Raw genomic sequence first — 57,671 nt, forward strand, 5'->3', positions numbered from 1 at the left:
CCGTGACCGGAGGGAACTTGGGTTTAAGACCCCCACCAAATTTTTAATTTGGTGGCTTTTATTCAGGAGGGGTCTGAATCCCCTTGTGAATAAGACCTTCTGCCTTGTCTACGACACGCTGCGCGATCTGCCTTCTGCCTTCTGCCTTCTGCCTTCTGCCTCCTTCAATCCTAACTCCTCACTATTAACTGCCTTATGCCATATCCACAAGCACCTTGGACACTTCAAGGCTACGCTATCCAAACTCTGCATTTGGTAAATATTGACCGAGTGCGCCCTTTGATTCCCTTAGAGTTAGAAATTATTTCTGTATGGCCTGGTAAAACCCTCGCTAGCGTGTATTTATCTAATTACGGGTCAGGCTCGGTACTGGAGTACAGCGAGTTAATTATTGCCCCAGCTGTGGTTAATTACCAGAGGAAAATCGGTGGTTGGGTTTCCCACATTTATGTAGATAATGCTGATTCGGTGGCTGGTGGTCGAGAAATTTGGGGACTACCAAAGGAACTAGCTAAGTTTACCTGGGAACAAGGAAACCATGTTACTGTGTATCAAGAGAACCGGAAGCTTTGTAGCCTTAACTATAATCAACAAAGCTTGGCATGGAGACAGTGGTTAACTGCCTCTAGTTTTAGCGCCAAGGGTAATGATTTGCTATTATTCCCTGCTGAATTTGAGTCTGTATTGGGTTTGATTAGTTCTAATTTAGAAGTCCCCGCCGAAAGTCCTTTTTCTGGAATAGGTTTAGGTGAGCCTTGGTTAACTGTGCGTTGTGAGCAGATGAGTTTGCAGATTGATGCGCCAAAAGTTGTAGGTCTGAAAATATATTAAGCTCCCAACATCTGCAAGTTATGCAAAGTGGCATAAAGCCCTCCTTCTTGTAGTAGTTGATCATGACTTCCCTGTTCGATTAATTCACCGCGCTTGAGAACAAAAATCCGGTCTACATTCCGAATCGTAGACAGGCGGTGAGCGATAATAATGGCGGTACGTCTGAGCAAAAGCTGGTTTAATGCTTCTTGAACTAAAGCTTCTGTGCCAACATCTAAACTAGCCGTAGCTTCATCTAGTACCAATATTTGGGGATTGCGAATGGCAGCTCGTGCAAAGGCTAAAAGTTGCTTTTCACCACTAGAAATATTTGTACCCCGTTCTCGCAGTTGAGTATCATACCCTTGCGGTAGTTGTTCTATAAACTGGGCAATGTTGGTTTGCTCTGCTGCTTGTTGAATCTGTTCAATGGTATAGCCATCTCCTAAAGAAATGTTGCTTTTAACATCGCCAGCAAACAAAAAGCCTTCTTGAAAAATTACTGCCATGTAGCGCCGCAGTTCTGCCTGTGGTACTTCCCGAATATCTATACCATCTATGAGAATGCGTCCTTGGGTGGGTTCGTAGAGGCGGCACAAAAGACGGATGATCGAACTTTTACCCGCACCTGTGGGGCCGACTAATGCAATTTTTTCACCTGGATGAATGGTGAAATCTAAGTCTTTAATTACGTAATCATCATTTTTGTAAGCAAACCAGACGTGATCAAAACGGATTTCTCCCAGTTCAGGCTCGGAAGTTACGTCTGGGGATTCTAGATTTGCAACGATCTCGTCTATGTAGCCAAATTTTGCATCAAATATTGAGAAGCGGACATTGGCGCGATCGCGAATTTCTATTGGTTCATCTAATATATCGCCTACGCGTTCAATGGCGGTAAAACCAGCTTGAATTACTGTAAATTTCTCGGCGAAATCCCTTAAGGGATCAAATAATTGCTGGGCATATAAGATAAATGCAGATAAAGTTCCAAAAGCCAAACTTTTTCCTAACAGTAACCAACCACCCATGCACAAAACAGCTGCGATCGCAATCAGACCAATCCATTCCAAGGTTGCTGAAATAAATGAATCATAAAAGATGGTTTGATCCATCTGCTGAGTGTAGCGGCTGTTCGTGGCACGAAACAATTCGGCATTAAATTTTTCCCTACGGAACAACTGCACTACGTTAATGCCAACCACATTTTCTTGTAGTTGTGAGTTCAGAATAGAAAGTTCTTCTCGCCCTTTGTAATTAGCTTTGCGGTACTGTTGCTGAATGTAAACAATTAACCAGGTAACTGGTAACAACATCAATAGCAACATACAAGTAAGTTGCCATTGGATGGAAAACATAAAACCCAAAAGCACCAGCATGGAAAACAAATTGGACACAATCCCAATTGCCCCAGTAGAAAAGACATCGCCTAACACTTCCACATCGCTGGTGATTCTGGTGATTAATTTACCTACGGCTGTGCGGTCAAAAAACCGTACTGCTAAAGATGTCACATGCTGGAATAAGTCTTGGCGAATTGCTGCGGTGATTTTTTGCCCTAGATTTTGTACTATATAACCTTGGAAGCCTGTCAAAGTCAGTCGGATTGCGTTCGCAACTAACAATAATCCCAGCAGGATATTTAGCCCTTGTGACAAGGGACGATTTCTGAGAAATTCGTAAGTGTTTGGTTCATTGCGAATTAGGGAGATAGCTTGGCCAATCAACAAAGGTTGTACGGCATTAGCTAGGGCAAGCGGTACAAGCAAGCCCATTGATAGCGCCAATAGCCGTCCGTTACGACGGGCATAAGGTACTAAACGCAAAAACAACCGCCAGTCATTTTCACGGCGACGGTCTTGCATATAAGATTTTTTCAGAAATTGATAGATGCTCATAGTAAGAGCATTATATTAATGTTTCTAAAAAAATAAGCATATTTAAAGTAGCGTTTGTCTTCTTACTCTGATACCATGCCTGAGATAGAAACTGCAAGACTGTTACTAAGACCCTATACTTCTCAAGACCTGGATGAACTTGCTCCCATTTTGAGCAACCCAGCAGTTATGAGGTATTCACCCAGAGGCCCTATACCTAAAGATCAGGTAAAAGAAGTAACGCAGGGAACATTACAATTTTTTATTACACACTGGCAACAGCACGGTTTTGGTGTGTGGGCTGTAGTGGAAAAAGCCACCGTCAAATTAATTGGTCATTGTGGGCTGAATTTTTTACCCAATAGCCCAGAAGTCGAAGTTCTTTATCGGTTAGATGAAGCTTATTGGAATCAAGGAATTGCCAGCGAAGCCGCAAAGGCAAGTTTGAAGTATGGCTTTGAGGAAGTCAAGCTAGATCGTATCGTTGCCATCACTGCACCAGAACATACAGCTTCGCGTCGTGTGATGGAGAAATGCGGGTTGAAATACGAAAAAAATGCTCAATTTTATAACTTAGATGTAGTGTATTACGCTCTGGATAGTTCAGAATGGCGATCGGATGATTCTCTTTACATTTTGTACGTGTAATTCAAAAGGTAGGGATGAAGTACGAAAAGATGCTACCTATGACCGCCATGATGTAATGTACTACGCTGTCTCACACAAAGAATGCCAGCCAGATGATTCCCTTTACATTTCGCAATCTTAAAACTATCAGTCCTCTAGCCAGAAATGTTGTCACTGCTGTAGAGAATATATGGTTTAGGTCTTTGGTAGGGGCGTATAGCTGTGCGCTCTAGTACAGCGAGCGTGGAAATAAACATACCACTTTAAATGCCGCAAGAGCTTGGAATACAAATGTTTGAACTTTTGACTTCTGCCTTGCGGTACTAACTTATTTGTATTAATTACTGCATAAATACCTATGTAAGTATGAAACAATACCATATTTCTTTCTTTAAGTCTTATATCTAAAGGTAGAAGATTCAGGTTAAGATTTGGGAAAGCTAAGAGAGATTCATTCCTAAAAGATATCCTGCCATTTATCGCAGAATGCAACTGAGGCCAGATGACGCAACCTTTAAATCAAGTCAAAGAGTGGGAACAACGTCGTGATGAAGCAAGCCGCTACTACCAGCGCGGGAGATTCCAAGAGTCTCTGGATCTGGCAACGGAGAATTTACACTTGGCTAGATCAATTCCAGACAGAGCCAGAGAAGGTTATACATTAAACGACCTTGGTTTAGCTCACCTCAGTTGCTGGCAACCTCAAAAAGCATTAGAGCGCTTTAATCAGGCGCTTTCGGTTGCTGTTGAAATTGGCAACGCGCCAGCACAAGCAACTGCACTCAGCAATCTAGGTTCTACCTACAGCCGTCTTGGATGCTTTTCGCAAGCGTTGGAATATTTTGACCAAGCATTACCAATCTTTAGGCGATCGCAAGATACTCAAAGTGAAATTTCTACTCTTAATGATGTAGCGCTAATTTATACGCGCTTAGGAGAACCGAAACGGGCGCTGTTGTTACAACACCAAATTTTAAGGATGCGCCGATTGTTAGGTGACTTTTCTGGTGAGGCAACAACCCTAAATGGTATTGGGTTTGCTTACAATGTCTTAGGCAAGTTTGAGGAAGCTCTAGAATTTTTTCAAGCAGCGCTTCCAATCCAACGCGCAGTCAAGAATTTGGTTGGTGAAGCAACCACTTTGAATAATATTGCCTCAATCTATAGTGATTTAGGAAAACCGAAACAAGCGCTATTGCTTTATTATCAAGTTCTGTTAACACGTCGAGCAATCAGCGATCGCTCTGGTGAGGCAACAACACTTCACAACATTGGTTATACCTATAGCACTCTGGCAGAGCATCGGCAAGCAATGAAGTTCTATAAGCAAGGCATTGCGATTTATCAACAACTCGGCGATGGCCTGGGAGAAATTTCAACTTTGCTGAATATGGGAAGTCTTTACGCTACAACGAAACGCAAAAAAATGGCGCGATCGTGCTACCAAAACGCCCAAGACTTAGCAGAGCAAATCGAACATCAGCCACTCCTGGAAAAAGTACAGCAGTTTATAGACTCTCTGTAGGTTGATGCAGCAAGCTCAGATTCCCGACTTCTTTTAAAGAAATCGGGAATTTTGTTGTTCGAGTTGAAGCTCAAAAAATTCGCAACTTGGCCACCGCCAACCATATACTGCTCAACAGGTTAGGATCATTAAGAAGTAATAATTTTTTATGGCATCGCCAGGAGTTTCTAAATGTTCGTTAGTGAATTGTCACCTATATTCAAAGAATTTATCCAGCATCCAGTCTCATTTGTCGGTGGGTTATTCTCTGGTGTGCTTCGGCTCAATCTTGCGGACGATCCTGTAAAAAGTTGGCTCCATCAACAAATCGGCTCCAATAATTACACTAGCACCACAACAGGAACACATAATGGCAAAACAGGTGGGCCTCAACAGATTTCGATTGATTAAATTTTTCGGTAATCGCAAATCAGGCTAATCTTTTTAGTCGCATACTCCCACATTGTTGCAGTTTAGATAAGATCCCCCCGCCTGCGGCGACCCCCTTAAAAAGGGGGTAAATATCAGAAAAAGCCCCCCAATTTATCGGGGGGTTGGGGGGATCTCCGAGAGATAAAGATGTTAACCGAACCGTATTGATAGTGTGCGAATCTATCACAAAGGAACTTTCCATCTCTTCCACATTAAGGGATACTAAAGCCAGGTAAATAAATAGGTAAGGAAATATGGAATCCCTAACCTCTCGTATGCAGGCGGTACAGTCGCCAATTATTCCTGTGGTTGGGGAACTGATTAAAAACTCTCCTGGAACAATCTCTCTAGGGCAGGGTGTTGTTTCTTACAATCCACCACCGGAAGCAATAGAATTTTTATCCAAATTCTTAGCTGAATCCACTAATAATTTATACAAATCGGTTGAAGGAATTCCCCCGTTGCTGACAGCACTTGCAGGAAAATTGCAAGCCTTCAATGGCATTGAAATCAATGAGGAAAACTGCATCGTCGTGACAGCCGGGAGCAATATGGGATTTATGAATGCCATTCTTGCAATCACTAACCCAGGCGATGAAATTATTTTGAATACGCCCTACTATTTCAACCACGAAATGGCGATCGCAATGGCTGGTTGTCGTGCAGTGTTAGTGGCGACGGATGAAAATTACCAATTACGCCCAGAAGCGATCGCTCAAGCAATTACTCCCAAAACACGGGCTGTAGTCACAATTTCACCAAATAACCCGACTGGAGTTGTCTATTCAAAAGCAGCATTGCGCCAAGTAAATCAAATTTGTGAGACTCGTAGCATTTACCACATCAGCGATGAGGCTTATGAATACTTTACTTATAACGGGGTAAAACACGTTTCTCCTGGCACATTTGGGAGTTCCAAGTACACCATTTCTCTCTTTAGCCTTTCCAAAGCATACGGTTTTGCCAGTTGGCGCATTGGCTACATGGTGATTCCCAAACACTTATTTGTCGCCGTTAAAAAAATCCAGGATACGATTTTGATTTGTCCGCCAGTAATTTCGCAATATGCGGCTTTAGGGGCATTACAAGCAAAAGAGGAGTATTTGCAGAGTAATATAGGTGCGTTGGCTCAAGTGCGGCAATTAGTACTCGATTCCCTTAACCGCTTACAAGGTTTATGTAGTATTACACCCGCTAATGGCGCTTTCTATTTTTTCCTCAAAGTTAATACTCAGATGGACGCTTTTGAGTTAGTTAAAAGACTAATCCAGGAATATAAAGTAGCAGTCATTCCAGGTACAACCTTTGGGATGAATGACGGATGCTACCTACGCGTTGCCTACGGTGCGCTGCAAAAAGAGACAGCAAAAGAAGGTATAGAAAGATTAGTGCAAGGTTTGGAAACTATCGTTGAAAGTTAGAAGTCATTCATATTCCTGCCTCCTTTGCAATCCCAAATATAAAATTGAACAGATGCCAATTATTAATAAGTTAATTGAAATTGAAACTGAACCCAAAATTAATATTTATAATATAACCCCACAAATAAAAGATTTCCTGGCTTCAACATCAATTCAAAACGGACAAGTTTTAGTATTTTCTCGACATACTACAACAGCTTTAGCTATCAACGAAAATGAAGTCAGATTGTTAGAAGATATAAAAGTATTCTTGCAAAAATTAGCACCTGAATCAGACTGTTACTTACATAACGACTTGCATTTAAGAGATATTCCAGAAAATGAGCCGATTAATGCTCACTCTCACTTAATGGCAATGATGCTGACCACTAGTGAGATAATTCCAGTTGTGGATGGTAAATTAGCTTTGGGAACCTGGCAATCTGTGTTGTTTTTTGAGTTGGATGGGCCGCGCAAAAGAACGGTATCTGTCCAAATTTCTGGCGAATAATGCAACTTCGCACTTGCAATCCTTCCAAAACAACCCAAATCTGAGAGAATTACGAAAACGATCAACAAGTGCATCAGTTGAATTTACTTACAGCAATTAAAAATCTGAAAGAATGTTTCTAAGCATAACCTTCCTTTCCAGAAACCAGGACTTTTGTTGTGTCAAAGGTAGACGCAATTAACTATGAAAAATAACGATAACTTTGTATTACGTAATACTTGGTACTATGCTCTGCCTAGTAATCAGATCAAGCCAGGTATGATGGTCAGCCGCATTTTTTTGGGAGAACCTGTGCTGTTAGTCCGTGGACAAGATGGAAAAGTCTCTGCAATGACGGACATTTGTCCGCATCGCGGTGTGCCCTTGAGTTGTGGCAGATTCGATGGACAGGAAGTGGAATGCTGCTACCACGGTTGGCGCTTTAACCCGGCTGGGCGCTGTACTGCGATACCTTCTCTTGTAGAGGAGCAGCAGATGGATTTGAGTCGCTTTGACGTAAAGTCTTATGCAATCCGGGAAGCCCAAGGGAATATCTGGATATATATACCTGATCCTGATAATTCTAAATCTGCTTCTGAGATGGAGATTCCAGTAATTCCAGGGTTTGATGAGCGATTGCCCCAGTTCATAGAGGTGATGAGATTTCCCTGTTTTGTGGATCATGCAGTGGTAGGTCTGATGGACCCTGCTCATTCACCTTATGTTCATCGCGCTTGGTGGTGGCGAAGTGAGCAACTGCACGAGGAAGTGAAGCAATTTGATGCTTCGCCCTACGGCTTTACGATGCGACGACACCGATTACCAGCAAACGGGGGCCGATTATACTGGCTGATTGGCGGTGGTGTGCCAGAAACGGAGATTTCTTTTAGTTTACCTGGAGTCAGAATCGAAGAAACCACCATTGGCAAACATCGAGTCGTTAATTTAACGGCAGTTACACCCATTTCCGACACAGAAACTGAGGTAAATTTTGTTCTTTACTCGACACTTCCTTGGGTGGGATTTTTCAAGCCACTGCTACATGTCCTGGCACAAACCTTCCTGGGACAAGACCGAACGGTTGTGGAAAAACAGCAGATTGGCCTGAAATATAATCCTGTGCTGCGACTGATTAAAGACTCAGATATGCAGGCGCAGTGGTATTACCAATTAAAGCGAGAGTATGCTAAGTCTGTCGCTGAAGGACGAGAATTTGTAAACCCTGTCAAGGGTCAGATACTCCGGTGGCGTGCTTAAATTACTCCAAATTAAATTCTGCAAATTCTCTTTGTCCGTATAGCATATTTCGGTCTACTGCTGACAAAATTTTATTATTGGCACGCTCGCTATTTAAACAGCGACTAACTAACTGCGCCACATCTGCACGATTGATGCTACCACTAATGTGCGGATCTTCAGTCAAAACGCCATTACCCGTTGCTGGTTCTGACTTTAGTCCACCTGGGCGGATGATTGTATAAGTGAGTCCACTGGCAATTAAGTGTTGTTCAGCTTTGTCTTTCTCAGCTAAAACTGTTCCTAGTGCTACTAAAACTTGGGGTGACAGAGCAACAACACTATTGCCAGCACCAATGGAAGACACAAGAATAAATTTTTGTACTCCAGCTTTAACTGCTGCATCCATCAGATTTCTATTACCAGGGTAATCTGCCCTTTCTCCTTCTGATGGTAAACCGCCAATTGTACTGATAACGGCGTGAATAGGTTCATCTGTCGGCATTGCACGTTCTACATCGCCAACATTCAAGGCATCTCCCAAGACTACCTCAATACCGATTTTTTCTAGTTCAGTAGCAACTGCTGCTGTTCTGAGGAGGGCTTTTACCTTTAGCTGTTGCGCTGTGAGATATTGAGCAATTTCTCGACCAACACCGCGACTTGCTCCAGCCAGAAAAATATAAGATGCACTTGTCATAATAAATTTAGCTATTTACGTTCAAAGGATTTTATCAGAGGATTGGCAGCACTTAATAATTGCTCAAGTAGCTGAGATGCTTCTGGTTGCTGGCGAACATAAGTTTCAATAAACAAACTAATGATTTCACCCATCAATAAACGGAAGCTTTCTTGGGGTTGGGTGGCAAGAAAGTCTAACAAGGGTATATCTAGGGTGGAGTCTAGCTGATCAACTATCGAAAAGTGATTTGCCCCATCTAAAAGTACCAGATAGCTATCATTTCGTCCGCCAGTAATTGCTTCTTGGAATGTACGGATGACTGGGGTGGTAGCATTTCCAGAAGTTATACCATAGCGATCGCTATTGTTCGCAATAACTCCATCGCAGGTTCCTCCCATCAGTAGAAGTGGTAGGGAGTCTGGTAAGGGTAAGATAGTACCCGCTTCGTACCCCAATAATAAGGTTCCCATTGTGTGTGAACCATAACCAAAAGATGCTGCGACTTGAGGGAAAAAATGGGGATCAGCATTTTCGAGCGCTACTCTACCACCTGCGGAGTGTCCACCTAAAATTATTCTTTGTAGATCAAGCATTCCAGCTAAAATCCCCTCAGACTGTAGCTGTTCCACTTTCGCTAGCAGTGCTGGCAAAGCCGATGCGGTGGGAACAGTACGATAAATTGTTGGTTTCCCTTTTTCAAAATCAACCCCTGGAGTCAGACTAATTATTCCTGGTATAGCTTCTGCAATCCAGTTAAAGAGAATCACCACTAATCCACGTTCAGCGAGTTTAACCGCCAACCATTGATATTGTTGAGCATCACAGTTAATGCCGTTGAAGAAAATCACTACTGGAAAAGGTGCTTTTTCTAAATCAACTGCCAAATCCCTATTTGTTTGTACCTTACGCCTCAACATCTTTGCTGGATAGAGAATTTTCAGGTGAATGGTATCGTAAGGAGACTGGAAACCCTCGACTTTAGCAGCTTGGAAAAAAGCACGAACTGTCATCTGGTTTTTCCTGATATCATTGAAAATTTTTCTATTACCCAGGTACAACTGATCCTAGCGATCGCAAATAACTGAGTAACTATAATTACAAAAACATAGGACTATTACTGGATTTTTGAACAAAATTCAGTACACCTTTATTCCTTTTTCGCTGTTCCCTCTCTCTATGAGTGGTTCAGTAATCAAATCATAATCCTATATTAGGATAGGAATTATACTTAACCCATTTGCAGGAAGTAGTTTAGTCAACAATTGTGCCAATCTAGCAGATAGCTTTTTTTGGATTGACTTATGGCTAAAAAATCTCAAACAAATCTAGAACAGTACCAAGATGTCAGATTATCTGCCACCACCAGAATCTGGGTAATTACAGTCGCTATTCTTGGAGTTTGCGTCCCACTGTCAGCCGTTACTAGAAGCGGCGCTATTCTTCCTTTGGTTGCTATTGGTGGCGCAGCCGTTGGTACAGTTGCTGTTTGGCGTTCTGATGAGCAAAAATCAAAAGCTAACTATTTGCAACAGCAACAAATTGAACTGTTAGAGCAAAGATTAGCAAATTTAGAAACAATTGTTAGCAGTGATGACTTGAACTTGCAAATGAAAATTAAACAGATTGAGGCAAGAGATACTTTTGGCAACTCCTCTGATGTAAGTACTACACCCAGGCAACCAAAACGCAAAGGTTAAAATTAACCAATGTTCACCATTTATACCAATTTCAGATAATCTCCCTTAAAATAATCGTTACTGAGTTGTTTTTATGTAGGTATTTGTTGACTTAATGTTACGGCAACCTTTGAAATCCCTCTCAGATTAAACTTTCCTTTGCAGTTAGAAGTGTTTCCCTAGAAACAGTATCTGCTTCTCCATCTCCGTTAGAATTGACTGACATCATTTAATTCTATATACTTCAACTGCATCAGTTCATGAAATGTCTAAGTGCAATAATCTCTATTTTTCCCGGAAATATCTGCTTATGGCTGTGTTTTATTAGACTACTAAGATTACTGTATTTTTAATTAACTAAGGTTATAAACTTGAGTAATTGCATTGGTATAGCTTACCGTAGGTATGCAATAGTTTGCCGCAGGAATGTAGATGGATTGGATTAGCTTACTTAAAGCTCAACAAGCTGACTTCCTTCAACGTGTGAAAAAACCTAAAACTTATGACTTATCTTTGCTGGAAAGTCAAGTTAAAGGTTGTCACACGGAAATTATGGCTTTTTGGGGTGAGCCATTGGCTAGACTCCAAGAACTTTCTCGCCAACAAGCAGAAGTTCTCGCCAAAAATCCCCCGCCGACGCCGCCTGAATATCCTGAGCCTCCTGATTGGACGATACCTTTTCCCAAATACTTCCAACAACAAGCCGAAGATTATCTTTTGCGAGAGCATATTGTTGACCGGGTGATAACTGAACGCTTGGGGAATTTGGTAAAAAAGGTATCACAAGATACCGTGGAAAACATGGTTTTAGATGATGAGGGAAATTTGTGTGGTGAAAGCAAATTTTCTTATGTACTAAAAGATAATCCTCAGCTAAGTGTTCAAGTTTATGTTGCTGATGGAGAAAGTTTTAATGGTATTAAGAAAAACAAAATTAGGTGGTCGGTTACCCAAGAAGATTTAAGAAAGCACCAAGTATTAATTTTTTTATGTTTATTTTATCCATCTACAGATAAGCTAGGATACGACGAAAAACAAAGTATAATTACAGGCTTTTTACCTGCCAATCAAATTGAACTTACTGAACCAAAACTCTACATTAATCCGAGTCACTTGTTGTATGCGGGGGGGTTGAGTTGGTATTTAGAATCACTTATTGGTAAAAAAGACACGTCGCCATTAATTCATGAGAAGGCGATCGCAGATACAATACAGACTCTACCATCAGAGCATTGCCTCAAAGATATAGTCGGTGACTGGGAATGCTGGCAGACTTTGCAAGGACACACCAGAGGTATTAATTGCCTAGCTTTCAGTTCTGGGTGTAATAATGGCAAAGCTTTACCCATATTGGCAAGTGGTAGTCGGGGAGAAACGAAACTCTGGGATTTAAGCAAGGGTGAATTAATAGATACATTATCAGAGTATCCTTGGGTGATATCTGGGCTGGTGGATGAAGTGAATTCCCTGGCTTTTAGTTCAGATGGACAGACTTTAGTGAGTTGCGGTGCAGACTCGACAATTAAGCTTTGGCACGTAGGCGCACTAGACTTAATAGATATTTTGCACAAACATAATGGGGTAGTGCGGTGTGCTGCTTTTACTCCAGATGGCAGAATGTTAGCTACAGGGGGAGATGATAGAAAAATTCTGTTTTGGGATTTAATGCAACGTCAGGTTGCGATCGCACTTTCTTTAGATGATACAGCTGCTCATTCTCTAGTTTTGAGTCGAGACGGGGAAACTTTAGTTACAGGTAGCTATCGTAAAATCAAAGTTTGGCGCACCTTACCCCAGACGGGAGTAAAAAGTTTAAAGGATGCAGAACCACTGCATACCCTCATGGGTCATTCTCACATCGTCCGTTCCTTAGCGATCAGTGCAGATGGTAAACTGCTGGTGAGTGGTAGCTGGGATCAAACGATTAAAATTTGGCAATTGGAGACTGGGGAATTACTGCATACTCTTAAAGGACATAGAGATAGAGTCTATGCGATCGCATTAAGTCCCGATGGACAAATAATTGCTAGCGGTAGTGCTGATAAAACCATCAAGTTGTGGCATTTAGAAACTGGGGAATTGCTGGGTACGTTTACAGGTCATGGGAATATAGTCACAGCATTAGCTTTCACAGCTTCCGGCGAGATGTTGGTTAGCGGGAGTTTGGATAAGACAATTAAAATTTGGCAACGAAGTTAATAATTCGTAATTTGTAATTGTAGAGTCTTTGATACTCGCTGGAAAGTCTTTGATATTCGCGCAAGAGTCTTTGATACTCGCTGGAGAGTCTTTAATACTCGCTGGAGAGTCTTTGATACTCGCTGGAGAGTCTTTGATACTTGCTTGAGAGTCTTTGATACTCGCTGGAGAGTCTTTGATACTTGCTTGAGAGTCTTTAATACTCGCTGGAGAGTCTTTAATACTCGCTGGAGAGTCTTTGATACTTGCTTGAGAGTTTTTAATACTCGCTGGAGAGTCTTTGATACTTGCTTGAGAGTTTTTAATACTCGCTGGAGAGTCTTTGATACTCGCTGGAGAGTCTTGGATACTCATGGACAACAAACTTGAAAAAATCTGTGTGCCTCTTTGCCTCTGCCTGAAACTTAAAACTGGGCTAATAGCGTTTCCCAAGTAGTCAGTGAAATTATATACAATAGCTTATCAGTCGCCCATACTCAATAATACTGAGTTAAAACTGACAGTTAAACAACTTTTTAGCTGGTTTAATTTGAGTTAAGTAATATAGTGGTTCTCAGTTGAGTCCAATATAGACCTAACCCTCAACCCCTTCCCTACTAGTGTTGGGAGTAAGACTCAAGGCTTCTCTTCTTTTACTAGAGAGGAATGGAAGTGAGGTCAAAGTCTATTGCATACAAACGAGAAACACTATACGGGTGCTTTTTTACCAAATTAATGATGTTGGAGAATAGTCTATGGCGATGACGAAACTCTGGAAGTTTTTGCAAAACATTCAGGATTTGAACTGGGGACAAGGCGTAGAGGTAACAAAGACTGGAGCCGAAGCTGCTAAAGCCGTGCTTGATTTGGCAAAAGCAATTAAGGAGCAAAAACCCAACGTTCAAAACTTCAAACCATATCTAGAAGAGATTTCGTCGCTATTAGATGTATTTAATTCTCCTCTGGGTCAAATTACCAAAGAAGTGATTCCCTTTGCACCCATCGCCATTACTATACTAAAGTTTATTATTGATGCAACCAACAAAGAGCCAAGTTTAGAAAACTGTGTGCTACTAGTTAGTCAGGCTGCCTACATTGATAGCTTTCAGGACATTCTCAAACAAGATTCCGAATTACTCAATAAAATTGATCAAAACCTTCCAGCTTCTCATGCTTTAACTTTGCAAATTCAGAAATTAGGTGAGCAAGAATTTGATGAGCGGGAAGTGAAAAAAGCCATTCTCTATTTCCACGAATCTCAACTAGCAGAATCATTTAATCAGATTCTACAGCAACGCTTGCAAGAAGCCGGATTAACCGAAACAGAAGCAAAAACCTTAACTGAACGGGTAGCGCGTCACACCGATGAATATATGGAAGACGCATTGGTAGAAGTCGGAGATAAAGCGGACAAAATTTGGAAATGGTATAGCGCTGGAGGAAAAGAAAAGCTAGAGAAGAATCTGAATATTGAAGATTATTTGGAACAGGTAATTAAACCGAAGCCAGAAGAAAACATTTTTGATGAAACCCATATTACCTTTCGAGATTTGTATGTACCTTTGCAAGTCAAAGAACTCGATTTCAACGACGATGCAAATCTTGAACTGGAAGCGTGGGTTAAGGCAATATTGAATGAGCTAGATGCAAAACACAAACAAGTTTTGTTTATTCAGGGCGAAGCCGGACGGGGGAAAAGTGTTTTTTGCCGGATGTTTGCCGATTGGGTGCGGCGAGAATTGCATCCTAGCTTTACCCCAATTCTGATTCGGTTGCGAGATTTGCGCGTACTAAAAGATAACTTAACTGATACTTTAGAAAACTATTTACAACACCTTGATTTTGTCACCAGTGATTCAGGCTGGCTGACAGATAAAAATACTCGCTTTTTATTTTTACTGGATGGGTTTGATGAGTTATTACTAGAAGGACGCGCAAGTGGCGGCTTGAAGGAATTTTTAGGACAGGTAGAAGATTTTCAGAAAGGCCAACTTTGTCATCATCAGTTTTTAGTTACCGGTCGTCCCCTAGCCTTGCAAGGAATTGAGCGCTTCCTTTCACAAACCAAAAGCTTGAAGCGTGTCGAACTTCAGCCAATGAATGACTCGCTTCGGCAAATATGGATGGAAAAATGGGCAGTTGCGGCTCAAGTTAACAAGAGTGAGTTTGAGGAATTTTTGCAGGCTTGCCCTGATGAAGTCAAAGATAACCTGGCGCGAGAACCCTTACTACTCTATTTACTGGCGCGGATGCACCGAGACAATCGGCTCAACCTTGAAATGTTTGTAGGTGCAGACGGTATTAAGGCAAAAATCCGCATCTATGATGAAGCGGTGAAGTGGGTACTAGAAAAACAGCGTGATAGTGAAAATCAAAATGATAACTCCCGCTTGACTGGATTTGAGAGTGAAGATTTGCGGCAATTTCTCACTGAAGCTGCTTTGTGTGTGGTGCAGTCTGGGAACGAATCTGCCAGAGTGACGATGTTAGAAACACGGCTCAAACATAGCAATAACCCAGCTGCAAAGTTAATTCAGCAAGCTAGACAGGAGAATTCTCTCGAAAAAAATCAACAAGACAAGCTACTAAATAATTTGTTGACGGCATTCTATATCAAACCTGCTTCAGGTGATAAAGGCGGCTCAGTGAAGTTTGTTCACAAGAGTTTTAGCGAGTTTTTATTTGCAGAACGGTTACTAGAAAGCTTTGTAGATTGGACAACGAAGGTAAGCAAGCGTCAGCGCGAAGAAGACTTAGTTACTACATTCGCAATGGAAAGGCAGATTTACGATTTATTGGGTTATGGAAATTTAACCCTTGAGATTGTGGAATATTTGATGGGATTGTTGGCTGAGAGTTCAGAATTTCACGAAGTGGAACGCTTGTGCCAACTGTTCCAAAGATTAGAGGATTTCTACTTCCGTTGGTGCGATGGGGAATTTATTGATGCAGAAGATGTAAACCATCCCCAGATGAAGAAAAAACAATTGAGGGAGCAATTACCAGAGCGAGAAAATCACTTGGGATTGCGACAAGTGGATGTATGTACAGGGCTGAATGTGATGATTTTACTTTTTGAGTTGTATCGCTATGCCCAAACAAAAGACGACCTCAAAGACAAAATAAGTTTTCACCCCTGCGGTAAACCTGATACCGATCAGTTTGACTTAGAACGCTTGCTCCGTATTATCGGCTATAGTCACTGCCTCAGTGTCTTTGCCTTTAATAGCAACTTAAGATTATTTCTCAGGGATACCGACCTCAGCCGTGCCGACCTCAGTAATGCCGACCTCAGTAATGCCGACCTCATCAGTGCCAACCTTAGCCGTGCTAACCTCTGGGGTGCCAACCTCAGCTATGCCGACCTTAGATTTGTCAACCTCAGCTATGCTGACCTTAACTTTGTCAACCTCATCGATGCCAACCTCAGCGATGCCGACCTCAGTAATGCCGACCTCATCAGTGCTAACCTCGTCAGTGCCAACCTCAGTGGTGCCAACCTCAGTGGTGCCAACCTCGTCAGTGCTAACCTTAGCCGTGCCAACCTTAGCGGTACTAACCTCAGTGGTGCCAACCTCAGTGGCGCCAACCTCAGTGGTGCCAACCTTAGCAGTGCCAACCTCAGCAGTGTCAACCTCAAAGTAATTGTATGGAACAGCAACACAAAATGGCTCATTGCTAGGGAATTGCATAAAGCAGTAGGCGTATCTCCAGAGTTGGCGCAACACTCAGCTTTTGCGGCTGCGATCGCCTTAAGTCAAGGCATCAGTTGGGTGAGAGAAGGCAAAATTAAAGAAGCACAGGAAGCTTTCAAGCAAGCACAAAGATTTGACCAAAGTTTGAGAAACTCTGCTGAATTTTGGAATAGCATTTGCTGGGTTGGCTGTTTGCACGGTTATGCTAAAAATTTGCTCCCTATCTGTGAAAAAGCTGTTACTTTAGACCCTGACAATAAACGCTATCAAGACAGTCGGGGACTTGCTAGAGTACTGACAGGCGACTTGGTAGGAGCTTTAGAAGATTTTCAATCTGCTGTAGACAGTGGCGCACTTGATTTCTCAGAAGATATGAAGCAGCGACGGCTACGCTGGATAGAAGCACTGAAGTCAGGAAATAATCCCCTCACACCAGAGGAATTGGAGGAGTTACGGGAGGTTGAGAGTTAACACACCCTCAATTGTCGATGGTGCGGTTACGCTAAAGCGATAACACAAAGCCAGTTGCTACAACGGAGGGAACCTCCGCAACGCACTGGCTCCCCTACTTGCGTACCTAAAGCTATTGTCGAAGCGTTAGAAAAAGGCGGCTATGACAGTAATTACCTATAAATGGACAATTGAACGCTATCACCGAGCAATAGAAGCAGGCATCTTTGATGACCAACCCATTGAACTATTGCGCGGCGACCTCATAGTTATGCCCCCAGAGCGAGAATCCCATGCCTACTACAATACCCCCTAGCCTTTGGTGATGTGATGTATTAGTCCAAGTTCATCGCTTCGTAGGTTTTGTAAAAATATAATTTCTAGCGGCTGTCATAGCTTGCTTACCCGTAGGCGATCGCACGCCCATAATAAAACTATCCCCTCTATGCTATTTACTTATGGCGATCGCAACTCAACCCCAACTAACTTTAGAAGAGTTCCTCAAACTGCCAGAAACTGAACCAGTATCAGATTTTATCAATGGAGAAATCATTCAAAAACCCATGCCCCAAGGTGAACATAGCCGACTACAGACTAAATTTTGTAACGTCATTAATAACATAACTGAAAGCCAAAAAATTGCTTACGCTTTCTCAGAACTGCGTTGTACCTTTGGCGGTGCTTCTATCGTTCCTGATTTGGCGGTGTTTCGCTGGGATAGAATTCTTAAAACTTCATCTGGCAGAATTGCTAACTGCTTTGATATTCATCCTGACTGGGCAATTGAGATTCTTTCCCCAGACCAAAGATTAAAAAAAGTGTTGAGTAAATTATTCCATTGTTCGCGCAATGGTACTGAATTAGGCTGGTTAATCAACCCGGAAGATGAAAGTGTGCTAGGGCTTTTTCCTGGACAGCGAGTGGAATTATACGAAGGTGCTGATAAATTACCCATCCTGGAGGGGATCGAGTTGGAATTAACACTTGAAGAGGTTTTTGGTTGGCTGAGTTGGATTTAGTATTTATCACAAACGAAAGATGCGAGGCGTAGCAAGCTTTGAGAGAAGGCGATCGCACGCCCATAATAAAACTATCCCCTCCATACTATTTACTTATGGCGATCGCAACTCAACCCCAACTAACTTTAGACGACTTTCTCAAACTACCGGAAACTGAACCAGCATCAGATTTTATCAACGGAGAAATCATTCAAAAACCAATGCCTCAAGGTGAACATAGCTTGCTCCAAGCTACTCTTTGCGAAACAATTAACGGCATAGCTAGAAGTCAAAAAATTGCTTTGGCTTTCCCAGAACTGCGCTGCACCTTTGGCGGTGCTTCTATCGTCCCTGATGTCTCTGTGTTTCGCTGGGATAGAATTCCTAAAACTCCATCTGGCAGAATTGCTAACCGCTTTGAAATTCATCCCCACTGGGTAATTGAAATTCTTTCCCCAGACCAAAAGTTTACAAAAGTATTGAGTAAATTATTGCATTGTTCGCGCAATGGTACTGAACTCGGCTGGTTAATCAACCCAGAAGACGAAAGTGTGCTAGGGATTTTTTCTGGACAGCGATTGGAATTATACGAAGGTGCTGATAAATTACCCATCCTTGACGGTATCGAGTTGGAACTAACTGTAGAACAAGTTTTTGGCTGGTTGAGTTTGACGTAAAAAAGCGATCGCATTTCCCAAAGAAAGTTGCAAAGGATTGTATCTGTGGGTTTATTGTAGAAACTGGGCGGTACAGCGCTTCGTGTGTACCATAAAAATTTGTATGCCGTACTTTTATGCAAAATCAACTAGGATTGGTTCTGAAACTGCTTTTACTCTCAGCTTTGTTATCAGTATTAATTAAATATGCAGGGCCAAGTCTATTAATTCCGGCGACAGCAACCAACGCGCTAATTATAGTATTGTTGCCGATTGTGATAATGGCGATCACGCTACTGTGGCGATTCCAAGCACAGAAACAAAATTAACTCAAGCCATCCACGCACAAGTGACTAAAATCAGTTAACCTAGCTTAATTACAATAAAATTGCATCTCGCCAACCGTTGGGAGTTAGCCTGTGAACCTCGGTCAATGGATCGGCTTAATCGCCATAGTTATTTCTTTATACATCCTGTGGCAAATTCGGGAAGTGCTTTTGCTCATGTTTGCCGCAGTTGTGTTAGCCACCACCTTAAATCGGCTAGCGAAACGCTTCCAAAGCTTTGGCATGAAGCGTGGATTCGCCGTCCTCCTGGCAGTAGCTATCTTTTTTGCAGGTGTCGTGGGTTTTTTCTGGCTAATTGTGCCACCATTTGCAGAGCAATTTCAAGAACTAACCTATCAGGTTCCTAAAGGGTTTGGGCGCTTTAATAGTTGGCTTGACGCCCTGAGAACTCGTATCCCTAACCAGTTGGTTCCCTACATCCCAGATATCAACAGCCTCATCCAACAAGCGCAGCCCTTTGTCAATCGGGTACTAGGAAACTCCTTTGCTTTTGTATCTGGCTCTTTGGAAGCCGTCCTCAAGATTTTGCTAGTGTTAGTTTTAACAGGAATGATACTAGCCGATCCCGTGGCTTACCGCAAAGTCTTTGTGCGGCTTTTTCCTTCGTTTTATCGGCGGCGGGTAGATGGGATTTTAGATAAGTGCGAAGTCTCTTTGCAGGGATGGATTACAGGTGCTTTCATTGCCATGTTTGTAGTTGCGCTGATGAGTCTGATTGGCTTATCAATTTTGGGTATAAAGGCAGCACTAGCTTTAGCGATTTTGGCAGGATTTTTGAACTTAATTCCCAATCTGGGGCCGACAATTAGTGTAATCCCAGCAATGGCGATCGCTTTATTGGATGATCCCTGGAAAGTTATCGCTGTCTTAATTCTCTACCTTGTTATTCAACAGGTTGAGAGTAATTTCATCACGCCAATTGTAATGGCACAGCAAGTTTCGTTGCTGCCAGCCGTAACCTTAATTGCCCAATTATTTTTCGTCACTTTCTTTGGCTTTTTAGGATTATTTCTGGCGCTACCCCTGACTGTTGTCGCTAAGATTTGGTTGCAAGAAGTACTGATCAAAGATGTTTTGGATGAATGGGGGAATAACCATAGAAAAGAGACTGAGTTGGTAATAGTTTCTGAATCCCCTGGAGTAGATAAGAATTGGACAGCAGAAAGTCCCGACATTAATCGGGAGCGACGAGTTGATGATGATATCTTGCAAAAAGAAGATTAGTGTTTTTTAGGCTAAGGTTTCCCCAAGAAAATCGGTTCTCCTGCAATATCATCTAAGCGGATGCTGCCTAACAAATTGCGCCACTCTGCTTGCAGTGCTGCATCTTTGGGATTTTGATCGCGCAGTTGGGCCAGTGTGGTCAGTGCCTCGTACCATATCCCGTTTTGGGCATAGATAACATAGCGTTTTAGAGGTTCTGTCGTTTGTAGCTCTTTGAGAACGGCTGGATTCAATTGGACTCGTTGTATTACCCCTTCGACGAAAGTCGGGGGAGAATTCTTTTCTTGGTCACAGTTAATGGTGAAAAACCAGCGATATTGTTTGTTTAGTGCCAAAGCAGGAGCAGTGGTAGGCAGAGAAACGTTGATGACTCCCGGTTTATCTGGTAGAGCGATCGCTTTTCGGTAAATCTCGTTATCGTCCTGATCTTGCAGTACAAATTCAACTTCATAGGGTGAATCTTTGGTATACGGCACATAAAAAAACCAACTAGGACGTTCCAGCGTTGTCTGTCCCCAGACATTGATTACTGAGTTAGCTTCTTCGGTAAAGTGCACTAAAGCAGTCAGATCAGGTTTAGTAGCCGGACATCCAGCCACCTGCCCGCGCTTCGCTCCACCACGAACCCGACCTCCAGGAGGGCGACCAGCTGGAATTGGAGGTTGATTAAAGGTTTTGGCTTGAGCAAGGGTCGTTTTAGCATCAGAGCGTAGGCGTAGCCCGTTGTAGGCATCGCTAGGAGAAGAACCAATTGGTTTTGCCAGTACTGGAGTCAGACTAGCTAGTAAACTGGTGCAGCTAAAAGCTACTACTAAAAACAGTTTTATCGATTGTAAATTTGACTTCATAGAAACCTGTAAGTATACAAACCTTTTGGGATTATCTGCTGGTTATCTAAAAATTTAATAAAAAAGTCTTTTCCTATTCCTTAGTGAACTCCAAAAATTGGCGTTGCAGAATAGTGCGATGAATTGGGGCAAGCTCTTGAGGCAGGGGAGGCAGCACTTTGACTACGCTCAGTGACCAGGAGCAGGGGGGGAATTTTGGAAGTTGCTAAATCATCCCGCTTTCTCTGCAACGCCCAAAAATTAAATTATCCAAATTCTTCTGTCCAATACAATTATCAGATACTTCTCCCCCTGCCTGCTTTAACAGATAAATTTTTTAAGCCAAGCTGCCCTATTCCCCACTCGCCACCCGAACTTTTGTTTTTGAACTATAAATTGACATCAAGCCAACCATAAGAACTAACGACAAAGCCGAAGGTACAAAAGGCACCCAAGCACCGGAAATTAACAGACTAAAGCAAACTATATATAGAACACTAGAGGTAATACTGACTGCCAATGCTAACCAAGGCAACGAAAGCTTTCGCCAAGCCAGGACTCCCCCTACCAAAGACCATCCCCAAATCCAGGACATCTCAGCCCACAGTGACCAAACCCGCAGCAACGGCCGTCCATTTTGGACTGCACCAAGAATCTGGCTGACCATATGCGCTTGTACTAACACTCCTGGCATTTGCTCATCTAAAGGAACGCCATAGGGTGTAGGCCAGGTGTCTGGCGAATCCCCCTTTGCTGTCACACCAATCAAAACAATTTTGTCTTTGATAGCACTAGGGTTAATCGGACTAGATAAAAATTGATTTAGCTTCACCTGTTCGGCTATTTGTTTTGAGGAACGGTAGTTGAGCAAAATTTGACCGCCATTAGCATCGATATCTTGATAGCCGCCAGTACGAGATTTCAGGTTCGGAAAAATAGTTTTACCCAGTTGCAAATTCCCTTCAGGGGTGAACTTTGGTTCAATTCCTAAAGGGCGCAGATAGAGTGAGGCCAATTGTAGACTGAATGCAAAGGAAGCAGGACACAACGATGTCGCCTCTTGGTTCATGAACAGGAGATGCCGACGGATAACTCCATCACGATCGTGAATAAAGTCACTGAATCCCAGATTTGTTTTAGGGATTTCTGGTGGCGGCTGATTGCCTGGGATATTTACTGTGCCATCGCTGCCCTTACATACACCAATCAAGTTCTGAGTTTTTTCAAGACTATTAATTAAATCTGGTTCTTTAGCCTTAAAATCGCGGTAGATATCCAAACCGATCGCCCGGGGTTGGTACTGATTGAGTTTTGCCAGGAGTTTGTTAAGAGATTTTTCGGAAATGGAAGCTCCAATCAAGGACTCGTCATTTTTTCGTTGAATTGCCAGATCCTCATCGTCAATTGTGATTATGAACAGTCGGGGATCAAGTTTCTCCGCAGGGCGCGATCGCATCATCTGGTCAAATGCTTGAATTTCTGGATTTTCCAGCAATCCCAGCAATCTCATCCCACAAACGAAGCCTGTAATCGCCAAACTGGATAACAAAGTTATTGCCAATCTGCGTTTGGTAGACACAGCTAAATTTGGTATATCTTCAGTTTTTGTAGACCTTAATTCATCCCAACTGGGTGGAAGCTGCGCTGGATTTTGGCAAATCATTGGTAGCCAAGTTGCACAAGGAAATTGATCCTCAAGCCCTTGCAATCGTTCCCGCCCTTGACGTACCGCTTGGTATAAAGACTCACCACCGGCAAAACCTTCGAGAAAATATTTTAAGAATTCCTTGGCAACCTGGTCTGGGACAGGCTCACGCATGATGATCATCTGAGGGATTTGCAAATCAGCCAGTTCTCGCGCCAATCCCAATCCATCACAGGAGTTAAATATAGCTAGTTGCAAACCATTTTCAATGGCTTTCCTGAGAGCATACTTTAGCTCGCCAATGGTGAGGCTATCAGTTTTATTCAGGTAAATTCGTCCGCTTTCGCCATTTTTGTTACTGGAACTGTGCCCAGCAAAAAAGAGAATATCCCAGTTTTTTCCCCAAAGATGGTCAGTCAATTCTTTCCGTTGTGGTTCTACTAGAAAGGTAACCTCTGCATTACTACATTGTTGCAGTAAAGCTTGATCAGCCTGGGTGTCAATCCCCTGACTATTGCCCACAATTGCCAAAATGTTGACTAATTTATTTAAAGTGCGTGGTTTTTGGATGCGATCGTAGGATGGTGAAGAAAGGGCGATTTCAGCCTTGGGGTAGCGTTCTAATAAATCCCACAGATGCCAAGGTAATAGCTGCAATTGGCTATTTTCTGTTTGCAAAATTACCCGCACTTCTTCTGTGGACGACAATCTTTCTAACCATTTTTCCCTCAAAGGGCGAAATTCCTCTGCTCGCAGCCAGGTATTAAAGCGGGCCCGCAAAATATGGGAAGCGTTTTCGCAGTCTTGAACCATTGATACATTCGTCACCTGCATTTTGTCAGCATAAAGACGATAACGATTGCCTATCTGCCGATAACTAGACTGCCAATGACTATAGTAGAGTGGCATTTCAGGAAATGGAGGTAGCTTACCCGTAATTTCTGTTGCAGCCCGCTCGTGTTCTTCACCAATTTGGAGGGTGACAGCAAACCCTTGCTCAAAACTACCCTCTCCGAATTTTAGAATCACTAACTTACCCATGACTGTGCTATCCCCCTGTGCAAAACCATGCCCTGTTCTAATGTCTCATAACAAGCTCCCCAAGCTTTTACAGACTTTTTTCAAAATCTCCAAAAGTCGGCTTGAATCTTTAATTTTTAATTTTTAATTAACCAATTACCACTTAATAAATTACCGACACAAAGAGAAAATAGCTAGATGCTTTAAATCCGAAAATGTTCGGTAATGCTAGTATCATTTATGGCTACCCTAACGCTAAATTGCTCTGTTGGTTCGCCGCGAAACTGCAACTGAATGTAGTTGTCTAGTTTTCTAGATTGAGCATCTAGAAATACTGTTCCCGAACTATCTAAAACAGTGAGATGAACTCCTAGCGGTAAGTAGATTTGATTCCCAGTGGCGTGCAATTGGAGATGAATACTGGTTTGCTGATCTTTTTCTGGGCTGATTTCCACAATCAACATGACGGGTTGGTTGAGAATTTGGATACCCAAATCAATCAGTTTTGCACGTTTAGTAATTGATTCTGGTTGGTTAAGGGCATTTAGTTGCAAAGTTTCAGGACTGCGAAAAGCATAATTTGGTCTGAGTTCTGGCACATTCCACAGGGATTCAATCGTCTGCCAACCTGTTTCAAATATACCAGCAAACCACTGACTTAAATTCACCAGTGAACTAACTGGTGATTGGCGCAGTTGATCTAAGTGGTCGATAAAGGCTTCCAATGGTTGTAGTTGTGCTAAAGGCAGCGTTTCAGTTGCGACACTAGGGATAAAACCAAGCAGCCTCGCTTCTTGGAGTGATTCATCAAATTGAATTACTAAATAACCAACTCGTTCTTCCCAGGTTTCTGGAGGAATGGAACATACCTGCTGATGCAGATGGACAGGACGACACTCCAGACGACCAATTGAGGGAACCTCTAAGTCAGCTACATTCCCACAGAGCCGCATGATGGGATTCCAGCTGTCACTAGCTTGCAGGTCAGTAGGAATATCCATCATTTCTAAGTAGTCATTTACCACCCATACAGCCAGAGTATTCAGCCGAACTTGCTCTGCTTTTTCAGAATTTGGCTGCTGGTTAGCAAATTGCTGGGCAGTTACGCGAGCTGATTGGGAAATTGGCAATGTTAAAGCGAAATCGTCTAGCTGATAGGTGGAGTTATTCATAAGTTAATTTCTAGTGATCGATCAATGCTGCTATATACATATCACCCGTATTTACTAAATTTATGCCACAAAATGGAGAATGATTATTCGAGAAACAGAAGGGGTTAGGGCGTGTTTTCAAACTACTCGTTCAGCCTCCTAACTTTTTAGGGACTTCCAACTAAAAAAATATCCCATCCCTGCGGGACGCTACGCGTAGCAAGATCCCCAAAAGGTACGCATTTAGGGCAGGGGGTATCTCTAAAGGTTCGATGTATAAAAAAAACTTTTCAGACTCCTCTCACACGATTTGTTTAATGTCTGAGCGAAAAGTTTTGTAAAGATTGTGGCTAGTTTGTGTAAAAATCGCAATCTATACGTGAGATATATACAGATTCGCAAGTTGGTGCGTTTGAATTCGAGGTCTTTTATGACTAACGACTGGAGAAAACAACTAGATGTACAACTTAAAGAATTAGCTCTCAAAGCCCAGCAACACCCACACGCGACCAAAGAACAGCGAGTAGCTTTAACACGGCTGATGAATGCCATTTGGCAGTCGGGTAGGCTTGTTCATCCTTATAGGGGTCAATTTCAACTAATTTATGAAGATATTTATGATGAGGCAGTACAAAATCTATTTTTATATCTTTGTCAAGATGACAATATTAATAAGTATGATCCAGAACGCGGTGAAGTTATAACCTGGGTAAATATGCTATTAAGTAAACGCTTTTTTCCAGAAGCTATCCCCAAAGTTATCGGCAAAGGAAATGAAATAAATCTCGAAGACTCTCATCTGGAAAATATACCATCACTTCAATCTAAATCTATGTCTTTATCTGAACAAATAATAGAATGTATAGAATCTGACCCGGATCTGATTTTTTGCAAAGAACACATAAAAGGCCATCCAGAAGCAAATTTTCAAGCTATAGCTAAAAGAAGATGTTCTGGAATTCCTTGGAAAGATATTTCGGCAGAATGGGGCATTGGAATCACATCTCTACATAGTTTCTACCAACGATGTCTGAAAAAGTTTACTGATAAACTTCAAGAATATTTATGTATTTAATACTTCCTAAAATTTAAGCATTTGGTCAAAAAAGATGGACAAAATTGCAGATATTTTAACAACATTTACAGGGCCTATACCGCCAGATGGAAGACATCGAGCAGAAAAGTTACGTAGGCAACAAGCCACGCAAAAAAAAGCTGAACAAGTTTATCTCAATACTTTGTCTGTGTCTTTCGTAAATTCTTATCTACAATACATGGGATTTGAGACAGACTTAGACAAGAGTGATTGCAACCCTTTACAGCAGACACTTATGGATGTAGCTGATTTGTCGCTGAAAAATTTGGGAGCTTTAGAATGCCGCCCTGTGTTGGAAGATGCACAATTTGTTTACGTACCGCCTGAGGTACATTCAAATCGAATTGGCTATGTGGCTGTGCAGATAAAGAAATCATTTCGAGAAGCGACGCTGCTGGGATTTGTCAGGCAGGTGCAAACTGATTTTTTACTAATTAACCAATTGCAGCCTTTGGACAATCTACTAGAGTATTTAGAAGAACTTACTCAAGTGAAGCAAGCTGAATTAGCTTCTCAATCACTCACTTCTAATAAGACTTTAGTTAAATTAAAACAATGGTTAGAGAATATTTTTGAGGGTGGTTGGCAAGAAGTTGAAACTTTTTTTGATCATCAAACAGCTAATCTAGATTGGAGTTTAAGAGGAGCTAATAATTCTTTTATTAGCAGGGGTAAGCTGATTGATTTAGGAAAAACAGAAACCATTCAAGGCGTAATTCTAGTAGTTGCTTTCATTCAAGAGAAGGAGCAGGAAATAGACATTATCGTAGAAGTGCATCCTACATCCCAAGAAAGTTATCTGCCACCAAATCTCCAACTGATGGTGCTTGATTTTGAAGAAGCAGAGGAAAAATCTATTATGGAAGCGCAAACTAGAAGCACTAACAAGAATATTCAATTGCAGTTTAGTGGCAATGTGGGAGAACGTTTCAGTATTAAATTGGTATTAGGGGATATTAGCGTTATAGAAAGTTTTCTCATCTGAAGCGAAAAACAATAGGGGTGCTGCAAATGGGAAAGTTAGTTGTTCTGAAGCTAGATGGCGATTTGGAGTTAGGGGTGCGGGTGACACTGGAGATTGGAGAAGATGGCAAACGCCCCAGCATAGAAACCTTTGGTTATTTACCTCCCAATCTAGAAATAGCTAAAGCAATTGACGAGTGGCGGTCAACTTATTGTAGTTTAGGAAATGGCCGCATCAAAGCCAAAACAATTATTTACGATGGTTCTATTACCCAGCGGCGTGATGACTGTCAAAATAAAGCTTGTGAATTGCGATCGCACTTAAATCACTGGCTAAAGTCAGAGTCATTTTGTCGGATTCGGGAAAAATTGTCTATACACGTAAAGCCCAATGATGAGGTGCGAGTGCTGATTCGCACTTACTCTATACAGCTACAGAAACTTCCTTGGCATATATGGGATTTGGTTGAGGACGATTACCCCAAAGCCGAAATAGCTTTGAGTATTCCAGAGTCAGAACAAGTAACTGTATTGCAGACATCTACCTACAGACAGAAAATAAAAATATTAGCGATTTTGGGCAATACAGCAGGTATTGATGTGGACAAAGACTGCGAATTATTAAAAAAATTGCCCAATGCTGCCACAACCTTTTTGACACAGCCCCAACGTAATCAGATCAACGATCATCTGTGGAACCAACCTTGGAACATTTTATTTTTCGCTGGTCATAGTAGAAGCGAGGGTGAAACTGGTCGCATCTATATCAATGACAAAGATAGTTTAACAATTGCAGACTTGAAATATGCCCTGGCAAATGCCGTCACCAATGGGTTACAGTTGGCGATTTTCAACTCTTGTGATGGATTGGGATTAGCGCGAGAACTACAAGATTTACATATTCCCCAAATCATTGTCATGCGGGAACCTGTGCCTGATCTGGTGGCGCAAGCATTTTTAAGGCATTTTCTGGCAGCTTTTTCTTCAGGCGCATCTTTATATGTTGCAGTTCGCACTGCCAGAGAAAAACTGCAAGGATTAGAGGACAAATTTCCAGGGGCAAGTTGGTTACCGATAATTTGTGAAAATCCTGCTGCTGTGCCGATAACTTGGCCAAAGCCCCGAATTAAATCCAACAGCCTACTGATAAGGGGATTGCTAATGAGCGTGATGCTCACCATCAGCGTGCTAGGAGTCCGGCAAATGGGAAGATTGCAAACATGGGAGTTACAAGCTTATGATCAATTGATGCGATCGCGTCCCCAAGAAAAGCAAGATCCGCGCCTGTTGATAGTCACTGTTACCGAAGAAGATTTTCAGTTACCAGAACAAAAGGAAAGAAGAGGGTCGCTATCGGAGCTAGCACTAGCTAGGCTTTTGGAAAAACTTGCACAGTTCCAACCCAAAGCCATTGGCTTGGATATTTATCACGATCAGCCATCACAACGCAACCAAGCTTCTTTGGCGGCTAGGTTGAAAACAGATGACAGGCTTTTTACAATTTGCAAAGTTCAAGAACTTACAAAAGACCGTCCGGGAATTTCACCTCCTTTGGGGGTTCCGCTAGAACGCCAAGGATTTAGTGATATTATCCCAGACTCAGACCACGTTCTGCGTCGTCATTTATTGGCAATGCAACCAGCAGACGTAACCTCCCCTTGTACTGCACGCTACGCCCTTAGTGCCCAACTAGCATTCCACTACTTGCAGGCAAAAGGCATTTCTGCCAAATACACTGATTTTGGGGATTTGCAGTTAGGCAAGGTTGTTTTTAAGCGGTTGCAGCCTCAGATGGGTGGCTATCAACAAGCAGATACAGGCGGCTACCAAATATTGCTCAATTACCGCTCTTTCCAAAATTCTCCTGGAGAAATTGCTCCTAAAGTCACACTCACAGATGTTCTTAGGGATAAAGTCAACGCTGAACAAGTCAAAGACCGAATTGTTCTCATTGGTACTACTGCCCAAAGCTTTCGTGATTATATTCCTACCCCCTACATGACTGGGCAGGGTTTTTCCGAAGAAATACCAGGGGTGATTCTGCAAGCACAAATGGTCAGTCAGCTGGTGAGTGCCGTTATAGATGGGCGACCTTTGATATCAGTTTTGCCCGTTTGGGGCGAAGTTTTGTGGATTTGGAGTTGGTCAGTGGTTGGAGGTGCAATTGGCTATGCCGGATTACAGGCGATCGCACTAAGCGATCGGTCAAAACTATATTTAGTATTGGCGGGAGGAAGTATACTTGCGCTCTTATACGTTTTTTGCTTAATTTTCTTTTACCAAGGGATTTGGGTTCCGCTAGTTCCGTCAGCTTTGATTTTAGTGGCTAGTGGCGGCACAGTGGCAATTTACCTATTTTCACAACAAAGCAGTGACAACTGATTTTTACAACTTGAGGTATAAATAAAAATGAAATTATCTATGCAAAAGATTCAAGTTTTCCTCGCCGTTAGTTTAACATTTTTTAGCTGTATAAATGTGCAGGCACAGTCTGCAAATCCTAATGGAGAATTAAACCCATCATTAATTTTTGCTGCACCGCCTCCACCAAAAGACATCGGGGAACCAGGTAAGCGAGCGGAAGCAGGTAGCCGTGGTTGTGGTCAGGATATCAATAAGCCTCTGGCTTCTTCTCAAAAACGGCTTACAGCTTTAGTACCTGTTTATTCAAACTCAGAATTGGTGTTTGGAACAACGATCAGAGAGCATCCTAGTTTCGTATTCTATATTCCTTATGCATCGGACTTTGCATCTGGAGAGTTTGTCCTAGAAAATGAAGCAGGAGATCAGACTATTTATAAAACTTCTTTAACGGGGACACCTGGAGTAGTCAGCCTTCGCTTGCCATCAAAAGCAGCACCTTTAGAGATTGGCAAGCAATACCGATGGTATTTTAACATCTACTGTCAGAAGGATAACCAAATTATTGCTAATGTTGAAGGCTATGTAAAACGGGAGCAACTAAAACCTGCTTTGAAAACTCAATTGGAAAAAGCAACACCAAGCCAGCAAGTAAATCTTTATGCAGCTAATGGTATTTGGTATGAAGCGCTGAGTGCTGCTACTGAATTGCGTCGCACCAATTCGCAGGATACTTCTTGGACGGCGCTGTTGCAAGCTGTGGGTTTGAATGATTTTGCAACTGAACCAAAAGTAGAGTGCTGCAATCTTGAAAATTAGGGCATTGCATAAATCCAATTCGCAATTCGCAATGGGCTAACGCCCCGCTCCGCTAACGCAATTCGCAATTCCCAATAAATCCCGCAACTATGCAACGCCACAATTAGGAGTGAAGAGCGATCGCTTTTGGAGAAAAGTCAGCGATGCTCTACACTGACTCAATGGTTAAGTTGATTAACTTACAGCCACAACTGACTTTTTACGGTTAGAACGCTTGCGGTCTGATTTTTTCTTCAGTCCAACTGCTTGAGCTTGATCGCTATCTGATCCATATTGCCCGCGCACAACTTCTTTCATAGCTAATACAGCATTGTGAAATTCCCATTCTGCTAATCGCGCAGCATCAGCAGCAGCACGGTATAAAGTTAGTTTCTCGATTTCGGCTTGTTGAAAACTCAACATAGTTTGATAAGCTTGCTGTAGGTTTGCAGCAGAGGCATCAGCACGGGTTGTATTGTATGTGTTAATGGTTTGAAAACCGTGCAATGAAGTAATATCTTGACTAATTGATTGAGGAGGCAAACGGCGTGTTGTATCTTGGGTAGCCATATATGTATCCCGTAATAAAGTATACATTTAATATACCCATTACAACTCTAAAGCTAACAGGAGGCTTTTACAGCTATTTTCGGGTAAATGTACCACATCTTTTTTATCTCACGTAAAGCCGCTCCAGACGCACAGACGAATTAAGAGTGTGGTTAAAAACATGAAAACTGCTGTAAATTATGTCAGCCGATACAATCGAATTGTCAGCCAATACAATGGCATTGTTAATCAAAACAATCGAATTGTTAGTTGATGCAATGACACTGTTAGCCGATGCAATAACATTGTCAGTTAATGCGATCGCATTGTCAGTCGATACAATTCCATTGTTAGTCAAAACAATGGAATTGTCAGTCGATGCGATCGCGTTGCAAATCAATGAAAAAAAACAGATTGCAATCAGGTAGGTGGCTAAGAAGAAATGTCCAGTGTTATGGCTTTTAAAAAACTTTTTGGTTTACTGATGCATTACCTGGTATTTTCCCTTAATCTACATGTGCTAAGTAAGTTAGTAAGAATAAATCAAACTAGATTTAAGTAATGTCAAAAATATTAAGATTAATTTGTAGTGATCGGCTTCAGCTATCATTTGAGGGCTAAAGTCCTTTCTACGAAACGCTGCGCGTAGCTGGCTTTTGAGCAGGGGTACACTACAAACCTTGAATTATTCACGCCGCTCTACTTAAAAGCTCAGTACTAATCTAAATTTAGAGGATTTTGATTATGCCTAGATTTACGGTTCCACCCAATTTCACAGGCACTGCTGGTAACGACACAATCGTAGGGGAAGATTCAAATAAATCTCCAGCAATTGGGATTGATATTTTAACTGGAGGTTTCATTGTTACAGGCTCAGGAAAGGACACCTTTAAAGGCAACGGCACTGGCGGTAAAGGCGGTGATGGTGCTATCGGTAAGAACGTCAATGGCAGCAAAGGCGGTGCTGGAATCGGCATCAGCAATAATGGCAATCTGAATGCTGGGTCCTGCGACGACGCTATCATCGGCAAGGGTATTGGGGGTCGTGGAGCCAAGGGCGGGGATACGCCTCTTTCTGATCCGCTTACTTTTCCTATTAATGATTTTGGCGGCGATGGCGGTACAGGGACAGGCATCAGTAACATTGGCATCCTTAATACTGGATTTAATAATGACACTATCATTGGCAATGGCACTGGCGGCGATGGCGGCGATAGCGGCGGTGGCGGCGGCGGTGGCGGTGTAGGGAATGGCATCGCTAACAGTGGCAGGCTGAATACAGGGGGCGGAAATGATGCTATTACTGGCACTGGTATTGGCGGCGTGGGTGGCAACGGACTCGGTGGCGGCAATGGCGGTGCAGGGACTGGCATTGCTAACAGTGGCAAACTGAATGCAGGGGACGGAAATGACACAATCACTGGCACTGGTCAGGGCGGCACTGGTGGTGAGGGTCGCCTCGGTGGCAAAGGCGGATTTGGGATAGGTATCAGCAACACTGGGCAACTGGATACCGGAGACGGAAATGACAAGATCACTGGTACTGGTATCGGCGGCATTGCCGGCAACGGACTTGGAATCAACGATAACGGTGCAGGGACTGGCATCAGCAATAATGGCAGTCTCAATACTGGGAAGGGAAATGACACAATCACTGGGACTGGTGACAGCAGGGGCATCGTCGGTAATGCAACTGGTATCACTAACAGTAAGAAACTGGATACCGGAGACGGAGAAGACACGATCATAGGCACTGGCACAGGTACTGGCGGCCCCAACAGTAATGCAACTGGTATCCAGAATATGAAAGGTGCCACCATCACCACAGGGCAGGGCAACGACACAATTACTGGTTCTGGCAACGGTTCATCCCAAAACCCCATTGCCTATGGCATCTCCAACGACGGAGTAATTGATACTGGAAATGGTTGTGACATTCTTACCGGAAAGGCTACAGCAACAACGCCTCTTGATGTTCCCTCCCAGTTCATCGACTTCATCGCCTATGGCATCTTCAACGACAGAGTAATTGATACTGGAAATGGTTGTGACATTCTTACCGGACAGGCTACAGCAACAATTGATGGTAATGCCTATGGCATTTATGGAAAAGGAACGATTAAAACTGGCGATGGCAATGACAAAATTACAGCCACCAGTACCATCAATGAAGTTCAACAAAAAGTTACTATTGGTGGCGGCATCGGTATTGATCTAGGTACTGGAAATGACTACTTCAAAGGGTTTGGTACTGGGACTGTGGATGGTGGAAAAGGTTTTGATGCCTTAGACCTCAGTGCTTTCAATCGCTCTGAACTCACTTTTTCTGGTGTAATTTCGGGCAATGCCCTAAACCCAGCTAATATCAGCTTCAATAACAATGGAAATGTTATTGCACTGACCACAATAGGTTTTGAGAATTTTATCTTTGCAGATGGTTCTTTGTCCTACAGCACTTTGGTCTAAACTAAGGGCGTTGCTGTTTCATGTATGAAAATGATTTTGCATAATACCAAAATCCTTGTAGAGACGTAGCAGTGTTACGTCTCTACATCCGGATTCATACTTCAATTCAGCAATGCCCTTAGTTTTACGCAAAGCTTACTAATTTCTTTACATAAATTTATACAACATAATTCATTGTCGATGCGATCGCATTGTCACGCAATACAATCAAATTGTAAGGTGATGCGATCGCATTGTCAGTCGATACAATCGAATTGTTAGTTGATGCAATCGCATTGTCAGTTGATACAAAGGCATTGTCAGTCAAAACAATCGAATTGTCAGCAGAAGCAATCGCATTGTCAGTCGAGCAAAAAAAACTAGATTGCAATCTGACGAATCTTAAATTACAAATTACGAATTACGAACTACTTTACAAGATGCAGGCTTCAACCAAGGAGTATGAGGCGTATTGGTGGGAAGATTTGCTGTCAGCACGACTTCCCCTTTTTGGTTTAGCATCAAACCAGTAGCTTCTATGATCGGTTCTGCTGCGGGGGTAGTTGTTTTGCTGGTAGAGTATGAGCGATCGCGGTTATCAGCGTTTGGATTGAGACTCACCAAATCTACCTGCACTGCATCAGCGTTAAGAGCTTCACCTGGATTAGGTGGCAAGCCACCGCGTCCAGTGATTGTAAAACTGCTCTTAGCTAAACTTCCACCAGCTTGACAAGTCTGTGCTACTTGGGTATCAACTGGTACTGTTGGCAAGTTAACTAAGCCACTGTTAGGATCAATATCCGGCGTGTTAAGTTCTACAGTGCCGTTTACCCCAAACTCAGAACTAGCGGTGATATCACTAAAGAGAGTTGGGTTAGAGCGGGGTTGAATGCCATAGATACCAATGGCTCGAATATCTACTCTCCCACCACTGCCTGTGTAAGCATTAGCAGTGATGTCGCTATTTTCGCTTGGGACAGCAACAATAAAGCCCGACGGGGCATCAATATTAATGTTGCCACCATTACCACCACTTTCTGCTGTGCCTGCGGTGGTGGAAATTTGAGCGCCACGACGCATAAGCAGTAAATCAGTTTGTAAGTTGATGCCGCCACCATCACCCGATGCAGATTGGGCGTTGAGTGTGCCACCGTTGTCTAAGGTAACTCTAGGTGAGGTGACGATAATATCTCCAGCAGTACCCGTCGGACTTTGGGAGTTAACGAACAAGCCACTGTTATTAGAACTCTTGCCAGAAATGGTGAATTTAGCAGCAGCATTAACTTTAATGGTGCCTGCATTCCCTTGTCCAAATGTTGAGGCAGTAAGCGCAGCACCATCGCGTAACGAAAAAGAACCAGAATCGATGGTAATATTACCCCCATTCCCAACTGTCCCAGTATCTACAAAGCTGCCAATCGCACTAACAAAATCATTTTTCCCCCCAGCAATGTCAACAGTGCCAGTAATATTAATATTGACATTCCCTGCATCCCCCCGTCCTGCTGACTGGCTAGGTGATGCTTTACGAGTAATGGTTTGCAGTTGAGCGCCATCAATTAGTGACAGGGTTGCAGCATTGATATCGATATTGCCACCTTGACCTACACCCCCTGCTTCCACCGTGCTGAGGATGTAAGCATCTGCAAGGGAAACAGCATTTTTGGCACGCACTGTGACATTTCCGGCGTTTCCTTGTCCATAAGTTGAGGCTTGAAGTACAGCGCCATCTTGTAACGAAAAAGAACCAGAATCGATGGTAATGTTACCCCCATTACCAACTGTTCCAGTATCTACAAAGCTGCCAATCGCACTAACAAAATCATTTTCCCCACCAGCAATGTCAACAGCGCCAGTAACATGAATATTGACATCCCCTGCATCCCCGCGTCCTCCTGGCTGGGTAGCAAATGCTCCACGGGTACTGGTTTGCACTTGAGCGCCATCAATTAGTGACAAGGTTGCAGCATTGATATCGATATTGCCACCTTGACCTACACTCCCTTCTGCCACTGTGCTGAAGATATCACCGTTTGCTAAGAAAACAGCACCTTTTGCACTCACTGTCACATTCCCCGCACTCCCTTGTCCAAATGTTGAGGCAGAAAGTCTAGCGCCATCTCGTAAGGAGAAAGAACCAGAATCGATGGTAATATTACCCCCATTGCCAACTGTTCCCGTTTGCACTGCGCTGCTAATCCCAGTGAATAAACCATTTTCCCCACCAACAATGTCAACAACACCAGTAGCATTAACATTGACATTCCCTGCATTTCCCGATGCACCACTAGTACTGGTTTGCACTCGAGCGCCATCAATTAGTGACAAGGTTGCAGCATTGATATCGATATTGCCACCCTTACCTACACCCCCAGATTCCACCGCGCTGAGGATGAAAGCATTATCTGCAAGAGAAACAGCATTTTTGGCACGCACTGTGACATTTCCGGCATTTCCTTGTCCATAAGTTGAGGCTTGAAGTACAGCGCCATCTTGTAACGAGAAAAAACCAGAGTCAATAGTAATATTACCCCCATTGCCTTTTGACCTCAAGCGCATAAGATTGCCAATACCGCCCCCACCAGCAACTTTGATTTCCCCGGTAGCATTCAGCGTAATGTCTCCTGCAACAGTTTCAGGCATTCCCAAACCTTGCCCAATACCAGCAGATAGGACACTTTCTCCTAAAATCTCTAGATTCCTGGCATTAACTGCAATATTACCGCCACCAGCACCAGTTACAAATACACCTGCTTGATTGGTAAGGGATACCGAAGTTCGCATAACATTCTCAGGAAATCTCAAGCTGAGATTATCGCCATCTACACCCAGCGCTACAGTACCAGGTTGCGCCAATCCTCCTAACTCAATTCGTCCACCATTAGCATTTAATCGTCCCCCATCCATGCTGAAATTACCACCCACCAACAGTAAACTTTTACCATCTGGTACTCGTAAACCAAATGCATCAAAGCCTGCTGGATCTGTTCCTGCAAATGCAACTGAACTATTTTGAATCGCTACGTTTTGATTAATCTGATTAAACAGCAATGCTGAAGGATTAATAGTCAACAATGATGAAGGGATATTTTGATCAGTAGCGCTAAAAAATCCGATATTTCCAAATTGCAGTGCATTAGCTGTACTCGCAACAAAAGAACCACCAACATTTAATTGAGCATTCTGACCAAATACAATTCCATTGGGATTAATTAGAAACAAATTAGCTGTGCCCCTAGCGCCAATTAACCCATCAATCTGAGAAAGTGACCCACCCGTTACCCGACTGATAATATTTTGAATATCCGTAGCATTATTAAAGAAAGCAGCGCTGTTAATAGGGACAGAAAATTCCCGAAAGCTGTGGAACAAATTGCCACCAGCTTGGGTTCCTCCTTCAATGATGCTGTTGTTCCCTTCTAATTTTATTACGCTGGAGTTATTAGGCAAAGTGCCATCGGGGATAATTTCGGCAAAAGCGCAATTTGTACTCCAAATGCTTGAACCACATATTGCAATTCCGATAAACCAGCCCCAACCAATACTTATCTTGGACATTGCACCCCTTTAAGCAAACAGCAGTTGCTAAACTTTTGGTTATGTCACACTACTAATGTAGGTTTACGGTGGTTGCAGTCACCCCTAGATAATTCTCAGTTGCGATCGCATTAGTTTTACGCAAAACTTGCTTATTTCTTTACATAAATTTATACGATCGAATTGTCAGGCGATGCAATGGCATTGTCAGTCAAAACAATGACATTGTCAGCCGCAACAATCGAATTACCAGCCAATACAATGGCATTGTTAGTCGAAACAATCGAATTGTCAGCCGATACAATGCAATTGTTAGTCTAAACAATCGAATTGTTAGTTGATGCGATCGCATCTGCGTAAATAAATAGACAAAAGTTAACTCCAACTCTCACCACCTGAAGTGGTGATAGCTCAAAGCCAATTACCCAAAAGAACATAGGGGGCCCAAAACCTGGGACGTTTGTATTTGGGATTTTGCAAAAGAGCTAGCTGGGCGTGACGGAGTACTTCGGCTTTAGTCAGGTTTTTGTTGCCTAACTCTTGGTAAAATTGATTCATCAACACAGCAGTAGACTCATCATCCAAGTTCCACAAAGAAGCGATCGTACTGCGTGCTCCTGCCTGAAAAGCGACACCAGCAATTCCTAGTGCAGCTTGTTCGTCCCCGGCAGCCGTTTGACAGGCACTAAGAATGAGCAATTCAATCGCTTCGGGTTTATTTTGCTCTAGTGTTCGCACTAACTCATTTAACTTTTTCACATAAATACGCTCATCCCAAGCAACAATAAATGTCTCCTCAGCCTTGGAGCTAAACTGACCATGAGTTGCAAGATGAACGATAGGGAAAGGTAGAGAATTAATCCGGTTTTGCAAAGCTTCGCTGGTAAACTCTTGATTCAGAAGGATGCTGCTAGGGACTTGAGAGCGGATTTGTTCTAATTCAAGTTTGACGTTGGGTAGTGCAGAAAATCCCGAACTTGCTTCACTTAATCCTGCGGCTATTGCCTTGAATTCTTTCTGTGATGTTTTGGGTTCAATCAGTTGCAGACTGGGGGTGAGTGCAATATTATACTTCTCAACTAGATACTGTTTGCCATCGTAGAGAGCTGCCATCGGAATATTTCGCAACCAACCATCCAGCACAAACACCAAAGTAGGAGTGTTACTTTCAGCTAAGGCAGCTTCAGCAGGTTGAATCAGCCATTTGTAAACCTTCTGGGATAAAGATTGAACTTGTCGCAGGGTGTGTGGCTTGGGTAAATTTTCCTGTAGTTGCGCTAAAGTAGTTTCCACTTCTTTTTCAACTACAGGGGTACTGTAGTGCAACCAACGCTGTTGAGGCAACTGGAGAATGACTTCTAATCGGTCTGGCAAAATAAATGGATAAATAATTGCTGCTTTTGGATCTTTTTTTGGATTAAGGATTTGAGCATTCAAACAGTTGTTGCGAAAGAAGTTTTCTAGTTCTGCTATTTGGAGTAATTCGATTGTGTTGCTGGCTTTGGCGAGATTTTCTGAGCTAACTTGATTACCCTGAGATTGCAAAAGTAAATCAACCAACTCCCGATAAACTGGTTCAACTTCCTCTCGAAAGGAAAATTTCACCGCAGAATTCACAGCAACTAAATCACTACGGAGAGCTTGGAGGTTATTAACTGCTTCTGTGTAAGCTGCTACTGCTCCTTTTGTATCTCCCTTAGCTTTAAGCAAACGTCCCAGTTGCCATTGCCATTGATAGCCAATGTCTTTAGCATCGATAGCTTGAGCGATGAACAAGGCTTGTTGGGTGAGGTTTTGGGCATCAGACAACTGTTGAGTTTGTTCGTACACTTGACCTAAAACACCAATAGCATAAGATTGTGTGCGTTTATCTTGCAAATTTTTTGCTTGCTCAATAGCAGTTGCTAGTAATTGGGCAATGTCCAACGATGAGGGAGTGTCTGCGGCGGTTTTTTTTCGGAATTGCATTAGACTTTGGGCAAAGTTAATGCGAGCAGAAATTGCTGTCCGACTAACGGGTAAGTCTTTAAGCTGAGTTTTAATTTCAGAGGACAATGTTTGGAAAGCTGACAATTGCTCAGTTTTCAGCAGTAGTCTGAGTTGATTGGCTTGAGCTTGGATGCGTGTAATGGGTGAGGTTGCAGTTTTGATAGTTTGCTGATAAAATTTTATCGCTGTTTGCGTATCTTGCTGGACACGAGCTGTATTACCCAGACTGAGGAAAATATCAGCGATCGCTTCCTGATCTTGCAACGATGAAGCTATTTCTAAACTTTGCTGCAATATCTGCCGAGATGTTTCTAAATCACCTGTAACTTGCACCACATTGCCGAGACTATGCAGGGCTGCGACTTTAACAGGTGAGTTGGGTTGACTTTGGAGAATCTGGGTACTTTCTCTTAACGTCTTCTCGGCTTGCCGATAAAATCCTAAAGTTTGCAAAGCTTGCGCTTGGTTAATCCGATTTTGAATAACCGCCCTTTCATCGCCTATTTTGGTATAAATATCAGATGAGACTCGCCAAGTATCTAAGGCATCTTCAGCTTTGCTTTGAGCCAATTGCAGGCGACCTTTGATATCTAGGACTTGGGCTAGAATTTGCGATCGCTCTTTGGTGTCTATATTTTTAGCAGCTTGTAATAAGTTGAGACTTTGAGCGATCGCAGTTTCTGCCTCTGACCACTGTCCCAATTGTTGATAAGCTAATGAGAGATTACCCAGTGCGATCGCTTGCCTCAATTCATCTTCATTAGCTTTGAATGCAGAGATACCCTGTTGCCAAGAAGTAGCAGCTTCAGCAAACCGTTCAGCTTCATAAAATTTACTGCCCTGTTCCAGCAAATGGGCATAAGACAACTTTTGAAGACTAGAGTTTTCCGCATTTACATGTGCGAAAGTCGGGGGCAACAACCCCGTGCCTAAGAACATAGCCAAAAGCAGCAGTACACTTAAAAAGCGTTTGATTTTCCGTAATCTAGATTTTTTTCTTGCCATGTTTTTGCCCTCACTTGCACCGCGTTTTTACTAAAAATAGACAGTGTAAGTTGCTCAACCTCCCTGGCGTTGATTAACCACACGACAATCGGCTGTCCTCAGCCAAGAAGAATGAGGCGTGACAGTCGGTGCAGAGTTAGTGAGAATTACATCGCCATTAGCAGCAATTACCCAACCAGCAGCTTCTACAATGCGATCTGGTGTTGAGTTTATGGGATTTGTGGAAACTGCTGGAGTATTACCTACTTCTGGGTTGAGAGACACTAAATCTACCTGCACTGCGTCAGCCCTGAGGGCTTCACCCGGATTAGGCGGTAAGCCACCGCGTCCAGTGATAGTAAAACTGCTCTTAGCTACAGTACTACCTGCGGTACAAGTCTGTGCTACTTGGGTATCAACTGGTACGGCTGGTAAATTAACTAAGCCACTGTTAGGGTCGATATCAGGTGTATTGATTTCTACAGAACCACTAAGTTCAGGATTTGCCCCAGTGGCGGTAATGTCACTTGTACGATCAGATGCTACATTTCGGAACTGTGTACCAAAGATACCTTGGGCTTTGATTCGCACATTGCCGCCACGGAAGTTACTAGAATTGGCACTAATGTCACTATTTTCAAAAGCAATGAGGAAATCGGTGTCAATGTTGATGTTGCCGCCGATGGCATTTTTTCCAGTGGCGTTAGTGGTGATATCGCTTCCGCGACCCAACACTAGGTTTTGAGAGCGTAATGAGATATTGCCCTGATTGCCCACTATAGTGGTAGCTCCGATGCGGCTTTGGTTGTCCAGCCGAACCGTATTGCGGGCGTTAATAATCAAATCGCCCGCGCCTCCCTGTCCGAAGCTGCTAACGATCAAGGCAGCGCCATTCGTTACAGAAAGCGACCCCGTTGTGATATTGACACTACCTCCATTACCCCCGGCATCCTTTTCTACCCGGCTGGAAGCACCACTGGGTATTCCGTTTGTACCGACTCCATCAAAAGAGGCCAGATCGCGGACGTTAATGTTTACATTACCTGCATTTTTCTGACCGTAGGTGCTAGAACTTAGGCTAGCGCCATTAGTGACCGAGAGCGAACCCGCCGTGATATTGACATTACCTCCCTGCCCTTGAGTATTAGACAATCGCGGTTGGCCGTAAGCACCACTGGATATTCCGTTTGTACCGACTCCATCAAAAGAGACTTTATCGCGGGCGTTAATAGTTACGTTGCCTGCGTCCCCTTTTCCAAGGGTACCAGCACTTAAGTAAGCACCACCTGTTACCTCAAGCGACCCTGCCGAAATGTAAATATTACCCGCTTGCCCCACACCTGTTTCATTTACCTGGCTGTAGGCACCACTACCTAGATAGGGGTAGACTTCACTTCTACCGACTCCATTAAAAGAGACTTTATCACGGGCGTTAATGGTTACGTTGCCTGCGTCTCCTATCCCAAGAGTTCTAGCACTTAGTAAAGCACCACCTGTTACCTCTAGTGACCCTGTCGAGATGTAAATATCACCCCCCTGACCCCTGGCACCTGGGTCTACTTGAGTTTGAGCAACACTAGGCCAAAAACCGTCACTAGGAGGACCCGCCCCAATAAAGGAAACTGTATCACGGGCATCAATAGTTATGTTGCCCGCATTTCCTTGTCCTTCAGTATTAGCACTTAGGAAAGCACCATCACTCACTAAGAGCGACCCTGTTTTAATATAAATATCACCCGCTTGCCCTACGCCTTTGTCTCTTAGCCAGGTAAAGGCTCCACTCGAACTATTATTAAGACTCTCCCCAATAAAGGAAACTGTATCACGGGCATCAATAGTTATGTTGCCCGCATTTCCTTGTCCTTCAGTATTAGCACTCGTAATCAACCGAGCACCATTGGTAACAAAAAGCGATCCCGTCGTAATATTGACGTTACCTCCCTGGCCTTTGGCACCCGTGTACACTTGAGTGTAAGCACCACTAGGCCAGAAATCGTCACTAGGAGGACCCGCCCCAACAAAGGAGACTGTATCGCCAGCATCAATAGTTACGTTCCCTGCGTCCCCTATTCCAAGCGTAGTAGTACTTAAGAAAGCGCCATCACTCACTGAGAGCGCCCCTGTTTTAATATAAATATCACCTCCTTGCCCCACGCCTGTTTTTTCTACCCGGCTGTAGGTACGGCTGGAAATATTATTGGGACTCTCCCCAACAAAGGAGACTGTATCACTGGCGTTAACGTTCACATTGCCTGCATTTCCTTGTCCCCAAGTACTCGTATTCAATTCACCTCCATTAGTAACAGACAGTGAAACCGCCGTGACGTTAATGTTACCTGCGTTGCCAATGGCGTTTAATTCTACCTGATTGTATGCACCACTACCTTCTCCATTAAAGGAGACATTACCAGTGCTATTAATCTCAATATCGCCTGCCTTAGTGTCACCTAAAGCTAACTCCGACGCTATCCCGGCTTCCAGTTTACTTCCTTGCGTCAGATTCAAGTTCTGAGCATTGATAGCAATACTACCGCCACCAGAGGCGCGGACATTCACTTCAGCACGATTGTCGAGGTACACATTAGCTCGCGCCACAGTATCGGGAAAACTCAAACGCAGACCATTTCCATCAACAAAAAGCCCTACCGCTCCTGGTCCTGCCACACCTGCTATCTCCACTCGACCACCTTGAGCATTCAAACTACCGCCATCCAAACCCACATTGCCGCCCACAAGAGCCAAAGTTCTACCTGGCAGTACCTGTAGACCCACAAGTTCACTACTACTATTGGTCGCCTGGGATTGATTTTGGATGTCCCCCGCATTCCCTTCGTATTGCAAACCTATTGGAACACTAACAGTCAGCAAGGGTGCGGTTTGACGAGCAGTCGCACTGAACTGAGTCCCATCAGCAAAATTCAGGCTACTCGCCGTACTCCCCAGAAACGAACCTCCAATACGCAAACTGGCATTTTTCCCAAAAATAACCCCTGATGGATTAATTAGAAACAGGTTAGCTGTACCATTAGCGCGAATTAACCCATCAATCGTAGAGACTGATCCACCCGTTACCCGACTGATAATATTTTGAATATCCGCAGCATTATTAAATATTGCAGCGCCGCCAGTGGGAACAGAAAACTCCCCAAAACTGTGGAACAAGTTGCTTCCAGCTTGAGTTCCCCCTTCAATGGTACTGATGTTGTCTTGTGTTGTAACCCTCGAATTATTGGGTAGAGTGCTATCGGGGGTAATTTGGGCAAAAGCGGAATTAACAGAAAAAGCGAATGTCTGCAATACAGCTTCGCCGATCGCACTACCCATCACCAACAAACTTCCCAATGCGAATTTCCAGCACCAATGCTGCCTACTTCGCTTTATTCTAGACATTGCAACCCTTAAATAACTAGCAAGTAAACTACACCCTCTTATAAGGATAGATAGAAAACCCACGGTAGGATTGCGAGAAATAGTTACGAATAGTTACGCTGCGATGCCTGCGGCGGGCTACGCCAACGCGCTAAATATCTACAATCAACCTTGCCTTTCTTAGAAAGAATTGCATCACAGTCTCTTCTCTAGAAATAATATCGACTGTACCCTCCATTCCCAATTGGATAGCACATTGGTGTTTTTCTCTACCTAGAGAAAGGCTTTCTGGCTCAATTGTTACCCCATAGAACGAACCAACGGCTGCCATCTTTTGGCTGTCAAATGTTGCGGCGCTGGCATTAGCAGCATTCCCAACAGGTGCGTTGGCGTAGCCCGCCGCAGGCATCGCATCTGGGGAAATCGTCTTAACCTTGCCTTTTAGAGTCCCGTAGTCTGGATAAGGACAGGCAGAAACTCGCATCTGTACTGTTTGACCTTGTTTCAACTTATTTTTATCCTGAAGTGCTACTGCTGCCTTAACCTCCAAGGGAGCATCACTGGGGACAATTTGGGCAATCTGCTCTCCAGCAGGCACAGTTTGACCAGAGTTTCGCAGGTTTAATTTAGAAACGATTCCGTCTGCTGTGGCAGTGATGATAGCCTGGCTGAGGTCGATATTTATTTGCTGGAGTTCGCGGGTGTCGCGCTCTAATTGTTTTTGGATTTCAATTCGTTGCTGGATTAGGGCAAGGCGTTCTTTATCTAAAGTTGCAATGCTGGCTTTCCCGGTAGCTTTTTCTTGGGCAATGCGATTATAAGCGATCGCTACTTGTGCATTACTGGGATTGAGGGCAGTTTGGACATTTTGCAATTTGGCTTTAGCTGCTAAGAGAGCTTGTTCTTGCTGGCGAACAGCTAGTTGTGCTTCCTCAAATTGATCTTGAGACAAAGCTCCGGCTTTGGCTACAGTCTCATAGCGATTTCGCTTTGACTGGGCTGCTTTAAGAATAGCATCCGCAGCTTTGACATTGGCATCCGCTTCTTCGACATCAGTAGCGGTAGTAATAAGTTTATCTTGATAGTTCCTGCTGCGATCGCTTAATTCAGCTTCAGTAGCAGCAATAACCCGGTTGACGCGCTCAGTTTCAGCTAAAACCTGGCTATTAATCGCATTAATCTGGGCATTAATTTGAAAGAGTTGTAAACGACTTTGCCCAATATTACTTTCGAGTTGGCTCTTTTTGGTTTGTAGCTTTGAGTTGTCAATAGTAGCAATGACATCCCCTTTTTTGACAACTTGATTCTCTGCAACAAAAACCCGCGTCACCTGACCTTCCGTAGCAGCTTGAACGAGCCGCAATTCACCAGCAGGGCGGACAACAGCTTGTCCTTTAACGGTTACTTTATATTTGGTAACAGAGGCGAGTGGAACGCCTAACCCCACAGCACAGACAAGAACTAGTCCGCCCCAAGTAGTCCAACGACCAAGTGGCGGGAGAAACTCGTTGTCTTGAATTGGGGGCAAGTAGTCTGAGTTGGAATGGCTAATCATGCTATTTTAGTTAATGATTGTGCTGAATTTACCGTTAGAGTTAGAGGATTTAGGCATTAAACCATTTGTAAATGGGTCAACGCTGTCTAAAAAGTCTAAGTGTTCACCAGCTTGATGGCGCAGAGCCTCTGGAGTGCCTTGGATTTTCAAACGCCCTTCTTCCAGCAATACAATCCAATCAGCCCGCCCAATAACTTTGGGGCGATGGCTAATCATAATTGTGGTTTTGCTTAGCCGATGAGACAGCAGCCTATCTAGCAGTTGAGCTTCACTCACTGGGTCGAGAGCGCCCGTGGATTCATCTAAAATTAATATTGGCGGGTCAGTAACTATAGCTCTAGCGATCGCTAATCTCTGTCGTTGTCCACCAGAAAGATTCGCGCCAAATTCGCCTAAAACAGTTTGATACTTATCGGGAAGTTTACTAATAAACTCATCTGCACCAGCAATCTCGCAAGCTTGCACAATTTGTTCAAAGGTGATTTGAGGATAGCTGAAGCGGAAGTTTTCAATAATTGAGCGACTCCAGAAGTGAGGTTCTTGAGGTACTAGCACCACCTGTTGACGCAGACATTCCATCGAGAGGTCTTGCTGATTATAGATGCCATACCGAATATTGCCAGATTGAAGGACATATAACCCAGCAAGCAGTTTGGCGAGGGTGCTTTTACCACAACCGGATTTACCAATTAGGCCAATGACTTGACCGCCAGGGATAATCAGCGAAAAATCTTGCAGCAAGTCAACTCTACCTGCGTGGTGGAAATTAAGGTTGGTGCAATTAATATCTATATTGCCCTTAAGTTCTGCCCAAGGCTTTTTTTCGTCTTTGTCGTCTTCTGGGGTAGCATCAATCACCTCCGTCAGGCGTTGGATGACAATCTGGGCTGTGATAAACTCATCAATTAAGCCGATAACTGAACCCAAAAAGCCGAGAAAGTTACCACTCATACCAGTAAATGCTAGCAACTGACCGATGCTCAAAGTGCGATTAATTACCAAATATGAGCCTAACCACAGTAAGGCAATACTAGTAAAAGTAGAAATAATATTAGTAATTGTGCCACTGTAAAGCCCCAGCTTCATCGTACTCCAGCCCAAGTTAGCAAGCCGACCATAATTTGCCTGATACTCTTGCCAAGCTTGGGGAGTGCCTTGGGTAGTTTTTAGCACCTGGACACCGCGAAAAGTTTCAACGAGAAAGCCTTGGTTTTCTGTACCCAACACAATCGCTTGACGGGTTTTCTGGCGCAAAGCCGGGAGAAAAAGCAGGTTGACGAGGGTGACAATCATAAAGGCAGCAAGGGTTGCCAAAGTCAGCCCCCAACTGTAAAAGAGCATGAAGCCCAAGGAAACCAAAGCAATAAAAAATTGGCTAGGTAAACCGAGGACAATTTGAGAAACTAGCTCATTGATGTGATTCACATCGGCAATCCGGCTGACTACTTCTCCACTGCGTCGTCCTTCAAAGTATGAGAGGGGCAAACGCAACAGTTGTCGTCCGTATTCTAGAATCAGTCCTAATTGCAACCTTTGACCAAAGTGACCAATTAGGTGAGATTGTACCAAACCGATCGCACTGCTAAATAGACTCATAGCGATCGCTCCAATTGCCACAACGGCTAGCAGTTGGGTATCTCCCCGTACGAGTACGTCATCGGTGAGCAATTGCATCATTAAGGGAGAGACAAGCGAAAGTAGTCCGATGACGATGTTAATTGCGATCGCTTGGATGAGAATAGCGCGGTAGGGTAAAACCCGCATCAGATAACGCCCAAAGCCGCCAATTTTATCATCTGATTGCTGATAAAAGCGGCTGTCGTCTGGCGTTAGCAGCAGCATGATGCCATTACCCCATCCTTCAAGTAACTCCTCGCGGGTGAGATAGCGGATGCCTACACCAGGGTCAGCAATTACATATTTTTTCCCCTTTTGCCCGTATAAAACGACCCAGTGGTAGCCTTTCCAGTGAATGATGGCGGGTAGAGGGGCTTTATGCAATTGGTCAAGCAGTTGCACTGAGGCTTTAACTTGACGCGTATTAAATCCTAGAGTTTCTGCACCCCGCCTCAAACCCAGCAGGCTGGTTCCGCGCGATCCTGTGCCAACTACTTCCCGCATTCGACTAATGGCAAAGGTGCGTCCGTAGTGTTTGGCAATAGTAGCAAGGCAGGCAGCACCACAGTCTTCTTCACTGTGTTGAAGTACAGTTTGGTATTTCATAACTTAGAACTTACACATAAGAGAAAGTGAGTCGGGGCTTTCACCCCGACCAGAGCTAGTTTTCAAAATGTTAGAGGTGTTGACTCAACTCAAAAATGAATAAGTAGGTCAACCTAATTAGTTTGGAAAACTAAGAAAAATCTGGGTAGACCAATTAAAGTTTCAGTCCCACCGTGCTGCACGGTTTCGGTTCTCTACGGGATTATTTTACACGCTGAACCGATGAGATCGAATCGTTAGGCAAGCCTATGTCAAAGTAAAGATTCGGATACCTTCCTACTCCTACCCGCCTAGACGTTCCTGTGTAATTTGCGCCTGTCCATAACAGCCATGTACCACGCTTAACTATAGCTGAGGTAGTTAGGTCATTTGCGGTATCACCTACATTCCGGCTGCTTTTGTTTGTAGCCAGTATCCGCCCCCTAAATTTGTCGCCATTATAAAGTTCTAAATCCGCACCACCTTCGATGACGGCTCCTTCTTCAGGAGTTAATTCTGTAAATAGTTGTTGATCAAAAGTACAAATTGCTTTGTCGGTGTTTAACATTGTTTTTCTCCTATTAAAGTATGAATTTTTCTGCAAGAATTGATTAAGCAATAGCTAAAACCAGTTTCTTTGATTTCAGATTGATGTTGAAATGGAATTAGACAACTTTTGACTAATTCCACTTAAAGCTTCTGAAATAAAATCTATATATTCAAGAGTTTAAAAGTGATTTTATTTGCATAATTAAAGGACTTATGTTTTTGATTTAAGAGGAAGACGATCAAGATAAAAGTAGCGATCGCCCTGACTGGATCTGGCTTTCAGTGTATTAAAGATTGTGTTGCAAAAATTTTCAAAAACCTAGATGTAATAAAGTTACAAAATGTCGTATTACTACAAATGGTGTTGAAAATTTTTTTTGCAATACAACCGGATCGCCTGATCCAACTCAAAAATGAGTATTAGAAATGACAGCTTTAACTAAATTCCTCAAGCAGAAGTCGGACGAGACTAATGGCGAAAAGCTAAAACCATCCTGCTAAAACGTGATCGGACCTGATACTGGGGTGGCTAAATTAAACCCGTCAATTAAAAAATTGAGCCTGAAGGGGACTCCATCGCGCACATTTGCCGCAACAGTGATCAGTTTTCCGGCAGAGTTTGGAGGAATCGTCCTTACGGAAGTACTTATATCACGTAGGTCATCGGCACGCACGGCTTTAACTTTTATGGCGGAATCGATATTCTCATTCAATCGAATTGAAATGTCTTTGAATTGCCTACTGGTGACATATGTCTGTGCAAATGTGCTTGATCCGAAGGCAGGAATTATGTCTGAGAAGGTTGATCTGGCTCCTCCTGTTAGAGAAGCAGAATTGTCATCTGAAATTTCTTCCAACACAGAGTCTAATTCAGTTAAGAGTTGTTCCTGCTGATTGACTTTCATCTTTTTCTCCTTTTCCTTTATTTCAGATTGATGTTGAATTAGTGGTGTCTTGTCTAACTCAATTTCAAGTTTCTGAGATTAAATCTATAGAATCAAGGGTTTTAAACTTATTTTTTACGCATAACTCAATGACTTATGTTTTTTTATTAAAATGTTTTATATCCAAAAAAAGCTACTTATGTCTTCCAAACTAAAGTGTTATGACGTGCTTTGACTATTCCGAATCATGGAATTTAAAACAGAGGCTATATCTGTGTCCTTTCTGCTTTTTCACTACGCCAAGGCTTAAGAAGCTGTACTTAATAATTATAAACTTTTGTAAATAATTGCAGAATTCATAGACTTTTGATTCCGATAAGTAAGCAGAGGTTCGCAACGAAGCTAAACGAACTTCCAAAGAATGCAAGTTGTACCAAGGGAATCGTTATGGAAAATCCAGGTCTTTGATTAACACCTTTTCAGCGCAGATATCTAATGAAAAGCTTAGAAACCGACTTACGCCCAGAATACCGGCGTCGCATTGAAATTATGCTCGGCTTCTCTGCTTAAGTGGTTTAAAAGTAAATTTTTTAACCGCTTAAGCAGAGAGAGCGCTGAGAAAACATAAGATGCGAATTCTATATTGTTAGGTATTTTTTTTTAAATTGGTTGTTACCAATATTTCGGGAATTACCATTCTGAAAAAGGATGTTTTACTAAATTGTTGTTGAAATATCTGGAGTCATCAGAAACTTCTTGTCCAATCCAGCTTGGTAGTTCAATCTGTTGATTTTCATCACTGAGTTCAACTTCTGCTAATATTAATCCTTTATTAACACCATCAAACTCATCTATCTCCCAAATCAAACCACCCGACTCTATTTTGTATCTGATTTTTTCTATAAAGGGACGTTCACATAACGTCTCAAGTATTTCTTGAGCATCTTTAAGAGGAATAGGATACTCAAACTCTAATCTCGAATATTTGATATTGGGGCCTTTAATGGTCAAATAACTTTTTTCTCTTACTATACGTATACGTACAGCCGCTTTATCTTGTGTAGCAATGTATCCTTGGCGATATACACTACCTTCGGCTAATCCTCTCCAGCTATCTCCTTTTACTAAATATTTCCGCTCTATTTCTTTCGCCATTTTACTTACCTATTCAAAAACCAACTCTATGCGATCGCTCCGGAGTCGAGCAACCCCATACTCAATCACATTACCAGTTTTATCAATATTCATCGACTCTGATTAATTTCTAGTTTTATGGCAACAGCTATGTCTGCGGATACTTGTACAGAGTATCAACCCCGTATTTTCAATGCCTGATTGTAACGCATCCGCTTACCAATTGCATAAAAGTAGGGATTTGAAATTGCGATCGCTGATATAGCAGTTCTCACATGGGTAAGGGACAGAAAAAATAATGAACCACAGATAAACACAGATACTCGTAAGAACACGGCAATGCCCTGCCCTAATTCAAATGAGCGCTATATTACCATTAGGCTTTAGTATTAAATGAGTTTTAGCTGAAGTTGACATACACAAGCATTGCTGTGCCACTACAAGGTGGCGTTAAGTGAAAATAGCTGTTTGTTCTTTCGCTAAAGCTAATGCTTGATGAGCATTTTTAAACTTTGTTTCATCTGTAAATTTATGACCGAAACACTTTAAATAAGCTTCTAGATATCGAATACGTAAGTATGGATCAGCCGGACTCTGAAGAAAGGGGAGGTCAGCTTCGACCATAAACCGAATAGCCAACAAGGGGATAGGGCTACGAAGTGGACGAAAGTCTGGGTTGTGCAGACCAGGAGTTTCATTACGTTTATGAAATTCTCCTATCATCAGCCCTGACTCAACAAATAAAGGTTTAAGTTTTTGTTGGACACTATCTACTAATTTAGAAGCATCTTCTACATGGATGTCAGGAAAGATAAGTAAAAAAGCTCTATTTATTGCTAATTCCTGCTCTTCAACATCCATCTCAAGAAAGATATCTCGGTAGCGTCCAACAACTTCTTCTAATTGCTCTGGATACAAATCTTTTGTGCGAATAACTGCTAGACGAATACTGTTTGACCTGAGAGAGTGAGGTACAAAAGGGCAAACTACGCCGGGCCTTCCTAAGTTAGGATGAGGTCTTCCTAAAAAGTTCTTTACCCAATCCATAATTTCAATCAAGTAAGGAAGGTCTTCATTTTGCTGGAGTTTTTCGATTTCAAGAGTTGTATAAAGTTCCATGAGCTTGAGTGAAATAGAGTAATTGTCTAGTTCTGAATCCAAAATTACTTTTACTATATGATCTGTCTAAAACTATATATTTTATTATTTAGGAAAGAAAACAAGTTTTGGATTTCATTATTTTGGGTTAATCTGTAGCTTTAGTAGAGAAAATTGCTCTAACATCTTTGCGAATTTAAAGAATTTTACATCAATAAATACACAAAAATATTTTTGCACCAAGCAAGTTGCTGTTCATTTGTTTTTTACATTTAAAATATAATGCATATGTACTATACATAAATGCTTCTATTTTTTTTTACACTATTAAGCTTCTATTATTTTTAATAAAAATATTATAAAGTTTATGTGTAAATAGTTATTTTTACTGTAAAAATTTAGTATAGAGCTAACATCAACTAAACATTTAATATCAAGCTATTATAATTTAATCTATCTAAGGTATTACAAATTCAGCTCAAATTTTTAAGCTGCATTTAACTTAATATATAAAGCACAATGTATTCAAAAAGCAGCTAGTATCAGTTTAATAAGGGACTAGACATCTGCAACAGACATTTAGTAACTTATAGGCTAGTTGCACCAAAAGTCCGAACTTTAAGAAAAAACGGGGCGGTGTCAGTACTAAGTTTACTAAGTCAATTATCTATGAGAGGTAGTAGCCCCTAATAGACATTTTTATGCTATGCATACGAATGAGAAGAGAACAATAGAAATCGAGTTTTTCCGACTTGTGTGTACATCGTAGATACCGCTACTCTTAAGCAAGGTAGTCACAAAATTGGATATTTTTTTAATTGGAAGTCGTTTACTTCTCAACAAATTCTTTCACTATCGTCATAGCATCAGGAGGAATCTGCGTAATTAGGCGAAATGGAAATGCCGCAGTCGAAGCAAACTGGGCATAATCTGATGTCAGAAAAATAGCGTAGTTTTTAGCTTCTGGAGTCATCTGGAAAGCAAAGGCTAAAGCTATAGCTTTAACGTACTTGCGAACATCTGCTGCTTGTTCACCCACAACTTCACCGCCGCTAATTGGTGTATTTGGTTTTCCTATCTGATCCAAAGTGGTGCTAGGGTCTTTTACACTCAGATGAGTACCCCCAACTATACCAATTAGCCATTTGGGGGATGGGATTTTGTCAAATCCCACAATCTGTTCAGTTAAAGCTGGGGTGGTTTTATCTCCGGAACCTGCTAACACTAGGGTAGGAATTTGCACCTTAGTTAACCCAGTTTCGCCAAACATTAGAGAAGTTGTAGGATTGAGAGCGATCGCCTGTTTGATTCTAGTATCCCGCAGTTGATAGCTATTTTCTGGTAGTTCTTGAGCAATGCACTGCATACCTTCTCCCAGACTTAAGATAGCCAAGTTATTTTTGCAGCGTTGTTTGAGCCGTTCCAGTTGTAATTCGGCTCCAGCAAGCGTTAAAGCTGTACCACCACCAAAAGAATAGCCAACAACCATCGCGTTTGTGGTTGTAAGTTTCCCAGCAACCGGGTTATTCGCTGTTTGGTTGAGCTTTTCTAATTCGTCGAGAACAAAACTAATATCTTGAGGACGATGCAAAAACTCTTGAGGCTTTACAACTCTGGTTTTACCTTGTAATGCTAAGTTAGTATTCGCCTCATTACTACCGGGATGTTCTAAAGCAGCTACTACATAACCGTGGGATGCTAAATGTTCTGCCAGGTAACGCAAGTCTGTGCGGACTGACCCGAAGCCGTGAGAAAAAACAATAACGGGTTTATTGGCATTTGCAGCAGTTGACCAGTAAACATCAACTGGAATTTTCCGGTCGCGCTTTTGGTCATTCAGGCTTAACTTGAGTATTTTTACTTCAGCGCTTCCTGGTTGGCTAGGGTCAAAAGGGAAAGCAATCTGTGGTGTTCCGGGCTGCGGTGTTATAGTGTCGAGTTGGGGAGCGATGGCTAGCATAAATTGCTGGGTACGCCAAAAAGCTGTATTAAAACTCCCTGCAACTATAAAAGCCTGTGGCAAATTAATTTCTAGGCGTTTACTTGGATAAGCAGCGATAAAGCTCAGTATAGAAAGTCCCTGCGGTGCAGTAGAACCTAATACCAACCCTGCTCTCAGTGCTTGCACCCCAGCATTGTCTTCTCGGGCTAAGGCTGTAGCAAAGTCATTGAGAATAGTTGTGCCAATCTGGGTATTAACTAACCTATTAATGGTAACAACATTCATCGGTATATTCATGCCCAGCGCCCCCAAGAAGAAGCGGCGCTGTTGTTCAGATAATCCTTTAGCGTAAGGCTGCAAACTCCCAGGCAATTCCCCAGTTTTTGCAGCCTTTTGCAACTCAGCAAGGGTGATGGTTTCTGTAAATAAGCCCAAACGCACAACAACGGTGTCAGCCGCAATAGCCGAAGTATTTGCCCCGAACTGTGTAAGCACAATCGCACCAAAGAAACCCGCAACTGCCTTAAGACTTCCCCAATTTCTTTCCATAAACATTTATACCAATCCTTGCTTACGGGAATATAACCAATATTTGTGTATTTTACTACCCTATTAATTGCCTATAAATAAAGGTAGATTTTTTCCTGAACTTGAGCGCGATGTCTACGACAGGCTACGTCTACGGACTGATCTCCTCAAAGCATTTGCTGATGCGATCAAAGTTCATCAAAAACATAACAGAAGCAACAAATTGTAGAATTCATTACAGCTAAAAATTTGAGCATAAATCAGTGTTAACAGCCACAAAAGCCTGATTGTTTCTCGGCTAGGTTTAATACTGTAAAGGAGCTACTAAAAGAGGGCAAGCAATGCCTGCGGCGGTAAACTACGCATCTACAATCTGAACTTTTTGTGGGCCGATGCCTTGACTGTAATTTTTTTGACAGTAAGTTTAACCGACCGCTTAATGTTCTGTATTTGCCCTTCATAACGTGTTGCAGGTGAATAGTTATTACTGCTGTAGCTGCACTATCATTACCCATCAAATTCTACCAGCAGCATCAACAATTTCTCTTGGCTTTATGCATCGCAAACTCCGCTATATCTTGATTTTACTGCTCTCCCTGAGTGCTATTACATTGTGGTGGCCTGTGAATGATTCTGATTGCAATTCCAAGACTGTTTTAGCATCAAAAACTACAAAATTTCAAGTAAATGCTACTAAAGTTATTGTTCAGCCGTGGCGTGGTCGTCACAATGTATATGGAATCTTCACGATTCCTGACGAATACAAAAAAGCTCCATTTTTTGTATTAACAGTAAAAGGTGCTGGCAGTTACTGTTCAAAACAATTTGGTCATAAACAAAACTTTAATGGTATTTTTGCTGAACCAGGAAATTATCTGGTAAAAAAGCCTATTAGAACTCGAACGGCTCTGCGGCTGATTATCCAAAGTTTGTACTTTCAGATTAATGATAAAAAAAATTGGACGTTGACTTTTCCTGAACTAAAGGCTAGTACTGCTACGCGGAATTAGTCATTTATTGTTTAATTACGAATTACCAATTATTCGGTCAGCTTGGTGGTCGAGTTTCTAAAACCTCGTTTTTCTCTAACAAGTCAATAGTAGCATTGACTACAATCTGTGCTGCTCCTGTGAAAAACGATCGCTCGATAGTCGCTGGAACATCGCTAGGTTGATGATAGTGTGGAGTACGCAAATTTGCGGTATCTGTCACCAGTACAGCACCTATACCCTGATACCAAAATGGTGCATGGTCGCTACGTAAGGTGTCTGGTGTTAGTAAACCTTTAAAAGGAATTGGTAGTGTTAGGACTGATGGCAGATTTGATTTCTCTTTATCTAGAGTGGTTGAGGGGAGCATCTGTGAGTTTTGAAACGCACTCAGCAAAGGCAAATGTTCTGTATCACCGACTACTACCAAAAAGTCGCCCTTGTCGCTAATTGGGGTAACAGGCAACCCCGCAGGATATTTTTGACAACCAATAGTGTAACATGCATAACCTACCATATCCATGACGAGCGCTCCGCCTAAATTTTGTAAGCGTGCTGTCTTGCTAACGAAAGCCTGACTACCCAAAAGTCCTGCTTCTTCTTGGTCAAAAAAAGCTAGCTGTAACGTTCGTGGTGTAGGACGGGAACCAAGCAACCGAGCTATTTCCAGCATTACGGCTACACCACTGGCATTATCATCAGCACCAGGGGATAAAGCAACAGTATCGTAATGCGCTCCTACGAGAATTGCTTTAGAGGCTTTGTTAGTTCCTACACGTTCAGCAAAAATATTCACACCTTCAGAGAACTTTTCCAATTTGGGCTTCCAGCCTAATTTTGTGAGTTCAGTTGTGATATAAGTGCGAGTAAGCGATCGCTCTGTTGTTGTATAGCGCTGAAAATTTAACTTTTGGATATGGGTTAACAGTCTGTCAGTTGATACTTGTGGGACAATGTTAGCTTTTTTTAACTCCGGCTGTGATTGGGGTGTTTCCACTGGAATGCGCTCAACAATTTCTGGTGACGGACGCTGTTCAAAAAACGTGCTACCTCTGCTACCCACCACGGCAAGTGCCATCAGCACCAACAGCATCAGCCAAATCCATTTTCTCATGTGATTTATCCTTGGCTTCCAGACTTAGGGTAGCGCAAATCCCCAGTCAGAATGAATTAGACTTCTTGCAAAAATATGAATAACCGAAAAGGGAACCACAGATGAACATTGGTGTTATGTGGCTGAATCTCCAAAACATAGACTTTTGCAAAAGGTCTAACATCACACTTGTTAACAAATGTGCTATCGAAACCTGCTCCTACTTAATACAGGAATTCATAAATTTTGTAGCGTTTATAAAGCCTGGCGAGTAGCACGGAAAAGGCTTATACTTCATTATGAATTTGCAAAATCCTATACTTAGCCAATTCCTGATTGGGCAGCTTGGGCTGAACTTCCGGCAGATGTTGGTCAATTGGACATAAAGTACGAGAATTTTTCATTACTACTCGAATGCCATCAGGTGTGACTTGCACGGCAACGATTCCATCAAATTTTGTTAACATGGCTACTAAAAGGGCAGTTAGCAGGCATAAACAGGCATAGTTAAAGTTTCGGTTGATGAATAGATTCACTTTCCCCTCCAAGCGATTAATTTGGTTATCAGCAATAGAAAATAGTGCATGAAGTTGGCGCTTCAAAACATTGCGTCTTAATGGATGTAAAAACATAAAATATGTCTTGAAAAGGCTTGATTTTCGTTACTGACAATATCTTCGCTGACGAAGAGGTAGCAAATTATCAAACCTATACAGGAAGATGATTTTACATATTTATAAGCACAATGCCAGTAAGTTAAGACACTGAGAAGTATTTATTCAGATTAAAAGCCTCATTTATGTGCGACTTTTAATACAATAGCAAATTTTACACATATATTAAGCATTTAAAAGCCTCATTTAATGAAACAATTAAGATTATCCACATAAGTATAAGTCTCCAAACTGCTGTGTTATCGTGATACTAGAACAAGTGAGGCTTTTTACAGGTTTGTAGATGACTCAGATTTATAGGAATACTCTTAAAGACTTAGTTGGCGAAGAAGGCGTGTCTGATAACGAACTAGAAGTTCTGGATTTAGCCTTAAATGGGAAGTCGCCAGCAGAAATCAAGACAATTTTAGGACGGCAGTCTGAAAATGCTGTGCAGAAAACGCTGTCGCGAATCTATACGAAGTTCCGAATCACTGGTGCAGGGCCGGGAAAACTATCTAAATTGCAAAAGATCCTCTCTGACCGTCTTCAAGCCAAGCAAGGTAGACGCAAAGTCTTTATTGCTTGGGCTGGTAGCAATAGTAAGTACCAAGCTGAAAAAGTTAGAGATGTCCTTTTTAAGCATCCACAGATTGAAGCCTTCATTTTAGACATTGATGGAAGTTCAAGATCCGCTTGGCTTCAAGAAACTGAACAGATTCTTTCAACAGTGGACTTTGGTATCCTCTGCTTGCCTAAGGAATGCTTTGGACAAGCATGGGTTAATTTTTTGGTTGGCCTATTTTCTGGAAGACTTCATAATTTCAGACTCTTACGCTTCACTAAAAAAGTTAATTTTGAAATTCCAATTCACTTTCCTTCAATTGATGGAACAGAGAAGAAAAATTTGGCGTATTTACTTTCTGAAATAACTGGTAGTGGCATAGAAGAAGCAAAGGATTGGATCGACTATAAACTCTCTACTTCTAACTGGTTAAACGAATTAATTGAAGAAGAACTGAATAGTCCCCCCCCAAGTCAAGTTCCAAAAGCGAGAATTATTTTAAATACTGTAGAACCAATCTTTAAGAGTAATAATTATTTGCAGAATAACACAATATTCCAACAGCTTGTCATTAATGATATTGCCGATATTGATGAGCGAATTGAAGATTTAAATTCTAATGGCTCAGTTTACTCGATGCCGTTAGAGTTATATCCACGCCGTCTTACTGCATTACAGCAGAAGCTCAAAGTCCGCGTCAAAGCAATAGCGATCGTTGATGGTGTAGAAGCTTTTTGGGCAAGTGACAAAGGAGATGAAGTTGCAAGAACTGCACATCCAGAAAGTGAGAGATTATTTGTTTTTTCAAGTGAGCAAGATTTTGAAAGAGGCTTAAACTTTCTATTACGACATGCTTCTTATTACAAGGTTTTTGTTACAACAAAAGATATTTATATTCCCTATGCAGAAGAATTTTCTTTGAGAGACGTTTCAACTAGATATAATACTAAATCTTTGAATTACAAATTATCAACTCTACCAACCAAAGAATATGCAATTATTGAAACTGATGATGGGAAAAATCAGTTAATTGCATGGTACGAGAATGATAATCTTAGGCAAGACCGGAGTATAAGGTTAGCTAATTTCTCTCCTAAAGTAGGTGAGATTGATCAGTATAAAGAAGTCCTCTCAAATTTCCTGGCACGAGCTAGTAGGAATGATGGTGTCTTTCAAGTAACAGTAGAAAATTCAATTACAAAAGTAAATTTTGATAAAAGCCTGGATAAAATAGTATTTCAAAAGCTTGATATAATTAGACAGAATTTATTCAGAAAATCGCCATACGAATTTATCAAGTTTCCTAAAGAGCTACTTAAAGATTTACAAAAAGTCAGAAACAAATTAAATCGTTTTAAAGATAAGAATGAGGTCATTCAGGAAGCTCTAAAAGTTGTATGTGAGAGACTTAATTCTCAAACAGCTTCTATTTTTCTATTCTCAAAGGATGGACACCTACATCG

The 57,671-nt window shown here is 42.3% G+C and carries 44 protein-coding genes and 1 pseudogene (1 of these 45 running past the window's edge); 24 read left to right on the top strand and 21 right to left on the bottom strand.

All coding sequences use genetic code 11. The features are described from left to right. The first annotated feature begins 195 nt into the window (after positions 1 to 195). Complete coding sequence (locus H6G26_RS18715) at positions 196 to 831, top strand: acetoacetate decarboxylase family protein (RefSeq protein WP_190730687.1); 636 nt, start codon at positions 196 to 198, stop codon at positions 829 to 831. On the opposite strand, the gene H6G26_RS18720 is transcribed toward H6G26_RS18715, so the two are convergent. Next, positions 828 to 2,708 (bottom strand): ABC transporter ATP-binding protein, encoded by a 1,881-nt coding sequence (locus tag H6G26_RS18720; protein WP_190730688.1) that lies wholly within the window; start codon positions 2,706 to 2,708, stop codon positions 828 to 830. The two genes, H6G26_RS18715 and H6G26_RS18720, sit on opposite strands and share 4 nt — an antisense overlap. 54 nt (positions 2,709 to 2,762) lie before the next feature. Here H6G26_RS18720 and H6G26_RS18725 point away from each other — a divergent pair, with 54 nt between their 5' ends. The 6 genes from H6G26_RS18725 (at position 2,763) to H6G26_RS18750 (ending at position 8,397) form a co-directional block, all read left to right on the top strand. Next, the gene (locus H6G26_RS18725; protein WP_242053793.1) at positions 2,763 to 3,335 is read left to right on the top strand and encodes a GNAT family N-acetyltransferase; all 573 of its coding nucleotides are present in this window, start codon (positions 2,763 to 2,765) and stop codon (positions 3,333 to 3,335) included. Between the two features lie 481 nt (positions 3,336 to 3,816). Further along, a complete protein-coding gene (locus tag H6G26_RS18730; protein ID WP_190730689.1) occupies positions 3,817 to 4,839 on the top strand; it encodes a tetratricopeptide repeat protein in 1,023 nt (340 codons plus the stop codon). A gap of 171 nt (positions 4,840 to 5,010) precedes the next feature. Then, on the top strand, positions 5,011 to 5,229 hold the full coding sequence (locus H6G26_RS18735; RefSeq protein ID WP_190730690.1) for a hypothetical protein: 219 nt from the start codon (positions 5,011 to 5,013) through the stop codon (positions 5,227 to 5,229). 275 nt (positions 5,230 to 5,504) lie between these two features. Further along, positions 5,505 to 6,671, top strand: coding sequence for a pyridoxal phosphate-dependent aminotransferase (locus H6G26_RS18740; RefSeq protein ID WP_190730691.1), 1,167 nt, complete (start codon positions 5,505 to 5,507; stop codon positions 6,669 to 6,671). Positions 6,672 to 6,723: 52 nt separating this feature from the next. Continuing rightward, positions 6,724 to 7,161, top strand: a complete 438-nt coding sequence (locus H6G26_RS18745) for a secondary thiamine-phosphate synthase enzyme YjbQ (RefSeq protein ID WP_190730692.1) — start codon at positions 6,724 to 6,726, stop codon at positions 7,159 to 7,161. A 183-nt stretch (positions 7,162 to 7,344) separates the two neighbouring features. Further along, positions 7,345 to 8,397, top strand: coding sequence for an aromatic ring-hydroxylating dioxygenase subunit alpha (locus tag H6G26_RS18750; protein WP_190730693.1), 1,053 nt, complete (start codon positions 7,345 to 7,347; stop codon positions 8,395 to 8,397). 1 nt (position 8,398) lies between these two features. Here H6G26_RS18750 and H6G26_RS18755 read toward each other — a convergent pair whose 3' ends face one another. Continuing rightward, on the bottom strand, positions 8,399 to 9,076 hold the full coding sequence (locus H6G26_RS18755) for an SDR family oxidoreductase (protein ID WP_190730694.1): 678 nt from the start codon (positions 9,074 to 9,076) through the stop codon (positions 8,399 to 8,401). Between the two features lie 11 nt (positions 9,077 to 9,087). Next, positions 9,088 to 10,068 (bottom strand): dienelactone hydrolase, encoded by a 981-nt coding sequence (locus H6G26_RS18760; protein WP_190730695.1) that lies wholly within the window; start codon positions 10,066 to 10,068, stop codon positions 9,088 to 9,090. A gap of 291 nt (positions 10,069 to 10,359) precedes the next feature. Here H6G26_RS18760 and H6G26_RS18765 point away from each other — a divergent pair, with 291 nt between their 5' ends. Together H6G26_RS18765 and H6G26_RS18770 are read left to right on the top strand one after the other, a co-directional pair. Beyond that, entirely contained in the window at positions 10,360 to 10,755 is a 396-nt protein-coding gene (locus H6G26_RS18765; RefSeq protein ID WP_190730696.1) for a hypothetical protein, read from the top strand. A gap of 411 nt (positions 10,756 to 11,166) precedes the next feature. Further along, complete coding sequence (locus H6G26_RS18770; RefSeq protein WP_190730697.1) at positions 11,167 to 12,933, top strand: WD40 repeat domain-containing protein; 1,767 nt, start codon at positions 11,167 to 11,169, stop codon at positions 12,931 to 12,933. Here H6G26_RS18770 and H6G26_RS18775 read toward each other — a convergent pair. Further along, entirely contained in the window at positions 12,856 to 13,287 is a 432-nt protein-coding gene (locus H6G26_RS18775) for a hypothetical protein (RefSeq protein WP_190730698.1), read from the bottom strand. The two genes, H6G26_RS18770 and H6G26_RS18775, sit on opposite strands and share 78 nt — an antisense overlap. A gap of 380 nt (positions 13,288 to 13,667) precedes the next feature. Between H6G26_RS18775 and H6G26_RS18780 the strand changes: the two genes are divergently transcribed. The 6 genes and pseudogenes from H6G26_RS18780 (at position 13,668) to H6G26_RS18805 (ending at position 20,282) form a co-directional block, all read left to right on the top strand. Continuing rightward, positions 13,668 to 17,078, top strand: coding sequence for a pentapeptide repeat-containing protein (locus tag H6G26_RS18780; RefSeq protein ID WP_190730699.1), 3,411 nt, complete (start codon positions 13,668 to 13,670; stop codon positions 17,076 to 17,078). A 142-nt stretch (positions 17,079 to 17,220) separates the two neighbouring features. Beyond that, positions 17,221 to 17,367 (top strand): annotated as a pseudogene (locus H6G26_RS18785) (Uma2 family endonuclease); the annotation flags it as partial. Positions 17,368 to 17,515: 148 nt separating this feature from the next. After that, positions 17,516 to 18,076, top strand: a complete 561-nt coding sequence (locus tag H6G26_RS18790; RefSeq protein WP_190730700.1) for a Uma2 family endonuclease — start codon at positions 17,516 to 17,518, stop codon at positions 18,074 to 18,076. 95 nt (positions 18,077 to 18,171) lie between these two features. Beyond that, positions 18,172 to 18,732 carry a Uma2 family endonuclease gene (locus tag H6G26_RS18795; protein WP_190730753.1) on the top strand — a complete coding sequence of 187 codons (561 nt, stop codon included), beginning with the start codon at positions 18,172 to 18,174 and terminating at the stop codon, positions 18,730 to 18,732. 116 nt (positions 18,733 to 18,848) lie between these two features. Next, entirely contained in the window at positions 18,849 to 19,040 is a 192-nt protein-coding gene (locus H6G26_RS18800; RefSeq protein ID WP_190730701.1) for a hypothetical protein, read from the top strand. Between the two features lie 90 nt (positions 19,041 to 19,130). Next, positions 19,131 to 20,282, top strand: coding sequence for an AI-2E family transporter (locus H6G26_RS18805; RefSeq protein WP_190730702.1), 1,152 nt, complete (start codon positions 19,131 to 19,133; stop codon positions 20,280 to 20,282). 11 nt (positions 20,283 to 20,293) lie between these two features. On the opposite strand, the gene H6G26_RS18810 is transcribed toward H6G26_RS18805, so the two are convergent. From H6G26_RS18810 to H6G26_RS18820, 3 genes are all read right to left on the bottom strand, one after another. Next, positions 20,294 to 21,130 carry a DUF928 domain-containing protein gene (locus H6G26_RS18810; RefSeq protein ID WP_190730703.1) on the bottom strand — a complete coding sequence of 279 codons (837 nt, stop codon included), beginning with the start codon at positions 21,128 to 21,130 and terminating at the stop codon, positions 20,294 to 20,296. A gap of 331 nt (positions 21,131 to 21,461) precedes the next feature. Then, positions 21,462 to 23,795: a CHASE2 domain-containing protein gene (locus tag H6G26_RS18815; protein WP_190730704.1), complete on the bottom strand. Its 2,334-nt coding sequence runs from the start codon at positions 23,793 to 23,795 to the stop codon at positions 21,462 to 21,464. Positions 23,796 to 23,977: 182 nt separating this feature from the next. Next, positions 23,978 to 24,946 (bottom strand): DUF1822 family protein, encoded by a 969-nt coding sequence (locus tag H6G26_RS18820; RefSeq protein WP_190730705.1) that lies wholly within the window; start codon positions 24,944 to 24,946, stop codon positions 23,978 to 23,980. 409 nt (positions 24,947 to 25,355) lie between these two features. On the opposite strand from H6G26_RS18820, the gene H6G26_RS18825 reads away from it, so the two are divergent. The 4 genes from H6G26_RS18825 to H6G26_RS18840 are packed head-to-tail and all read left to right on the top strand — an operon-like array spanning position 25,356 to position 30,164. Beyond that, positions 25,356 to 26,000 (top strand): sigma-70 family RNA polymerase sigma factor, encoded by a 645-nt coding sequence (locus H6G26_RS18825; RefSeq protein ID WP_190730706.1) that lies wholly within the window; start codon positions 25,356 to 25,358, stop codon positions 25,998 to 26,000. Between the two features lie 34 nt (positions 26,001 to 26,034). Beyond that, positions 26,035 to 27,006 (top strand): DUF1822 family protein, encoded by a 972-nt coding sequence (locus H6G26_RS18830; RefSeq protein WP_190730707.1) that lies wholly within the window; start codon positions 26,035 to 26,037, stop codon positions 27,004 to 27,006. A 26-nt stretch (positions 27,007 to 27,032) separates the two neighbouring features. After that, positions 27,033 to 29,366, top strand: coding sequence for a CHASE2 domain-containing protein (locus H6G26_RS18835; RefSeq protein ID WP_190730708.1), 2,334 nt, complete (start codon positions 27,033 to 27,035; stop codon positions 29,364 to 29,366). 39 nt (positions 29,367 to 29,405) lie between these two features. Further along, the gene (locus H6G26_RS18840; protein ID WP_206757544.1) at positions 29,406 to 30,164 is read left to right on the top strand and encodes a DUF928 domain-containing protein; all 759 of its coding nucleotides are present in this window, start codon (positions 29,406 to 29,408) and stop codon (positions 30,162 to 30,164) included. A 174-nt stretch (positions 30,165 to 30,338) separates the two neighbouring features. On the opposite strand, the gene H6G26_RS18845 is transcribed toward H6G26_RS18840, so the two are convergent. Then, a complete protein-coding gene (locus H6G26_RS18845; RefSeq protein ID WP_190730710.1) occupies positions 30,339 to 30,713 on the bottom strand; it encodes a hypothetical protein in 375 nt (124 codons plus the stop codon). Positions 30,714 to 30,892: 179 nt separating this feature from the next. On the opposite strand from H6G26_RS18845, the gene H6G26_RS18850 reads away from it, so the two are divergent. Together H6G26_RS18850 and H6G26_RS18855 are read left to right on the top strand one after the other, a co-directional pair. Further along, complete coding sequence (locus H6G26_RS18850) at positions 30,893 to 31,120, top strand: hypothetical protein (RefSeq protein ID WP_190730711.1); 228 nt, start codon at positions 30,893 to 30,895, stop codon at positions 31,118 to 31,120. A gap of 316 nt (positions 31,121 to 31,436) precedes the next feature. Further along, positions 31,437 to 33,158 carry a hypothetical protein gene (locus tag H6G26_RS18855; protein ID WP_190730712.1) on the top strand — a complete coding sequence of 574 codons (1,722 nt, stop codon included), beginning with the start codon at positions 31,437 to 31,439 and terminating at the stop codon, positions 33,156 to 33,158. A 157-nt stretch (positions 33,159 to 33,315) separates the two neighbouring features. On the opposite strand, the gene H6G26_RS18860 is transcribed toward H6G26_RS18855, so the two are convergent. Beyond that, entirely contained in the window at positions 33,316 to 33,528 is a 213-nt protein-coding gene (locus H6G26_RS18860) for a hypothetical protein (RefSeq protein ID WP_190730713.1), read from the bottom strand. Positions 33,529 to 33,551: 23 nt separating this feature from the next. Then, positions 33,552 to 36,695 (bottom strand): S-layer family protein, encoded by a 3,144-nt coding sequence (locus tag H6G26_RS18865; protein ID WP_190730714.1) that lies wholly within the window; start codon positions 36,693 to 36,695, stop codon positions 33,552 to 33,554. A 177-nt stretch (positions 36,696 to 36,872) separates the two neighbouring features. Between H6G26_RS18865 and H6G26_RS43835 the strand changes: the two genes are divergently transcribed. Then, positions 36,873 to 36,995 carry a hypothetical protein gene (locus H6G26_RS43835; protein ID WP_277883897.1) on the top strand — a complete coding sequence of 41 codons (123 nt, stop codon included), beginning with the start codon at positions 36,873 to 36,875 and terminating at the stop codon, positions 36,993 to 36,995. A 90-nt stretch (positions 36,996 to 37,085) separates the two neighbouring features. Here H6G26_RS43835 and H6G26_RS18870 read toward each other — a convergent pair whose 3' ends face one another. From H6G26_RS18870 to H6G26_RS18910, 9 genes are all read right to left on the bottom strand, one after another. Further along, positions 37,086 to 39,668, bottom strand: coding sequence for a CHAT domain-containing protein (locus tag H6G26_RS18870; protein ID WP_190730715.1), 2,583 nt, complete (start codon positions 39,666 to 39,668; stop codon positions 37,086 to 37,088). Positions 39,669 to 39,722: 54 nt separating this feature from the next. Beyond that, the gene (locus H6G26_RS18875) at positions 39,723 to 43,037 is read right to left on the bottom strand and encodes an S-layer family protein (protein WP_190730716.1); all 3,315 of its coding nucleotides are present in this window, start codon (positions 43,035 to 43,037) and stop codon (positions 39,723 to 39,725) included. Between the two features lie 130 nt (positions 43,038 to 43,167). Next, positions 43,168 to 44,571 carry an HlyD family efflux transporter periplasmic adaptor subunit gene (locus H6G26_RS18880; protein WP_190730717.1) on the bottom strand — a complete coding sequence of 468 codons (1,404 nt, stop codon included), beginning with the start codon at positions 44,569 to 44,571 and terminating at the stop codon, positions 43,168 to 43,170. A 6-nt stretch (positions 44,572 to 44,577) separates the two neighbouring features. Beyond that, a complete protein-coding gene (locus H6G26_RS18885; RefSeq protein WP_190730718.1) occupies positions 44,578 to 46,794 on the bottom strand; it encodes a peptidase domain-containing ABC transporter in 2,217 nt (738 codons plus the stop codon). A gap of 202 nt (positions 46,795 to 46,996) precedes the next feature. Beyond that, positions 46,997 to 47,341 (bottom strand): beta/gamma crystallin-related protein, encoded by a 345-nt coding sequence (locus H6G26_RS18890; RefSeq protein ID WP_190730719.1) that lies wholly within the window; start codon positions 47,339 to 47,341, stop codon positions 46,997 to 46,999. Positions 47,342 to 47,819: 478 nt separating this feature from the next. Then, positions 47,820 to 48,227, bottom strand: a complete 408-nt coding sequence (locus tag H6G26_RS18895) for a hypothetical protein (protein WP_190730720.1) — start codon at positions 48,225 to 48,227, stop codon at positions 47,820 to 47,822. A gap of 669 nt (positions 48,228 to 48,896) precedes the next feature. Continuing rightward, a complete protein-coding gene (locus tag H6G26_RS18900; RefSeq protein ID WP_190730721.1) occupies positions 48,897 to 49,361 on the bottom strand; it encodes a CYTH domain-containing protein in 465 nt (154 codons plus the stop codon). 429 nt (positions 49,362 to 49,790) lie between these two features. Further along, a complete protein-coding gene (locus H6G26_RS18905) occupies positions 49,791 to 50,501 on the bottom strand; it encodes a DUF6875 domain-containing protein (protein WP_347242477.1) in 711 nt (236 codons plus the stop codon). Between the two features lie 766 nt (positions 50,502 to 51,267). Beyond that, positions 51,268 to 52,929, bottom strand: a complete 1,662-nt coding sequence (locus tag H6G26_RS18910; protein ID WP_190730722.1) for an alpha/beta hydrolase — start codon at positions 52,927 to 52,929, stop codon at positions 51,268 to 51,270. Between the two features lie 533 nt (positions 52,930 to 53,462). Between H6G26_RS18910 and H6G26_RS18915 the strand changes: the two genes are divergently transcribed. Next, a complete protein-coding gene (locus H6G26_RS18915) occupies positions 53,463 to 53,918 on the top strand; it encodes a hypothetical protein (RefSeq protein ID WP_190730755.1) in 456 nt (151 codons plus the stop codon). Between the two features lie 37 nt (positions 53,919 to 53,955). Here the strand turns inward: H6G26_RS18915 and H6G26_RS18920 are convergent, their stop codons facing one another. Next, entirely contained in the window at positions 53,956 to 55,011 is a 1,056-nt protein-coding gene (locus H6G26_RS18920; protein ID WP_190730723.1) for a M28 family peptidase, read from the bottom strand. Positions 55,012 to 55,277: 266 nt separating this feature from the next. Beyond that, positions 55,278 to 55,622 (bottom strand): hypothetical protein, encoded by a 345-nt coding sequence (locus H6G26_RS42680; protein ID WP_242053794.1) that lies wholly within the window; start codon positions 55,620 to 55,622, stop codon positions 55,278 to 55,280. A 325-nt stretch (positions 55,623 to 55,947) separates the two neighbouring features. Between H6G26_RS42680 and H6G26_RS18930 the strand changes: the two genes are divergently transcribed. After that, a protein-coding gene (locus H6G26_RS18930) for a GAF domain-containing protein (protein WP_190730724.1) crosses the window boundary here: on the top strand, positions 55,948 to 57,671 show its 5' portion. It continues 1,132 nt past the right edge of the window; the window shows 1,724 of its 2,856 coding nt (coding positions 1–1,724); the start codon lies at positions 55,948 to 55,950; its stop codon lies off the right edge, out of view.

The organism is Nostoc sp. FACHB-888 (genome assembly GCF_014696655.1).
In the GTDB taxonomy this organism is placed as follows: Bacteria; Cyanobacteriota; Cyanobacteriia; order Cyanobacteriales; family Nostocaceae; genus Nostoc.

Coding starts and splice junctions, on each gene's coding strand:
- H6G26_RS18800 (WP_190730701.1), top strand. CDS start 18,849: ATGCAAAATCAACTAGGATTGGTTCTGAAACTGCTTTTACTCTCAGCT.
- H6G26_RS18740 (WP_190730691.1), top strand. CDS start 5,505: ATGGAATCCCTAACCTCTCGTATGCAGGCGGTACAGTCGCCAATTATT.
- H6G26_RS18755 (WP_190730694.1), bottom strand. CDS start 9,076: ATGACAAGTGCATCTTATATTTTTCTGGCTGGAGCAAGTCGCGGTGTT.
- H6G26_RS18790 (WP_190730700.1), top strand. CDS start 17,516: ATGGCGATCGCAACTCAACCCCAACTAACTTTAGAAGAGTTCCTCAAA.
- H6G26_RS18895 (WP_190730720.1), bottom strand. CDS start 48,227: ATGAAAGTCAATCAGCAGGAACAACTCTTAACTGAATTAGACTCTGTG.
- H6G26_RS18720 (WP_190730688.1), bottom strand. CDS start 2,708: ATGAGCATCTATCAATTTCTGAAAAAATCTTATATGCAAGACCGTCGC.
- H6G26_RS18735 (WP_190730690.1), top strand. CDS start 5,011: ATGTTCGTTAGTGAATTGTCACCTATATTCAAAGAATTTATCCAGCAT.
- H6G26_RS18820 (WP_190730705.1), bottom strand. CDS start 24,946: ATGAATAACTCCACCTATCAGCTAGACGATTTCGCTTTAACATTGCCA.
- H6G26_RS18920 (WP_190730723.1), bottom strand. CDS start 55,011: ATGAGAAAATGGATTTGGCTGATGCTGTTGGTGCTGATGGCACTTGCC.
- H6G26_RS18745 (WP_190730692.1), top strand. CDS start 6,724: ATGCCAATTATTAATAAGTTAATTGAAATTGAAACTGAACCCAAAATT.
- H6G26_RS18825 (WP_190730706.1), top strand. CDS start 25,356: ATGACTAACGACTGGAGAAAACAACTAGATGTACAACTTAAAGAATTA.
- H6G26_RS18715 (WP_190730687.1), top strand. CDS start 196: ATGCCATATCCACAAGCACCTTGGACACTTCAAGGCTACGCTATCCAA.
- H6G26_RS18910 (WP_190730722.1), bottom strand. CDS start 52,929: ATGGAAAGAAATTGGGGAAGTCTTAAGGCAGTTGCGGGTTTCTTTGGT.
- H6G26_RS18780 (WP_190730699.1), top strand. CDS start 13,668: ATGGCGATGACGAAACTCTGGAAGTTTTTGCAAAACATTCAGGATTTG.
- H6G26_RS18835 (WP_190730708.1), top strand. CDS start 27,033: ATGGGAAAGTTAGTTGTTCTGAAGCTAGATGGCGATTTGGAGTTAGGG.
- H6G26_RS18840 (WP_206757544.1), top strand. CDS start 29,406: ATGCAAAAGATTCAAGTTTTCCTCGCCGTTAGTTTAACATTTTTTAGC.
- H6G26_RS18865 (WP_190730714.1), bottom strand. CDS start 36,695: ATGTCCAAGATAAGTATTGGTTGGGGCTGGTTTATCGGAATTGCAATA.
- H6G26_RS18760 (WP_190730695.1), bottom strand. CDS start 10,068: ATGACAGTTCGTGCTTTTTTCCAAGCTGCTAAAGTCGAGGGTTTCCAG.
- H6G26_RS18900 (WP_190730721.1), bottom strand. CDS start 49,361: ATGGCGAAAGAAATAGAGCGGAAATATTTAGTAAAAGGAGATAGCTGG.
- H6G26_RS18810 (WP_190730703.1), bottom strand. CDS start 21,130: ATGAAGTCAAATTTACAATCGATAAAACTGTTTTTAGTAGTAGCTTTT.
- H6G26_RS18815 (WP_190730704.1), bottom strand. CDS start 23,795: ATGGGTAAGTTAGTGATTCTAAAATTCGGAGAGGGTAGTTTTGAGCAA.
- H6G26_RS18750 (WP_190730693.1), top strand. CDS start 7,345: ATGAAAAATAACGATAACTTTGTATTACGTAATACTTGGTACTATGCT.
- H6G26_RS18875 (WP_190730716.1), bottom strand. CDS start 43,037: ATGTCTAGAATAAAGCGAAGTAGGCAGCATTGGTGCTGGAAATTCGCA.
- H6G26_RS18870 (WP_190730715.1), bottom strand. CDS start 39,668: ATGGCAAGAAAAAAATCTAGATTACGGAAAATCAAACGCTTTTTAAGT.
- H6G26_RS18845 (WP_190730710.1), bottom strand. CDS start 30,713: ATGGCTACCCAAGATACAACACGCCGTTTGCCTCCTCAATCAATTAGT.
- H6G26_RS18775 (WP_190730698.1), bottom strand. CDS start 13,287: ATGAGTATCCAAGACTCTCCAGCGAGTATCAAAGACTCTCCAGCGAGT.
- H6G26_RS18915 (WP_190730755.1), top strand. CDS start 53,463: ATGCATCGCAAACTCCGCTATATCTTGATTTTACTGCTCTCCCTGAGT.
- H6G26_RS18885 (WP_190730718.1), bottom strand. CDS start 46,794: ATGAAATACCAAACTGTACTTCAACACAGTGAAGAAGACTGTGGTGCT.
- H6G26_RS43835 (WP_277883897.1), top strand. CDS start 36,873: ATGGCATTGTCAGTCAAAACAATGACATTGTCAGCCGCAACAATCGAA.
- H6G26_RS42680 (WP_242053794.1), bottom strand. CDS start 55,622: ATGTTTTTACATCCATTAAGACGCAATGTTTTGAAGCGCCAACTTCAT.
- H6G26_RS18850 (WP_190730711.1), top strand. CDS start 30,893: ATGTCAGCCGATACAATCGAATTGTCAGCCAATACAATGGCATTGTTA.
- H6G26_RS18765 (WP_190730696.1), top strand. CDS start 10,360: ATGGCTAAAAAATCTCAAACAAATCTAGAACAGTACCAAGATGTCAGA.
- H6G26_RS18770 (WP_190730697.1), top strand. CDS start 11,167: ATGGATTGGATTAGCTTACTTAAAGCTCAACAAGCTGACTTCCTTCAA.
- H6G26_RS18730 (WP_190730689.1), top strand. CDS start 3,817: ATGACGCAACCTTTAAATCAAGTCAAAGAGTGGGAACAACGTCGTGAT.
- H6G26_RS18795 (WP_190730753.1), top strand. CDS start 18,172: ATGGCGATCGCAACTCAACCCCAACTAACTTTAGACGACTTTCTCAAA.
- H6G26_RS18830 (WP_190730707.1), top strand. CDS start 26,035: ATGGACAAAATTGCAGATATTTTAACAACATTTACAGGGCCTATACCG.
- H6G26_RS18890 (WP_190730719.1), bottom strand. CDS start 47,341: ATGTTAAACACCGACAAAGCAATTTGTACTTTTGATCAACAACTATTT.
- H6G26_RS18880 (WP_190730717.1), bottom strand. CDS start 44,571: ATGATTAGCCATTCCAACTCAGACTACTTGCCCCCAATTCAAGACAAC.
- H6G26_RS18855 (WP_190730712.1), top strand. CDS start 31,437: ATGCCTAGATTTACGGTTCCACCCAATTTCACAGGCACTGCTGGTAAC.